38 protein-coding genes (1 of these 38 running past the window's edge) are annotated in these 42,900 nt (G+C 73.2%); 22 read left to right on the forward strand and 16 right to left on the reverse strand.

The features are described 5' to 3' along the window. From R9X44_RS30830 to R9X44_RS30845, 4 genes are all read left to right on the forward strand, one after another. A protein-coding gene (locus R9X44_RS30830) for an acetoacetate--CoA ligase (RefSeq protein ID WP_319817857.1) crosses the window boundary here: on the forward strand, positions 1 to 576 show its end. 1,359 nt of this gene lie to the left of the window's left edge; the window shows 576 of its 1,935 coding nt (coding positions 1,360-1,935); its start codon lies beyond the left edge, outside the window; its stop codon occupies positions 574 to 576. Next, a complete protein-coding gene (locus tag R9X44_RS30835) occupies positions 573 to 1,508 on the forward strand; it encodes a 3-hydroxyacyl-CoA dehydrogenase NAD-binding domain-containing protein (protein ID WP_319817858.1) in 936 nt (311 codons plus the stop codon). Before R9X44_RS30830 ends, R9X44_RS30835 begins: the two co-directional genes overlap by 4 nt. Further along, positions 1,505 to 2,371, forward strand: coding sequence for an amidohydrolase family protein (locus R9X44_RS30840; RefSeq protein ID WP_319817859.1), 867 nt, complete (start codon positions 1,505 to 1,507; stop codon positions 2,369 to 2,371). The genes R9X44_RS30835 and R9X44_RS30840 overlap by 4 nt, the downstream gene beginning before the upstream one ends. Before the next feature lie 79 nt (positions 2,372 to 2,450). Continuing rightward, a complete protein-coding gene (locus R9X44_RS30845) occupies positions 2,451 to 3,632 on the forward strand; it encodes an MFS transporter (RefSeq protein ID WP_319817860.1) in 1,182 nt (393 codons plus the stop codon). On the opposite strand, the gene R9X44_RS30850 is transcribed toward R9X44_RS30845, so the two are convergent. Continuing rightward, positions 3,519 to 4,265: a helix-turn-helix transcriptional regulator gene (locus R9X44_RS30850; RefSeq protein WP_319817861.1), complete on the reverse strand. Its 747-nt coding sequence runs from the start codon at positions 4,263 to 4,265 to the stop codon at positions 3,519 to 3,521. The two genes, R9X44_RS30845 and R9X44_RS30850, sit on opposite strands and share 114 nt — an antisense overlap. Positions 4,266 to 4,650: 385 nt before the next feature. Between R9X44_RS30850 and R9X44_RS30855 the strand changes: the two genes are divergently transcribed. The 3 genes from R9X44_RS30855 (at position 4,651) to R9X44_RS30865 (ending at position 7,857) form a co-directional block, all read left to right on the forward strand. After that, a complete protein-coding gene (locus R9X44_RS30855; protein ID WP_319817862.1) occupies positions 4,651 to 5,559 on the forward strand; it encodes a phosphatase PAP2 family protein in 909 nt (302 codons plus the stop codon). A gap of 215 nt (positions 5,560 to 5,774) precedes the next feature. Next, the gene (locus R9X44_RS30860; protein WP_319817863.1) at positions 5,775 to 6,476 is read left to right on the forward strand and encodes a response regulator transcription factor; all 702 of its coding nucleotides are present in this window, start codon (positions 5,775 to 5,777) and stop codon (positions 6,474 to 6,476) included. 97 nt (positions 6,477 to 6,573) lie between these two features. Then, positions 6,574 to 7,857: a HAMP domain-containing sensor histidine kinase gene (locus R9X44_RS30865; protein ID WP_319817864.1), complete on the forward strand. Its 1,284-nt coding sequence runs from the start codon at positions 6,574 to 6,576 to the stop codon at positions 7,855 to 7,857. 388 nt (positions 7,858 to 8,245) lie between these two features. Here R9X44_RS30865 and R9X44_RS30870 read toward each other — a convergent pair whose 3' ends face one another. Beyond that, positions 8,246 to 9,508, reverse strand: a complete 1,263-nt coding sequence (locus R9X44_RS30870; protein WP_319817865.1) for an ArgE/DapE family deacylase — start codon at positions 9,506 to 9,508, stop codon at positions 8,246 to 8,248. A 172-nt stretch (positions 9,509 to 9,680) separates the two neighbouring features. Between R9X44_RS30870 and nhaA the strand changes: the two genes are divergently transcribed. Both nhaA and R9X44_RS30880 read left to right on the forward strand, forming a co-directional pair. After that, positions 9,681 to 11,534: a Na+/H+ antiporter NhaA gene (gene nhaA, locus R9X44_RS30875; protein ID WP_319817866.1), complete on the forward strand. Its 1,854-nt coding sequence runs from the start codon at positions 9,681 to 9,683 to the stop codon at positions 11,532 to 11,534. An 82-nt stretch (positions 11,535 to 11,616) separates the two neighbouring features. Then, positions 11,617 to 12,108 carry a hemerythrin domain-containing protein gene (locus R9X44_RS30880; RefSeq protein WP_319817867.1) on the forward strand — a complete coding sequence of 164 codons (492 nt, stop codon included), beginning with the start codon at positions 11,617 to 11,619 and terminating at the stop codon, positions 12,106 to 12,108. A 42-nt stretch (positions 12,109 to 12,150) separates the two neighbouring features. Here the strand turns inward: R9X44_RS30880 and R9X44_RS30885 are convergent, their stop codons facing one another. Continuing rightward, positions 12,151 to 13,764, reverse strand: a complete 1,614-nt coding sequence (locus tag R9X44_RS30885; RefSeq protein ID WP_319817868.1) for a tannase/feruloyl esterase family alpha/beta hydrolase — start codon at positions 13,762 to 13,764, stop codon at positions 12,151 to 12,153. Between the two features lie 242 nt (positions 13,765 to 14,006). On the opposite strand from R9X44_RS30885, the gene R9X44_RS30890 reads away from it, so the two are divergent. The 6 genes from R9X44_RS30890 (at position 14,007) to R9X44_RS30915 (ending at position 20,515) form a co-directional block, all read left to right on the forward strand. Continuing rightward, positions 14,007 to 14,786 (forward strand): ABC transporter ATP-binding protein, encoded by a 780-nt coding sequence (locus tag R9X44_RS30890; protein WP_319817869.1) that lies wholly within the window; start codon positions 14,007 to 14,009, stop codon positions 14,784 to 14,786. After that, positions 14,783 to 15,571: an ABC transporter ATP-binding protein gene (locus R9X44_RS30895; RefSeq protein WP_319817870.1), complete on the forward strand. Its 789-nt coding sequence runs from the start codon at positions 14,783 to 14,785 to the stop codon at positions 15,569 to 15,571. Before R9X44_RS30890 ends, R9X44_RS30895 begins: the two co-directional genes overlap by 4 nt. Further along, entirely contained in the window at positions 15,568 to 16,452 is an 885-nt protein-coding gene (locus R9X44_RS30900; RefSeq protein WP_319817871.1) for a branched-chain amino acid ABC transporter permease, read from the forward strand. The genes R9X44_RS30895 and R9X44_RS30900 overlap by 4 nt, the downstream gene beginning before the upstream one ends. Then, positions 16,445 to 17,557: a branched-chain amino acid ABC transporter permease gene (locus R9X44_RS30905; protein WP_319817872.1), complete on the forward strand. Its 1,113-nt coding sequence runs from the start codon at positions 16,445 to 16,447 to the stop codon at positions 17,555 to 17,557. Before R9X44_RS30900 ends, R9X44_RS30905 begins: the two co-directional genes overlap by 8 nt. 46 nt (positions 17,558 to 17,603) lie before the next feature. Next, positions 17,604 to 18,848 carry an ABC transporter substrate-binding protein gene (locus tag R9X44_RS30910; RefSeq protein ID WP_319817873.1) on the forward strand — a complete coding sequence of 415 codons (1,245 nt, stop codon included), beginning with the start codon at positions 17,604 to 17,606 and terminating at the stop codon, positions 18,846 to 18,848. A 77-nt stretch (positions 18,849 to 18,925) separates the two neighbouring features. Next, the gene (locus R9X44_RS30915; RefSeq protein WP_319817874.1) at positions 18,926 to 20,515 is read left to right on the forward strand and encodes a long-chain fatty acid--CoA ligase; all 1,590 of its coding nucleotides are present in this window, start codon (positions 18,926 to 18,928) and stop codon (positions 20,513 to 20,515) included. Positions 20,516 to 20,524: 9 nt separating this feature from the next. Here R9X44_RS30915 and R9X44_RS30920 read toward each other — a convergent pair whose 3' ends face one another. Continuing rightward, the gene (locus tag R9X44_RS30920; protein ID WP_319817875.1) at positions 20,525 to 21,331 is read right to left on the reverse strand and encodes an IclR family transcriptional regulator; all 807 of its coding nucleotides are present in this window, start codon (positions 21,329 to 21,331) and stop codon (positions 20,525 to 20,527) included. Positions 21,332 to 21,452: 121 nt separating this feature from the next. On the opposite strand from R9X44_RS30920, the gene R9X44_RS30925 reads away from it, so the two are divergent. Beyond that, positions 21,453 to 22,052: an XRE family transcriptional regulator gene (locus R9X44_RS30925; protein ID WP_319817876.1), complete on the forward strand. Its 600-nt coding sequence runs from the start codon at positions 21,453 to 21,455 to the stop codon at positions 22,050 to 22,052. Positions 22,053 to 22,389: 337 nt separating this feature from the next. Here R9X44_RS30925 and R9X44_RS30930 read toward each other — a convergent pair whose 3' ends face one another. Genes R9X44_RS30930 through R9X44_RS30965 form a run of 8 tightly spaced genes read right to left on the reverse strand, consistent with a single transcriptional unit; the run spans position 22,390 to position 30,692 of the window. After that, the gene (locus R9X44_RS30930; protein WP_319817877.1) at positions 22,390 to 23,271 is read right to left on the reverse strand and encodes an LLM class flavin-dependent oxidoreductase; all 882 of its coding nucleotides are present in this window, start codon (positions 23,269 to 23,271) and stop codon (positions 22,390 to 22,392) included. Further along, entirely contained in the window at positions 23,271 to 24,116 is an 846-nt protein-coding gene (locus R9X44_RS30935) for a sulfurtransferase (protein WP_319817878.1), read from the reverse strand. The genes R9X44_RS30930 and R9X44_RS30935 overlap by 1 nt, the downstream gene beginning before the upstream one ends. 4 nt (positions 24,117 to 24,120) lie before the next feature. Then, on the reverse strand, positions 24,121 to 24,507 hold the full coding sequence (locus R9X44_RS30940; RefSeq protein ID WP_319817879.1) for a PPOX class F420-dependent oxidoreductase: 387 nt from the start codon (positions 24,505 to 24,507) through the stop codon (positions 24,121 to 24,123). Continuing rightward, positions 24,500 to 25,516 carry an LLM class flavin-dependent oxidoreductase gene (locus tag R9X44_RS30945; RefSeq protein WP_319817880.1) on the reverse strand — a complete coding sequence of 339 codons (1,017 nt, stop codon included), beginning with the start codon at positions 25,514 to 25,516 and terminating at the stop codon, positions 24,500 to 24,502. Before R9X44_RS30945 ends, R9X44_RS30940 begins: the two co-directional genes overlap by 8 nt. Continuing rightward, on the reverse strand, positions 25,507 to 27,297 hold the full coding sequence (locus R9X44_RS30950) for an ABC transporter ATP-binding protein (RefSeq protein WP_319817881.1): 1,791 nt from the start codon (positions 27,295 to 27,297) through the stop codon (positions 25,507 to 25,509). The genes R9X44_RS30945 and R9X44_RS30950 overlap by 10 nt, the downstream gene beginning before the upstream one ends. Continuing rightward, positions 27,294 to 28,178: an ABC transporter permease gene (locus tag R9X44_RS30955; RefSeq protein ID WP_319817882.1), complete on the reverse strand. Its 885-nt coding sequence runs from the start codon at positions 28,176 to 28,178 to the stop codon at positions 27,294 to 27,296. The genes R9X44_RS30950 and R9X44_RS30955 overlap by 4 nt, the downstream gene beginning before the upstream one ends. Continuing rightward, the gene (locus R9X44_RS30960) at positions 28,175 to 29,155 is read right to left on the reverse strand and encodes an ABC transporter permease (RefSeq protein ID WP_319817883.1); all 981 of its coding nucleotides are present in this window, start codon (positions 29,153 to 29,155) and stop codon (positions 28,175 to 28,177) included. The genes R9X44_RS30955 and R9X44_RS30960 overlap by 4 nt, the downstream gene beginning before the upstream one ends. Next, positions 29,139 to 30,692, reverse strand: coding sequence for an ABC transporter substrate-binding protein (locus R9X44_RS30965; RefSeq protein ID WP_319817884.1), 1,554 nt, complete (start codon positions 30,690 to 30,692; stop codon positions 29,139 to 29,141). Before R9X44_RS30965 ends, R9X44_RS30960 begins: the two co-directional genes overlap by 17 nt. Positions 30,693 to 30,847: 155 nt before the next feature. Here R9X44_RS30965 and R9X44_RS30970 point away from each other — a divergent pair, with 155 nt between their 5' ends. Then, positions 30,848 to 31,315 (forward strand): MarR family winged helix-turn-helix transcriptional regulator, encoded by a 468-nt coding sequence (locus tag R9X44_RS30970; protein ID WP_319817885.1) that lies wholly within the window; start codon positions 30,848 to 30,850, stop codon positions 31,313 to 31,315. Positions 31,316 to 31,321: 6 nt separating this feature from the next. Here R9X44_RS30970 and R9X44_RS30975 read toward each other — a convergent pair whose 3' ends face one another. Continuing rightward, on the reverse strand, positions 31,322 to 32,209 hold the full coding sequence (locus tag R9X44_RS30975; protein WP_319817886.1) for an oxygenase MpaB family protein: 888 nt from the start codon (positions 32,207 to 32,209) through the stop codon (positions 31,322 to 31,324). Between the two features lie 123 nt (positions 32,210 to 32,332). Here R9X44_RS30975 and cobF point away from each other — a divergent pair, with 123 nt between their 5' ends. Further along, positions 32,333 to 33,094 carry a precorrin-6A synthase (deacetylating) gene (gene cobF, locus R9X44_RS30980; protein ID WP_319817887.1) on the forward strand — a complete coding sequence of 254 codons (762 nt, stop codon included), beginning with the start codon at positions 32,333 to 32,335 and terminating at the stop codon, positions 33,092 to 33,094. 42 nt (positions 33,095 to 33,136) lie between these two features. Here the strand turns inward: cobF and R9X44_RS30985 are convergent, their stop codons facing one another. Further along, on the reverse strand, positions 33,137 to 36,505 hold the full coding sequence (locus R9X44_RS30985) for a pyruvate carboxylase (protein ID WP_319817888.1): 3,369 nt from the start codon (positions 36,503 to 36,505) through the stop codon (positions 33,137 to 33,139). A 194-nt stretch (positions 36,506 to 36,699) separates the two neighbouring features. Between R9X44_RS30985 and R9X44_RS30990 the strand changes: the two genes are divergently transcribed. The 4 genes from R9X44_RS30990 (at position 36,700) to R9X44_RS31005 (ending at position 40,784) form a co-directional block, all read left to right on the forward strand. Beyond that, entirely contained in the window at positions 36,700 to 37,743 is a 1,044-nt protein-coding gene (locus R9X44_RS30990) for an iron ABC transporter permease (protein ID WP_319817889.1), read from the forward strand. Continuing rightward, entirely contained in the window at positions 37,740 to 38,804 is a 1,065-nt protein-coding gene (locus R9X44_RS30995) for a FecCD family ABC transporter permease (RefSeq protein ID WP_319817890.1), read from the forward strand. The genes R9X44_RS30990 and R9X44_RS30995 overlap by 4 nt, the downstream gene beginning before the upstream one ends. A 32-nt stretch (positions 38,805 to 38,836) precedes the next feature. Further along, positions 38,837 to 39,667, forward strand: a complete 831-nt coding sequence (locus R9X44_RS31000; RefSeq protein ID WP_319817891.1) for an ABC transporter ATP-binding protein — start codon at positions 38,837 to 38,839, stop codon at positions 39,665 to 39,667. Positions 39,668 to 39,743: 76 nt separating this feature from the next. Continuing rightward, positions 39,744 to 40,784, forward strand: a complete 1,041-nt coding sequence (locus R9X44_RS31005; protein WP_319817892.1) for an iron-siderophore ABC transporter substrate-binding protein — start codon at positions 39,744 to 39,746, stop codon at positions 40,782 to 40,784. Positions 40,785 to 40,856: 72 nt separating this feature from the next. Here R9X44_RS31005 and R9X44_RS31010 read toward each other — a convergent pair whose 3' ends face one another. Next, a complete protein-coding gene (locus tag R9X44_RS31010; RefSeq protein WP_319817893.1) occupies positions 40,857 to 41,315 on the reverse strand; it encodes a GDYXXLXY domain-containing protein in 459 nt (152 codons plus the stop codon). Continuing rightward, entirely contained in the window at positions 41,312 to 42,433 is a 1,122-nt protein-coding gene (locus R9X44_RS31015; RefSeq protein WP_319817894.1) for a DUF2157 domain-containing protein, read from the reverse strand. Before R9X44_RS31015 ends, R9X44_RS31010 begins: the two co-directional genes overlap by 4 nt. Positions 42,434 to 42,900 lie beyond the last annotated feature (467 nt).

A 42,900-nucleotide genomic window follows, 5' to 3' on the forward strand; every position in this document is an offset into this window, starting at 1 on the left:
GAGCTGGGCGAGCTGGTGATCACCGAGCCGATGCCGTCGATGCCCGTGGGGTTCTGGGGCGACGCCGACGGCACAAGGCTCCGCGCCGCGTACTTCGAGGACTACCCGGGCGTCTGGCGGCACGGCGACTGGGTGCGGTTCACCGAGGACGGCCACTGCCTCGTCGCGGGCCGCTCCGACGCCACCCTCAACCGCGCGGGCGTCCGTCTCGGTACCGCCGACTTCTATGCGGTCGCCGAGGAGCTGCCCGAGATCGCCGACTCCCTGGTCGTCCACCTCGAGGACGCCGAGGGCGGCCCCGGCGAGCTCCTGCTGTTCGTGCAGACCGACGGCACCGAGCTCGACGACGCCCTGCGCGCCCGTCTGAAGACCGCGCTGCGCACCCAGCTGTCGCCCAGGCACGTGCCCGACGTGATCGAACGCGTCCCGCTCGTGCCGCGCAACCGGACCGGCAAGAAGCTCGAGGTCCCCGCCAAGCGGCTGCTGCGCGGCGCGCGGTTCGCCGACGTCGCGAGCCGTGACGTGCTCGCCGACCCGTCGTCGCTCGACTTCTTCACCACGTGGCGGCGCGCGTGAGGGCCGCGGTCGTCGGCACCGGCGTCATCGGTGCGAGCTGGGCCGCGCTGTTCCTCGCGCACGGGCACGACGTCGTCGCGGCGGACCCGGCCCCGGGCGCGGAGGACGCGTTGCGTGAGGCCGTCGCGGCGCACCGGCCCGCGCTGGAGCGCGCCGGACTCGCCCCGGACGCCGCCCGCCTCTCCTTCACGGACGACCCCGCCGAGGCAGCCGACGGAGCCGACTTCGTCCAGGAGAATGGCCCGGAACGTCCCGATCTCAAGGACCGGCTGTTCGCCGCCCTCGATGAGGCCGCGCCGCCCGCGACGGTCCTGGCCAGCAGCTCCTCGGGCATCACCCCGTCCCGCATCCAGCGCGCTTGCGCCCGCCACCCTGAGCGGGTGCTGGTCGGCCATCCCTTCAACCCGCCGCACCTGATCCCGCTGGTCGAGGTGGTGCCGGGCGCGGCGACGTCGGAGGAGGCGGTCCGCGCCGCGACCGAGGTCTACGCCTCGCTCGGCAGACGGCCCGTCCGGGTCCGCCGCGAGCTGCCCGGCCACCTCGCGAACCGCCTCCAGGCCGCGCTGTGGCGGGAGGCGTACCACCTCGTCGCGACGGGTGCGGCGACCGTCGCCGACCTCGACGCGGTCATCGCGCACGGCCCCGGCCTGCGCTGGGCCCTGCTCGGCCCGTTCGTGAACCAGCACCTTTCCGGCGGCTCCGGAGGTATCGCCCACATCCTCGAACACCTCGGCCCGCCGACCGAGCAGATCTGGGACGACCTGGGCGACCCCCGCCTCAACCCCGGCCTCGTCAACGCGATCGTCACCGGCGTCGCCGCCGAACTCGACGGCGTCGACATGGCGGCCCTCGTCGCCGAACGCGATCAGCTCCTCCAGCTCCTCATCGCCGCCAAGTCCGCAACCACGACCCTCGGAGGGACGACCCCGTGAACGTCGCCGACCTGACCGCGATCGACTTCCACGTCCACGTCGAACAGGACAACCACGGACATCTCGCCCTCGACGGCGAGCTGATGGACGCGTCAGCCGCCTACTTCCGCGCGGGACAGAACCGCACCCCGACCGTCGCGGACATCGCCGCGCACTACCGGGAACGCAGGATGGCCGCGGTGATCTTCACCGTCGACGCCGCCACCGCGCTCGGCCACCCTGCCCTGTCCAGCGCGGAGATCGCCGACGCCGCCGCCGCGCACCCCGACGTCCTCATCCCGTTCGGCTCGGTCGACCCGCACGCCGCCGACGCCGTCGCCAGGGCGCGCGGGCTCGTCGCCGACCACGGGGTGCGCGGCTTCAAGTTCCACCCGAGCCTCCAGGCTTTCGCCCCCAACGACACTGCCTTCTACCCGCTGTACGAGGCGTTGCAGGAACTCGGCGTCCCCGCGCTGTTCCACACCGGTCAGACCGGCATAGGCGCGGGCCTGCCCGGCGGGCGCGGGATCAAGCTGCGCTACTCCGACCCCATGCTCATCGACGACGTCGCCGCCGACTTCCCGGGACTGACGATCGTGCTCGCCCACCCATCGGTGCCCTGGCAGGACGAGGCAATCTCGATCGCCACCCACAAGGCGAACGTTTACATAGATCTGTCCGGATGGTCGCCCAAGTACTTCCCTGCCCAGCTCGTCAAGGCGGCGTCCCGGCAGCTCAGGCACAAGGTGCTGTTCGGCTCGGACTTCCCGCTCATCACGCCCGACCGCTGGCTGTCGGACTTCGCCAGGCTCGACATCGGGGAGGACGCCCGCGCGCTCATCCTCAAGGAGAACGCGGCGGGAGTCCTCGGTCTGCGGGACTGATCGCAGGACCGGCCGTGCGATCAAGCGCGCGCGTCACGCGATCAACCGGAAAGGGGGAGGGGAGGCGAGGCTCTAGGGCATGAGCACTCGATCCTCCCTTCCCGACTCCCCGAAGACCGCAGGACCACCGGCGTCGGCGCGGCGGTGGCCGCCGCTCGCCGCGCTCGCCTCAGGGATCGGCGCGCTCGTCGCCAGCGAGTTCCTGCCCGCCAGCGTGCTGCCCGCGATGGCCGCCGACGTCGGCGTCAGCGAGGGCGTCGCGGGCCTCGCCGTCGCGGCGACGGCGATCGCCGGGGCCGTGACCGCGCCGAGCATCGCGGTGCTGTTGCCGCGCACCGACCGGCGTACGGTTCTCGTCGGGCTGCTCGTCGCGTCGGTCGTGGCGAACCTCGCCGTGGCGGTCGCGCCGGGCTTCGCCGTCCTGCTGCTGGGACGGCTTGTGCTGGGCGTCGCGATCGCCGGGTTCTGGTCGTTCGCGTTCGGGGCGGGCACCCATGCCGTTCCCGGACGTGACCACACGGTCTCCACGTCGATCGCGCTCGGCGTCACCGTCGCGACGATCGCGGGCATCCCGCTGGCCTCGCTGGCCGGGGACGAGATCGGGTGGCGCGGCGTTTTTGTGGGGGCGGCCCTGCTCAGCGCGCTGGCGGCCGTGGCCGTCGCGGTGACGTTGCCGCCGGTGCCGGCGCACCCGTCGGCGGGGCTGGCGATGCTGCGGAAGGCGCTCGCGAACCGGCGGCTGATGGCGGGGGTGCTCGGTGTCGTGCTCGTGGCATTCGGGAATTTCGCGGCATATCCGTTTATCCGGGTCGTGATCGAGAAGGTCGATGCGGGGAGCACGACGTGGCTGCTGCTGGCGTGGGGCGTCGGCGGGCTCGTCGGCAACCTGGCGGCGGGGCGTCTCGCCGGACGGCTGCGCGCGGTCGTCACCGTCGCGCCGCTGCTGCTCGGGGTGAGCCTCCTCATCACCGTGACCGCCGACGCGACGGCGCTGCTCGCGGTCGCCGTCGTGCTGTGGGGCCTGGCGTTCAACATGGTCCCCGTCGCGACCCAGCTGTGGGTGACGCGGGTCGAGCCGGAGCGCGCCGAATCGGCCGTCGCGCTCCAGGTGACCGCGTTCCAGGTGGCGATCACGCTCGGGTCTGCGTCAGGAGGCGTGCTCCTCGACGCGCACGGCGTCACCGCCGCGCTGCTGCTCGGGGCCGCCGCCGCCGTCGCGGCCGGGGTGCTCTTCGCCCTGCTGCGGGTCCCACGAGGCTGAGGCGTCACGCCACGCCTGCGGCGCGCGGCCGTGGTGCGCGGAGAACGCCCGGCTGAACGCCGCCGCGGACCCGTACCCGACGGCGAACGCGACATGTTCCACGGAATGGGAGGACTCGCCGAGCAGTCGGCGGGCCTCCCGCATCCGCACCTCGCGCAGCACCTCGACGGGGCTGCGCCCGACCGCGCGCCGGAACCGCTCGCCCAGCGCCGACCGGGAAAGATGCGCGACACGTGCCATCCGCTCGACCGTCCACGCCTCGCCGGGCTGCGCGCTGACCGCCGCGACGACTTCGGCGACGACCGGATCGGGGGAAATGTCACGTTCCTCAAGGTCGAGCCACGACGACGTCATCGCCGCGCCGATGAGGTTGCCGTAGCTCGCGGCGAACAGCGACGTCCGGCACACGTCGGAGAGCTGGCAGATCCCGACGAGCGCCGCGACGCCGCCGTGGTGCTCACTGAACCCCCGCACGACGAGCGGACTCGGCGGCCGCAACACCGGATCGACGAGCCGCAGATCGGCGACCACCACATCGGCCCCCTCGACCGCCACGATCCGATGCGCCGTCCGCCCGTCCACCAGCACCGCGTCCCCCACCCCGAGCCCCTGCACCCCGTCCGCCGTCTCCAACAGCACCTCCCCGCCCAACACCAACGCCCACCGCGCACCACCCCCCACAACCTCACCCCCAGCCCCCACCCCCACCCGCCACAACCCACCCAACTCCCAACCCCCCCGCCCACCCAACTCCCGCCCACCACCCAGGACGCGGGCGTTCGAGGGCTGGGTGCTGGTCGGGGTGAGGGCGTTTGAGGGGTGGGTTTCGGATGGGGGGTTGGAGTTCGGGGTTGGGTCGGGGTTGTCGAGGGCCTGTGTCGCGGGCCCGGGCGGGTACGGCACGGGGTTGGCCGGGTGGGTCGTCGCCTCCGTCACGAGGGGAGCAGCGCGGGGGGAAGGGCGGGATATTCCCGGTTCGGTCGCCCGGTCTCGGCGTTTGCCGGGCGCTAACCTTCCGGTGGCTAGCTTCGGGGCGAACCCGACGAAGCGCGGATGCCCGTGCTCGAAGCTCGCGCGGACGCCGCCGCGCCGACCAGGCTGGAGCCCCGACGTGCTCGCCGGAACCGACCTCGCCACACCGACCCGGACCACGCCGGGCCCGCCGTACACCGCGCTCGGCGTGCTCCTGGCGTTCCTCACCCTGCTCGTCGCGGCCGAGGGCGGGCCCGTCAAGCTCGACCTGCTCCTGCACGACTGGGCACTCGACCAGCGGACGCCCTGGGCCGACACCTGCGCCGCCCTGCTGACCGCCACGGGCGTCGGCCTGCCCGCCCTGCTGCTCGCACTCCTCGCCGGAACCGTCATAGCGGGCCCGTACGCCTCCCCAAGGCGACGCGTCGCAAGCGCGCTTATCGCCGCGGGCATCCTGGTGGCGGGCGCCGTGGTCCGGCGCGGGTTCGCCGAACTCGTCGCCCGGGCCCGCCCGCCCGGCGAGGCATGGGCGGTCCTCGCCTCAGGCCACGCCTTCCCCTCCGGCCACACCACCTCCGCCACAATCGTCGCGGTACTCCTGGCCGCCGCCTTCCCCCGCCCTTCTGCCCGCCTCCTCATCGCCACCTGGGCCATCACCGTCGGCCTCACCCGCATCTGGCTGGGCGTCCACTGGCCCACCGACGTCCTAGCCGGCTGGTGCCTCGGCCTCCTCTGGACCACCACCACCCTCCCCCTCCTCCTCCACCCCGCCCCGACCCCCTCCGCCAACCCCTCCACGCACCTTGCCCCCGCACACCCGGCCCTCGCCCCCTCTGCCGACCCCCCTCTCGCCGAGCACCCCGCCGCGAGTCCCCCCTCCGCCACGCCCGCTAACATCGCGGTGGGCCGCGTCCCTGCCGAGCCCGCAGGCCCCGCCGCGCGCCGCGTTCGCTGAGCGTGCGGCGTGCGCGGCCGTCGCCGCTCTCGCCGCGTCCGCTGACTCGGCCGCGAGCCCCGCCCCCGCCGAGCGCCCCACCCTCGCACACTCCGCCGAGCGCCCCGCCGCGAGTCCTGCCCTCGCCGAGCACCCCGCCGCGAGTTCCACCCCGGCGCACTCCGCCGAGCGCGGACGGGCTCGGGGGGTGGGGGGTGGGCGCTTAGCATGGGGGTGTGGCCGAGTTGCTCGTGGTGGAGGACGACGAGACGATCGGTGATGTGCTCGAGTCGCGGCTTCGGGCGCGGGATCACGGGGTCGTCTGGGAGCGGACCGGGCTCGGGGCGCTTCGGGCGGCGGAGACGCGGCGGTTTGATCTTGTGCTGCTGGATCTCGGGTTGCCCGACCTTGACGGGATCGAGGTCTGCCGCAGGATGCGGCGGGTCCAGCCGGGGTGCGTGCTGGTGATGCTGACCGCGCGCCAAGACGAGATGGACGTCGTCGTCGGCCTCGAGGCCGGGGCCGACGACTACCTGACCAAGCCGTTCGGGTTCGCCGCCCTGCTGGCCAGGGTCGGGGCGCACCTCCGGCGCGGGGTTCCGGCCGCGTCGGCGCAGGACAGGGTCGTGATCGGCGACCTCACCGTCGACACCGCGGCCCGGCGCTGCACGGTCCTCGGGCATGTGCTCGAACTGCGGCCCAAGGAGTTCGACCTGCTCGCCAGGTTCGCCGCAGAGCCCGACACCGCGATCACCCGGGAGGCGCTGATGGACGACGTGTGGGACGCGCACTGGCACGGCCCGACCAAGACCCTCGACGTCCACGTCGCCGCGCTGCGCGGCAAGCTCGCGGCGGCCGCCGCCGAGCGCGGCGCGGCCCTGCCCGGCATCACCACACTGCGCGGCCACGGCTACCGCCTGGACACCCCCACCCGATGACGGTCCCTGGGCCCGGAACCCGGGCGCTCCCAGCGGGAACCAGAGGGCAGCGCCGGGACGCCCGCGTTCCGGGCGGGCGCACGGGAAGGGACAAAGGGTGCGAAGACGCATCGTCAGTCTGAGCGTGCTCGCGTCGGTGCTCGCCATCAGCCTGTTCGGGGTGCCGCTCGCGGCGGGCGTCGCGCGCTACTCCCTCGCCGACGAGCGCGGCGAGGTGGAACGCGTCGCGACCCAGGCGACCCTCGCGATCTCCGCCGACGTCCTGCGCGGCGGCGTCCCCCCGCTCCCCGAGCTCGACGACGAAGTAGCCCTCGGCCTCTACGACGCGGCGGGCCGGCGGATCGCCGGAACCGGCCCCGAGCAGGGCGACGAACCGGTCCGCGACGCGCTCGTCGGCGAGGTCGCGGGCGACGACGGCGCGTTCGACTTCGTCGTCGCGGTCCCGATCGTGGGGGAGGACACCGTCGTCGGCGAGGGCACCGCAGTCGCGGTCGTGCGGGCGGTGTCGTCACGCTGGGAGGTTTATGGGGAGATCGCCGGAACCTGGCTGTTGATGCTCGGCATCGCGGCGGTCGCCGTCGCGCTGACCTGGCTGCTCGCGAGGCTCCAGGCGCGCAGGCTCGCCCTGCCGATCGAGGACCTCGCGGTGAGCGCGACCCGGCTCGGCGAGGGCGACTTCAGCGTGCGCACCCGGCGCAGCGGCATCCCCGAGGTCGACGCCGCCGCGGCGTGCCTCGACGCGACCGCCGACCGCGTGCACACCCTGATCACCCGCGAGCGCGAGTTCTCCGCCGACGCCTCACACCAGCTGCGCACCCCGCTCACCGGCCTGAAACTCCGCCTCGAGGCTGCGCTCGACGACCCGTCGGGCGACGTCGCCCCGACGCTCGTCAAGGCGATCGAGACGGTCGACCGGCTCGAGGACACCATCGCCGACCTCCTCGCCCTCGCCCGCCACCTCCCGGAACGCCGCACACCCCTCGACGTCGCCGCCCTCACCGCCGAGCTCGCCAACACCTGGGACGGCGACGCCACCGGCCGCCCCCTGTCCGTCACCGTGGACCCCGACCTCCCCCCGAGCACCGCGTCGGCGGCCGCGGTCCGCCAGATCCTCGCCGTCCTCCTCGACAACGCCCTCAGACACGGCTCCGGCGCGGTCGCCCTCACCGTCCGTGACGCCGCAGGCTCCCTCGCCTTCGACGTCCGCGACGAGGGCACGATCACCACCCCCACCGCGCTCTTCCGCCGCACCCCCACCCACGAAGGCCACGGCATCGGCCTCCCCATGGCCCACACCCTCGCCGAAGCCGAAAACGGCCGCCTCACCCTCACCACCCCAACCCCCACAACCTTCACCCTCCACCTCCCCCAACCCCACTAACCCCTCCTCCGCCCAGTCCCGAAAGCCCAGTGCGCCCACCCCCTTCTCCCGGAGGCCGCCTGGCCGCGATGACCGCTCCTGTCCGCCTAGCCCCGTCAGCCCTGCGCGACCCTCCTCCTCCCGGCCACCCGGGCGCGGATGCCGCTCTTCTCCGCGCAGTCCCGAGGGGCCTACGCAGCTTTCCTCCGCCGCCGCCCAGACGCGGTGACCGCTCCTCTCCGCGCAGTCCCGGAGGACCCGCGCGGAGCTCTTCCTTCAGGCCACCCGGGCGCGGTGACCGCTCCTGTCCGCCTAGCCCCGTCGGCCCTGCGCGAACCTCCTCCTTGAGGCCACCCGGGCGCGGGGACCGCGCTTCTCCGCGCAGTCCCGAAGGGACTGCGCGGGGGTCTTAGGGGGAGTGGGTTAGGGCCAGGGTGGTGAGGGTTTGGGCGGCGGTCAGGACTTCGGTGAGGGGGACTGACTCGTTGGGGGCGTGGGCGTGGTCTATGTCGCCGGGGCCGTATTGGACGGTGGGGATGCCGCCCAGGGCGGTGAGGAGGCGGAGGTCGCTGCCGAAGGGGGCGCCCCAGGTCGCGGGGGCGCGGCCGGTGACCGACGTGTGCGCGCGGGTGAGGGCGTCGAGCAGGGCGTTGTCTTCGGCGGGCAGGCGGGCCGCGGCGTACTGGCCGCCCCACCACTCGACCCGCACCGGGTGGGCGGCGAGCCAGGGGTCGGCCGCGCAGGCGTCGGCCACCGCCGCCTCCAGCGCGCGGCGGGCGTCCGCGGGGCCCTCGTGCAGGGCGACGCCGATCCGTCCCTCGGCGACGAGGTCGCCCGGCACCGACGACGACCAGTCGCCCGCCCGGACCGCGCCGACCTCGATCGCGTAGGGCAGCGGCCAGCGGCGCATCAGCGGGTCGACGTCGGCGTTACGCCGCGCCTCAAGCGCGCGCAGGGCCGCGAAGACGGGCACGAACTTCTCAAGCGCGCTCACCCCCGTGTCGCGGCGCGCGGCGTGGGCGGAGCGGCCGGTGACGTGCAGCCGGAACGTCAGCGCCCCGGCGTTGGCGGGCACCACGTCGAGCCCGGTCGGCTCGGCGATGACGCACGCGTCGGCACGCCACCCCCGCTCGAGCAGCCCGAACGCGCCGACGCCGCCGTCCTCCTCGCCGACCACGCACGCGACGAGCACGTCACCGCGCAGGCCGGTCCCGCGGAGCGCGCGCAGGGCGAACAGCTGCGCGACGAGCCCGCCCTTCATGTCGCAGGCCCCGCGCCCGTAAAGCCGTCCGTCACGCACGACCGGCTCGAACGGCGGCGAACGCCACGCCGACGGGTCCCCCGGCGGCACGACGTCGACGTGCCCGGCCAGCATCAGCGACCTGCCGCCCCCGCTCCCCGGCAGCCGCCCGACGAGCCCCCAGGCCCGCGCCCGCTCCGCCTCCATCCCGGGAAAGTCGGGCGAAGCCCGCAGCCGGTCGAGCGGCAGCGCCCAATGGTCGACGTCAAAGCCCTCATCACGCAGCCACCCGGCAAGGAACCCCTGGACGTCCTCCTCACCCGGCGATCCGCCCACGCTCGGGATGCGCACCAGTTCGGCGAGCAGCTCGGCCATGGCGTCGGTCTGCCCCGCGAGCGCGGCGACCGGCTCGGGCAGCGCGTCACTCAACACGCAGCCGAGCCTAATCACCGCGCGGACCGTCCGAATCAGCGGGACCGCGGTGGAGATGCAGCTCACGCGCCCGCCGACCGCCGACGGCCTGCGGGGATCTTGCGCGCGGGAGTGGGTAACGGACACGATGAACCCCGGGGACGCGAGTGCGTTCCCGGTGCACGGGGGGCCGATGAAGGTGTTGGAGAGCAGGGCCAGGGAACGGGCGCTGCTTGCGCAGGTCGCCGCGCCGATCCGGCGGTTCCTCACCACCGAGGCCGGCAGCGCGGGACTTCTGCTCGCCGCGACGGTCCTTGCGCTGGCCTGGGCGAACTCCCCCTGGTCGCACCTGTACGAGGAGCTGTGGGAGACCCACGCGGCCCTGTCCGTCGGCGACGGCGGGCTGTCGATGAGCCTCGAACACTGGGTCAACGACGGCCTCATGGCGCTGTTCTTCTTCGTCGTCGGCCTCGAGGTCCGCCAGGAGTTCTCCGTCGGCGAGCTGACGAACCCGCGCAGGGCCGCGGTGCCCGTCGCGGCGGCGGTCGGCGGCATCGTCGTGCCCGCGCTGATCTTCCTCGCGATCAACTCCTCGGGCCCCGAGGCGCGCGGCTGGGGCGTGGTGATCGGCACCGACACCGCGTTCATGCTCGGCGCGCTCGCCCTGGTCGGACCGCGTTTCTCGACCCAGCTGCGGATCTTCCTGCTGATCTTCACGGTCATCGACGACATCGTCGCGGTGAGCGTCATCGGCCTCGTCTACTCCGACCACCTCAACCCGCCCGCGCTCATCGCCGTCGCGCTGCTGTGCGGGGCGCTCGCGCTGATGTCGCGGCTCGGCGTCTGGCGGACCGCGCCCTACGCCGTCGTCGCGCTCGCGCTCTGGTACGCGACGTACGAGTCGGGCCTGCACGGCTCGATCGCCGGCATGCTCGGCGGCCTGCTCATCGGCGCGCACGAGCCGGCGCGCGAGGCCGTCAAGGACGCGGCGCAGCGGTTCCGCGCGTTCCGGCAGTCGCCGCGCGTGGAGGTCAGCAGGTCGGCGCGGCTCGGGCTGCAACGCGCGGTGTCGGTGAACGAGCGGATGCAGTTCCAGCTGCACCCGTGGGCCAGCTACGTCGTCGTCCCGCTGTTCGCGTTCGCCAACGCCGGGGTCGACCTGCGCGACGGGGTGCTCATGCGGGCGCTGTCGTCACCGCTGACGTGGGGGGTGGTGTGCGCGCTGGTGCTGGGCAAGCTCGTCGGCGTCGGCGGCACCGCGCTGCTCGCCACCAAGCTCGGCCTCGGTACGCTGCCGCAGGGCGTCGGACGCGGCCACCTGATGGGCGGCGCGGCGCTTTCCGGAATCGGGTTCACCGTGTCGCTGCTCATCGCGGGCCTGGCGTTCGATGATCCGATCCTGCGCGACGAGGCCACCGTCGGAGTCCTGCTCGCCGCCGTCATCGCCACCCTGACGGGCTGGCTGATCTTCCGCGCCGCCGCCGTCTTCCTCGGCGAGGGCGACGCCGACCTGCCGCGCTTCCTCGACCGTCCCGTCGACCCGGACGTCGACTTCATCCGAGGCCCGGTAGACGCCCCGCTCACGCTCGTGGAGTACGGCGACTTCGAGTGCCCGTTCTGCGCCAAGGCCACCGGCGCGGCGCGCGAGATGCGCGAGCGGTTCGGCGACGAGCTGCGCTACGTGTTCCGCAACCTCCCCCTGTCCGACGTCCACCCCCAGGCCGAGCTCGCCGCCCGCGCCGCGATCGCCGCGGGCAACCAGGACAGGTTCTGGGACATGCACGACACCCTCTTCGCCCACCAGGACGAGCTCGAGTTCGAGGACATCGCGGGCTACGCGGGCGAGCTCGGCCTGGACGTCGAACGGTTCCTGCGCGACCTGGAGGCCGACGCCACCGACGCCCGCGTCCGCGCCGACCTCGCCAGCGCCGAGGCGAGCGGCGCGCGCGGCACCCCCACCTTCTTCATCGGCGACCGCCGCCACACCGGCCCCTACGACGCGCAGACCCTCGCGCTCGAACTGGAGAAGCTCCGCAAGGACGCCTGACGGGATAGGCTGCCGGGCAGCGTCGCGTGCCGGTGGCGGATCGCGTCAGGCATGGAGGCGTGGAAGTAGGAAGGCGGTCCTCGTGACCCTTCCCCCGGCCCCCGCCGATGCGCGGGGCGAACAGAGCAGGCTCATCGCCTGGAACCGTGAACTCAAGGCCGCGCACGAGCGGCTGCGCCGCGCGCTGCGCGTCGCCCGAGAGTCCCTCGACGCGGGAGACACCGCGGCGGCCCGCAGGGATCTACTGCTGTACTGCAAGGGCTTCTGCGCCGCCCTCGACGGCCACCACACCGCAGAAGACGCCGCGCTCTTCCCCGAACTCTACGAACGCCACCCGTCCCTGCGCCCCATCCTCACCAAACTCACCCAGGACCACGAACTGATCGCGGCCCTGCTCGTCGAGTTCGAGAAGGCGATCACCGCCGCCGCCCCACCCGCCGCCCTCTCCGCCCACCTCGACGGCATCGCCGCCATCATGGAATCCCACTTCGCCTACGAGGAACGCCAACTCCTCACCACCCTGGCCAACCTCAACCTCCCCGCAGAACCGCACACCCTCCTCGGCCCCCTCTGACGGGTCCCGCCCGCCGCCCGAGTGGGCGGCGGGCGGCACAGGTCAGCGGGGGTCGTGCGCGGTTCGGGAGGCCGCCGCGAGGTCGGAGGGGACCTTGGTGATGGGCTTGCAGGTGGTGGCGAGGGCGAGGTCGGGGTAGGCGCAGATGGTGCGTTGCACCCCGGTTCCCCGGTCGAGTTGGCGGAAGGATGTGGGGGCGGGGCCGCCTTCGGTCCAGGTTTGGAGGGCGTCGAAGAGTTGGGTTTGGGCGGAGGCCGGGCCGGTCAGGGTGGGCTCGGTGTGGGCGACGTTCGGGAAGTAGAAGGTGCGCACGTTCTCGCGGACGCCCTTGACGCCGTAACGGTCGAAGAGGCGCTGCTGGTAGTTGTAGGAGCCGAACGGGACGATCAGCGGGTCGTTGGTCGTGACGTAGTAGACGATCTTGGCGCGGGCGCGGCGGACGTCAGAAAGGTCGGTGTCGTCGGTCGCCGCGGTCTTGGCGAACTTGCGCTGGGAGTGCGCGAACGCCTCGGGGAAGTTCCGGATCGTGAGGCGGGAGCGCCAGTCGAAGGTCGCGTCCTCATACAGCCAGTAGCGGACGTAGGTCTCGATGAGCGCGCCCATGCCGGTGCCGCCCGGGAGCAGGGTGCCGAAGGACGTGCCTCGGGTGATCCCGCCCCAGAGCCGCTTGCCCTTGGCGTCGGTCGGACCGTCCCAGATCATGTTGACGGCCTTGGCCTCCTGCGCGCTCAGGCCGGGGACCTTGCGCGCGTCGAAGTCACAGCGGCGCGGCTCGGCGATGACGCCGTCGCGCACCCCGTCGAGGTCGTCGCAGGCCGCCACGGCGGCGGCGTTGGCCGCGTCGCTCTTGGCGGGCGACAGGCCGCCCGGGCCGAGAAGGTCGTTGACGACGACGGCGGGCCACGCCTCGGCGATGATGAACCGGTTCCAGTTCATCGCCGGGTAGCCGATGAGGTAGCCGTCGAAGAGGTCGCCGTACCGCTGTGCCATCTCCCAGCCCTGACGGCCTCCGGTTGACGCGCCCGCCCAGTAGTTCCGCCGCGCCTCCTTGCCGTAGTAGGTCTTGGTGAGTTTGAGCGCCCAGGTCGTCTGCACGTACAGGCTGCGGTTGATGAAGTCGCGGACCTGCGACGTCGAGAGCTTCCCGCCCGGCGGCAGCACGAAGCCGCCCCCGGCGAGCCCGCAGTTCGGCTGCGCGTTGGGCTTCCCGGTCTTGGGGTTGATCGCGTCGCACCACGCGGCGTTGTGACCGGTGTCGGTGTGCGAGCCGACCTCGCCGCGCTGCACGGCGAACACCGGCGTGCCGATGATCCCCGCGTAGCCGCTGCCGCCCTGGTTGATGACGCGTCCGTTCCACGCCCCGGACACCTTGCCGCCGACGCCCCGGTCGGCGGCGCTGAGCGGCAGCGCGATCCTGACGTGGATGTCGCGCTCGGGCACCACGTCCACCTGGCAGTACGCGGGCACGGTCGGGGTCGCCGCGACGAGCGTCGCCGTCGCGGACTTGGGGAGCCGCGACGCGAGGTCCGCGCACGCGGGTGTTTTGGGCTTCGGCTTCGGGCCCGCCGCAGTGGGCTGGGCGAGGAGCATGAGCGCGGCGAGCGCGAGCGCGCCGCCTCCGGTCAGGCGGGAGAGCCGCCTCCGGCGTCGTTGCATGACGAGCCTTTCGGGGGGTGGGATCGAGCCGTCCGCTGTGATCCCAACCCGCCGTGTCGGCCGGGCGCAGGCGGCGTGCCGCTGTGCGGAACACGATCGGCCCAATGCCGCGCCGGCCAGCCAGAAAGGCCCTTCCGCCGGACTCGTGTGCCGTAGAGCGGAACGCCGGACGGACCTGTGACCGCCCTCACTTTACGTTCCGGGAGCGACAACACACCTCGCCGGAAGCGGAGATGACGGACATGCTGGAAGTTCGCGGCGTCAGCGTGCGGTACGGGCAGGGCGCGCCCGCGCTGACCGCACTCCATCTGCGGGCCGGGCCGGGCCGGGTGACCGCCGTGGTCGGCGGCAACGGGGCCGGCAAGTCGACCCTGATGAAGGCGGTCTCCGGCGTCCTGTCCTTCGACGGCGGACGCGTCGAGGACGGCGCGATCCTGCTCGACGGCGAGCCGGTTCACCGCCTTGGGCCGACCGCGCTGGTCAGGCGCGGGATCGCGCACGTGCCCGAGGGCCGCCGCGTCTTCGCCGACCTGACCGTCGAGGAGAACCTGCGCGCGGGCGCGGCGGTCGCCAGGAAGGCCCTGCGCACCAGGCTTGACGAGTCCTACGCCATGTTCGACGTGCTCGCCCGCCGCCGCAGGCAGCGCGCGGTCCTCCTGTCCGGCGGCGAACAGCAGATGCTCGCGATCGCGCGCGGCCTCATGAGCGGCCCCCGGCTCCTCCTCCTTGACGAACCCTCCCTCGGCCTCGCCCCGCTCGTGGTCGAGCGGATCGCCGCACTCATCGCGCGGATCAGGGACGGCGGCACCGCCGTTCTGGTGGTCGAGCAGAACGCCGCGATGGCCTTCTCCGTCGCCGACGAGGGCTATGTGCTGGAGCAGGGCAAGGTCGTCCTGTCCGGCACGGCCGCCGAGCTGCGCGCCGACGAGGGCGTCCGCGAGATGTACCTCGGCGGCTCCGGCACCGCCGACGAGCTGCGCAGGTTCGCCGACCGCGCCCCGCTCGCGAGGTGGTCGGCGTGAGCGCCCTCAGCCTCGACGGCGTCCGCCTCGCCTTCGGCGGCGTCACCGCGCTCGACGACCTCGCCTTCACCGTCGCGCCCGGCACCGTCCACGCCGTGATCGGCCCGAACGGCGCGGGCAAGTCCTCGTGCTTCAACGTCATCAGCGGCCACTACCGCCCGCAGGCCGGGAAAGTCGCGTTCGACGGCGAGGACATCACCGCGCTCCGGCCGCACGAGATCGCGCGGCGCGGCGTCGGCAGGGCGTTCCAGAACATCGCGCTGTCGGCGCACGAGAGCGTCCTGGACAACCTGATGGTCGCGCGGCACAGGCTGACCGGGGCGGGGTTCGCCGCGACCGCGCTCGGGCTGCCGTCCGCGCGCCGTGAGGAGGCGCGGCACCGCGCCAGGGTGAAGGAGATCGCCGCTTTCGTCGGCCTCGGCGACAAGCTCGGCGCGCCCGCAGGGTCCCTCGCCTACGGTGACCGCAAACGGGTCGAGTTCGCCCGCGCGCTGAGCACCGAACCCCGCGTCCTGCTCCTTGACGAGCCCGCCGCGGGCATGCCGTCGCACGAGAAGTGGGACATCGCCCACCTCATCGTCAGCGTCCGGGCGGCGCTGGGCGTCTCGGTGCTGCTCGTGGAGCACGACATGCCGATGGTGATGGCGATCGCCGACCGCGTCACCGTCCTTGACTTCGGCCGCCGCATCGCCGACGGCACCCCCGACGAGGTGCGCGGCTCACCCGAGGTCATCGCCGCCTACCTCGGCTCGGCCGACGTGCCAGCACGTGAGGAAACGTCATGAAGCTTCTGCAACTCCTGCTGCTCGGGGTGTCCCTCGGCTCGATCTACGCGCTCATCGCGCTCGGCTTCGTGGTGATCTACAAGGGCACCAAGGTCATCAACCTCGCGCACGGCTCGGTCCTGCTCGCGGGCGCGTACGCCGTCGCGGTGCTCTCGCCGCACACCGGGTTCCTGCCCGCGCTCGCGCTCGGCGCGCTGGTCTCTGCGGTGTGCGCGGCGCTGATCGAGCGGCTCGTCGCGGCGACCCGCAGCCACGACCACCTCGTGCTGACGATCCTCACCATCGGCGTGGACATCCTGCTCGCGACCGAACTGGCAAGGCGCATCGGCTCCAAGGTCCTCACCATGGGCGATCCGTGGGGCGACGGGCGCGTCGAGATCCTCGGGACCGTGCTGCCGGCGGCGCGGCTCGCCGCGACCGGCGTCGGGGTGCTGCTCATCGCGGTGTTCTTCCTCGTCTTCCGGCGCACCGACTTCGGCGTGCGGATGCGCGCGTCGGCCGACGACCCGCGCACGGCCGCGCTCATGGGCATCGACCAGCGCCGTGTCGCGCTCGCCTCGTGGGCGATCGGCGGCGCGCTCGCCTGCGTCGCGGGGGTCTTCCTCGCCGGGTTCCCCAACCCCGGGCTCGACCAGACGTCCGGGCTGATCGCGCTCAACGCGATCCCGGCGATCATCATCGGCGGCCTCGACTCCACCGAGGGCGCGATCCTCGGCGGGCTGATCGTCGGCGTCACCCAGACGCTCGCCGACGGCAACGCCTCGTCCCTGCACTTCCTCGGCGAGGGGTTCGGCACCGTCGCGCCGTACGTCGTCATGCTCGCCGTCCTGATGTGGCGGCCGTCCGGGCTGCTCGGGTCCAAGGAGCTGAACCGTGTCTGAGACGACCCTCGCGGCACGCCCCGAGACCGGGGCCGACGTGTCCCGCGCGCCCGCCCGCAAGGCCGCGCCCCGGCTGGCGGTCGTGGTGCTGTGCGCGCTGCTGCTGTGCGCGGTGCCGCTCTACCTCGAAGGCTCCTGGCTGGTCATCGGCGTCCTCGGCATGGCGACGGCGGTCGGCGCGATCGGGCTGACCCTCCTTGTCGGGACCGCGGGACAGCTGTCGCTCGCGCACTCCTTCTTCGTCGCGGTCGGCGCGTACGCCTACGCCTACCTCGCGGGCGTCCCCGGCACGTCCGACGCCCAGGGACTCGGGCTGCCGTCGTGGTTCGCCGCACTGGCCGCCGTCGCCCTCGCGGGCCTTGCCGGGCTCGCGTTCAGCCCCGTCGCGGCCCGGGTGAAGGGCCTTTACCTCGGCGTCGCGTCGCTCGCGCTGGTCTTCGTCGGCGAGCACGTCCTGAAGAACGCGGTGCCGCTGACCGGCGGGTACAACGGGCGCGAGGTGACGCCGCTGTCGGTTTTCGGGTTCGAGCTGACGGGCGACGCACCCGACCTGTGGGTGCTCGGCGTCCCGTTCGGCGGCCAGGAGCGGCTCTGGTACGTCGCGCTGGCCGTGCTCGCCGTCTCGGTCGTCGCGGCGGGCCGGATCGTGCGGGGACGTCCCGGCCGCGCCCTCCAGACCCTGCGCGACAACCCGGCCGCGGCGGGCTCGATGGGGGTGTCGGTGCGCGCGCACAAGGCAGCCGCGTTCACCGTCTCCTCGGTGTTCGCCGGGGCGGCCGGGGTGCTGACCGCGCTGGCGTTCGGGTTCATCGTGCCGCACTACTTCTCGCTGCACCTCGCGGTGCTCTACCTGGCGATGGCGCTCATCGGCGGGCTCGGCTCGGTGCCGGGGGCCGTCGCCGGAGGGCTGTTCGTCACCGCGCTGCCGCTGCTGCTCGAACGGTTCAGCGGCGAGCTCGGCTTCCTCGCCGCGCCCGGCTCAGGTGGCCTCGACGCGGCCATGTTCGCCAGGTTCGTCTTCGGCGCGCTGCTCGTCCTGATCCTCATCGCCGAGCCCGGCGGTCTCGCCGGGCTGTGGCGGCGGCTGCGCCGCACCCGCCGCTGACCCCCCACCCCAGCCGCCACGGCGGCACACCCCGAAAGGTCGAAAAATGCGCGTCCGTCCCCTCCTGCGCGGCATGACCGCCGTCGCCGCGCTCACGCTCGCGGCGACCGCCTGCTCCACCAAGGCCCCCGACGCCGCCTCGGACGGCGCGGTCAGGACCGGCGAGGGCGTCACCGACTCCACCCTCACCCTCGGCGTCCTCAGCGACCTGTCCAACGTGTTCGGTCCGCTCGGCCAGAGCCTCGTCCAGGGCAACGAGCTGTACTTCAACCAGCGCAACGCCGACGGCGGCGTCTGCGGCCGTCAGGTGAAGCTGGAGATCCGCGACCACGCCTACAACGTGCAGACGTCGGTGTCGCAGTTCGCCGAGCTCGAACCGAAGGTGCTCGGGTTCGTGCAGCTGCTCGGCTCGCCGATCGTCTCCGCACTCGCGCCGAAGATCGCCTCGACGGGCGCGGTCACCGTGCCCGCCACATGGTCGACGGACTGGCTGAACAAGGACGGCCTCGTCATCGTCGGCAGCGCCTACCCGGTCGACGTCATCAACGGCATCCAGTACCTGCTGGACGAGGGCAAGATCAAGAAGGGGGACACCCTCGGCCACGTCTACTTCGAGGGCGACTACGGCAGCGACGCGCTCAAGGGCTCGAAGCACGCGGCCGACGCGCTCGGCCTCAAGGTCAAGTCGGTGCAGGTCGCGCCGTCGGCGACCGACCTGACCGCCCAGTTCAACGAGCTGACCTCGGGCGGCGCGCCGCAGGCGTTCATCGTCAGCGCGGGCCCGCGCCAGACGGCGTCGATCGCAGGGCTCGCGGCGGGCTCCGGCCTGAAGACGCCGATCCTCGCCAACGGCCCCGGCTTCGACCCCGCCCTGCTCGACACCCCGGTCGGGCGGACGCTCGCCGACAACCTGTACGTGGCGACGTCGTACGAGCCGTTCGCGGGCGGCAGCGCGGGGGCGCGGACGATCGCCGACGCCTACACCGCGGCCCACCCCGACGGGAAGCCGACCAACATGGTCAACTACGGCTACGCGACCGCGAGCGTCATGGGCCAGGCCATTGACGCCGCGTGCGAGGGCGGCGATCTTACCCGGGAGGGCCTGACCAAGGCGCTGCGCTCACTCGACGGGGTCGAGACGGGCGTCATGCCCGTGCTGAACCTCAGCGACGCCTCCCGCTTCCCGTCCGCGAGCTCCTACATCAACCGGGTCGACCCGGCCGTCAAGGGCGGCCTCGTCGTGGCCAAGGACCCCTTCACCTCCGACGCCGCGACCACCTTCACCGGCTGACGCCCAGAGGTAGTAACCCAGCCCGGTTCCGCTTTGGCGGGGCCGGGCCTTCGTCCCACCCAGCAAGGAAGGCAGCGATGAGCACTCCCCACCCCGCGAACTCCGGCGCGAGAGTCGACGTCAATCCGGCGGCGGCGGTCCGTCGGCACGCGAGGACGAATCCAGGACATGTCGTGCTGCGCTACGAGGGCGGCGACCTCACTTACGCCGCGCTCGACGACCGCGCGGCGCGGCTCGCGACGGTGCTCGCCGAAGGCGGGCTCGGCCCCGGCGACCGCGTCGCCTACCTGGGCCTGAACAGCCCGTCGTTCCTGCTGACGATGCTCGCGGCGTTCCGGCTCGGCGCGGTGTTCGTCCCGGTGAACTTCAGGCTCGCCGGGCCCGAGCTGCGCGGCGTCCTCGCGCGGAGCGGCGCGGCGACCCTCGTCTGCGAGGACGGCCACCGTGCCGTCGCGGAGGCCGCGCGGGAGGGGACCGCTTTGCGGCGGTTCCTCCTGGTAGACGATGACCCTGCCGTACCCGTCACGGGCGAGGTGTCCGGGCTGTGGGAGCGCTGGGCGGAACCCGTCGGGAAGGCGGCGGCCTTCGACGGCGTCGCGTCGCGCGGCTTCGATGACGCGGCGATCCTGATGTTCACCTCGGGCACGACCGGGCTCCCCAAGGGCGTCCTGCTCACCCACGGGAACATCTGGTGGAACGCGGTCAACGTGGACACCGTGATCGACACCCGCAGGACCGACGTCACGCACGCGGCGGCCCCGATCTTCCATGTCGGCGCGCTCAACAGCTTCCTCATGCGGTCCCTCGTGCGCGGCGGCACGATCGTGCTGCGCCGCACCTTCGACCCGGCGAGGACGCTCGCTGACTTCGTGACATTCCGGGTGAACTCCACTTTCATGGTCCCCGCGATGCTCGCGGCGGTCGCACGCGTGCCTGGGGCGTTCGACGCCGACCTGTCGGAGCTGCGGTCGATCGTGGTGGCGGGCGCGCCGGTGCCGCCGTCGCTGATCAGAACCTACGCCGAGCACGGGATCACCCTCCAGCAGGCGTGGGGGCTGACCGAGACCGCGCCGTTCGCCACCCACCTGCCCGCCGAGTCGACCCTCGCCAAGCTCGGATCGGCGGGGATCGCGATGCCGTACACGCAGGTGCGCGTGGTCGACGCGCGGACCGGCGAGCCCGTCGCGGCGGGGGTCTCCGGGGAGATCGTGGTGCGCGGGCCGAACGTCACGCCGGGCTACTGGGAGAACCCCGAGGCGACGGCGGCGGCCTTCGACGCCGAAGGCTGGTTCCACTCCGGCGACATCGGCTACCTGGACGACGACGGCTTCCTCTTCATCGTGGACCGCCTCAAGGACATGATCATCAGCGGTGGCGAGAACGTCTACCCGGCCGAGGTCGAGCGGGCGCTGGCCGACCTGCCGGGCCTTGTCGACGTGGCCGTCATCGGGATCGAGGACGCGGAGTGGGGGGAGCGCGTCGTCGCCGTCGTCTCGCTTGAGGAGGGCGCGGAGACGTCACTTGAGGAGGTGCGGGCCCATGCCGGGGAGCGGCTCGCGCGCTACAAGCTGCCGCGCGAGGTGCGGGTCGTCGCGGCGGTGCCGCGCAACGCCTCGGGCAAGCTCGACAAGGCCGCCGTGCGCGCGGTCGCGGGACCGGCGGCCTGAGCGAAGCCGTCAGCCGAGGCGGGAGGGGGCGTGCCTGCGAGCGCGCTGCACCTCCTGCGCGGCGGCGGCGGCGACCCGGCGCAGGCGGGGGGACAGGGCGCGCGGGTCGATGCGCTCGGCGGGACCCGCGATCGACAGCGCGGCGATCGGACGGCCCGCCGGGCCCATCACCGGGACGGCGACGCAGGCGAGGCCGGGCCGCACCTCGCCGTCGTCGTAGGCGACGCCCTCGGCGCGGATTCTGTCGAGCTCCGCGCCGAGCCGCGGGCCGTCGGTGATCGTGCGCGGGGTGAAGCGGGGGAGCGGCGCGGCCATCGCCTCGGCGGCGGCCTCGGGCGCGTACGTGAGCAGCACCTTGCCGACGGCCGTGCAGTGCGCGGGCATCCTGCCGCCTATCCGCGACGGCGTCGGCACGGTCCGGTGCCCGTACAGCTTCGCCAGGTAGACGACCTCCGGCCCGTGCAGGACGGCGAGATGGACGGTCTCGCCGGTGTCGGCGTAGAGATCGGCGAGGTAGGGGATGAGGACGTCGCGGACCCTGTCGTGGCCCGGCGCGTAGACGTGGCTGCCGAGCTCGTGCAGCCGTCGGCCGAGCCGGTAGTTCCGGCCGACGCGCTCCACGACCTCGCTGCGCTCCAGCGTCCCGAGCAGCCGGAACGCCGTCGACTTGCTCATGCCGGCCCGGCGCGCGAGCTCGCTGACGCCGACGCCTGCCGTGGCCTGCGGGCCGAACGCCTGAAGCAGGTTGATCGCCTTCTCAATGGCGGCGCGGTTGTCCCGGCCCGGAACGTCGAGGGTGGCGGCGGTCAAGGTCACCTCGCTTGGGGTTCGTCACTTACAATGCCCCGAAAAGGCACTTATCAGTGACGATGATGCGGAATCCCGGTGAGTAGGTCAAGATGACGGATGGTCCATTTAAAGTGACGGAGGTGCCGGGGTGACCGAACCGAACCAGCTTGTCGCCAGGAACGCGCGGCGGTTCAGGCAGGAGCGCGGGCTGTCCCTGGGGGAGGTCGCGCGAAGGTCGGGACTGTCGAAGCAGACCCTGTCGAAGATCGAACAGGGCGTCGGCAATCCGACGGTCGAGACCCTGACGCACCTCGGCGCGGCCCTCGACGTCTCGGTGCGGCGGCTGCTCACCGAGTTCGGCACCCCGGTCTTCGTCCAGCGCCGCGACGAGGGCGCGTGGGAGGACCACGAGACATGGTCGGAACGCGTCATGGACGAGGTCTACGGCTCGGGCTACGTCCGCACCCTCCTGCTCAGGTTCGAGCGGGGCGGCCACGAGCCACGGACGATCGACGCGCACCCGTCGGGGACCCTGCACCACCTCTACGTCGTCACCGGCAAACTCCGCACCGGCCCCCTCAGCGAGCCCGTCGACCTCAGCGCCGGCGACTTCGTCCGCTTCCCCGGCGACACCCCCCACCGCCACACCTGCCTCACCGACCGCGCCATCGCCCACATGGTCACCACAGTCCCCCAAATCCGCCAATTCGGCCCCAAACTCCCCCGCCCCCAACCCCCAGAAACCTAACACCCCCACCCCAAGGGAGCGGGGCCGTCAGGCGGAACCCGCGCGCCCCCGCGCACCCCGCGCCGCCTGCGCCCCCCGGGCCCCCGTGTGGGCGGCCGCGTCAGGCGGGGCCCGCGCCTCCCCTGCGCACCCCGCGTCGCGTGCGCGCCCCGGGTCCCCGTGCGAGCGGGGTCGTCAGGTGGGGCCCGCGCATCCCTCTGGCCCGCCGCGCCGCCTGCGCGCCCGAGGCCCTTGCGCGGGCGGCCGCGTCAGGCGGGGGCCGCGCGGTTCCCGGGGCGCTCAGGGTGTGGGGCCTGACGTCCCCGCCCCCAAGGGGTGGGGGTGGGGGGTGGGTTGGTTAGGGGAGGGCTGTGCGGACTTGGGGGAGGACCTCCTTGGCTATGAGTTCCTGGTCGGGGGTGGTGGGGAGGCTGAGGAGTTGGGCGGTGAAGCCTGCCTTGGCGATTTCGATGAGTTGGGCGGCGACGGCCTTGGGGGTGCCGGCGACGAGTTCGGGGGTGGGGGTGCGGGTAGGGTCGATGCGGACGATGAGGTTGCAGGCGCAGGTGATGGCCGATGGGTCGCGGCCCGCCTTTTCGGCGGCGGCGTGGACCTGGGCGCGGCGGGCGACGGCCTCCGGCAGGCCGATCCTGCCGAGCGACGGGAGCCAGCCGTCGGCGAGTTCGCCGGTGAGGGCGAGCGAGCGCGGTCCGTAGGAGCCCAGCCAGATCGGGATCGGGTGGGCGGGCAGCGGGTCGATCCGCGCGCCCCGCGTGCTGAAGTGCCGCCCGACGAAGTCGCCGGGCCCGCCCGACCACAGGTCGCGCATGATCGTGACCGCCTCGCGCAGCGCGTCGACCTTGCCGCCAGGGGTGCGTTCGGTGAGGCCGAACGCGGTGAACTCCGCGTCGAAACCGCCGCCGCCCAGGCCGAGCACGAACCTGCCGCCCGAGAGCGCGTCAAGGGTCTCGGCGGTCTTGGCGACGACGGCCGGGCTCCGGTAGGGCAGGCCGAGCACGTTCGTGCCGATCTCGATCCGCTCGGTGCGCGCGGCGACCGTGGCGAGCGCGGTCATCGGCTCGACCGTCGGCCGGGTGCTGTGCAGGTGGTCGCTGAGGGTGAACAGGTCGAAGCCGAGTTCGTCGGCGCTGCGCGCCAGGTCGAGCGTCGCGGCGGCGGTCAGCCCCGCGACCGCGCCGCCCGCGCCGAAGACGAGCCGCTGGCCGAGGATCGCGCTCATTATTCCCCTTCCCGGGGTCCGGTGGACGTGGCGACGGCCCTGCCGAGGTCGGCCGACCAGGCCGACCACGAGCCGGGGTAGAGCGCGGCGCGGGTGAGCCCGGCGCGCTCCAGCGCGAGCAGGTCGTGGCACGCGGTGACCCCGCTGCCGCAGTACACGATGACGTCGGAGCCGGGCCCGACACCCGCCGCGCGGAACTTCTCGCGCAGCACTTCGGGGGCGTGGAAGCGCCCGTCCTCGGTGAGGTTGCCGGCCCACGGCGCGTTCCGCGCCCCGGGGATATGCCCCGATCTGACGTCCGAGGGCAGCACGGTCGCGCCCGAGTAGCGGTCGGCGGCGCGCGCGTCGAGGACGACGGCCGAGCCGGTCCGCAGCGCGTCCGCGACGGCGTCGGCGTCCCGCAGCACCTCCGACGGCCACGGCACCGCCTCACGCGAAGCGGGCGGAAGGCTCTCCGCACCGGTCGCGAGCGGCCCCGGCCAGGCGGCCAGGCCGCCGTCCAGGAGCGCGGCGGGCGCGCCGATCCTGCGCAGCAGCCAGACGAGCCGCGCGGCGTAGCCGCCGCCCGCGTCGTCATAGGCGAACACGGGTGTGCCGTCGCCGAACCCGAGCGCGCCGAGCGCCGCGGCGAACGCCTCGGGTGCGGGAAGCGGGTGCCGTCCGTCGGCCTCGGTGGGCGGGCCGGCGAGGACGGCGTCGAGATCGACCCACACCGCGCCGGGGACGTGTCCGGCGAGGTAGGCGGCGTGGCCGTCGCGTCCGTCGAGGTACCAGCGGACGTCGGCGATCCGCCCGGTGGACACGACGGGGTCGTCGGGCGCGACGACAGGGGGCAGTTCGGGCAAGGGTTCAGTCCTTCCGGTACACGCGGTCGGGGATGATGCGCAGCAGGACGCGTTCGCCGTCTGTCGGCCGGACGGCGGGGGAGCCCGTCCACTTGGTGAACGCGGCGCGGGCGACGGCCAGCGCGGCCTCGCCGGTCTCCAGCGCGACGACGCGCCCGCGCACCTCGATGTAGCGGCGCGGGTTGTCGCCGTCGAGCATCAGCAGCGCCACCCTGGGGTCGGCGGCGACGTTGCGGTACTTGCGCCGCGCGGTCCCGGTGGTGACGAGCAGGTGTTCGCCGTCGGCGTGCGGCCACACCGCGCTGCTCTGCGGCGAGCCGTCGGGCATGAGCGTGGTGAGGATCGCGAGCGTTTTCGCCATGGCGAGTTCGCGGACGTCGGGGTCAAGCATGGGCGAGCCCCCGCACCTGCGGCAGCACCCGGTCGCCGAGCAGCTCGGCGGTCTCCCTGACCAGGTCGTACGGCAGCCCGCCGATGTCGACGGCGAGAAGGTGCAGGTCGTGGCCCCACTTCTCGCGCAGCGCGCCGAGCCGGTCGACGATCTCGTCGGGGCTGCCGCACAGGGCGGGGCCGTCCGGGCCGACGTAGGCGTCGAAGTCGAAGTCGCGCACGGGCGAGCCCGGCACGTTCACGTAAGCCTCGACGTACTCGCGCCACACCGCGCGGGCCCGCTGTGAGGTCTCCGCGACGAACACATGGCTCGCCGCGCCGAGCCGTCCGGGAGCCCTGCCGAGCTCGGCGACGCGGCTGCGGTAGGCGTCAAAAACCGGGACGAAGTCGGCGGCGGGCCGCGCGGTCGTCCCGAGGATCAGCGGCAGCCCGTGTGCTGCGGCCAGCTCCACCGAGTCGAGCCCGGTGCCGCCGCTGATCCACAGCGGCGGCCGGTCCTGGAGCAGCCTCGGCTGGAGCCTGACGGCGTCAAGCGGTGGCCGGAACGCGCCGGACCAGGTGACGCGCTCCTCGGTCCACAGCCGCAGCAGCAGTTCCACGTTCTCCCGCTTGCGCGCCGCCTTGCTGTCCGTTTCCTGGCCGAACACCCGGTAGGGCTCGGGGAAGAACGACCCGCCCGCGACGATCTCGAGCCGCCCGCCCGACAGCAGGTCGAGCGTCGCGTAGTCCTCGGCGACGAGCACCGGGTCGCGGTTGGCGACGAGGGTCGTGCCGGTCGCGAGCCGGATCGTCGAGGTCTCCCTGGCGAGCGCGGCGAGCACGAGGGCGGGCGAGGAGATGACGTCGCGGTCGCCGAAGTGGTGCTCGCCGACGGCGTACCAGGCGAAGCCGAACTCCTCGGCGTCGCGGCCGCTCCTGATCACGTCCTCGACGCGGTCCCGCTGGCTCTGGAGCGCGCGGGTGCGCGGGTCGGGCAGGAGGCTGCCGAAGGTGATGAGTCCTAGGTCCATGTCACGTCCTTCAGAAGGTCGGCGCGGGCCCGTCCGCCGGGGACGGCGGCGAGCAGTTCGCGCGTGTAGGGGTGCTCCGGCGCGGTGAGGACGCGCTCGGCGGTGCCGGACTCGACGATCCGGCCCTCCCGCAGCACCGCGACGGTGTCGCAGACCCGCCGCACCACGGCGAGGTCGTGCGAGATGAACAAGTAGGTCAGGCCGAGGTCGCGGCGCAGGTCGGCGAGCAGGTCGAGAATCCGAGCCTGGACCGTCGCGTCGAGCGCCGAGACGGGTTCGTCGCAGACCAGCAGGTCGGGGCCGGGCGCGAGGGCCCGGGCGATCGCGACGCGCTGCCGCTGCCCGCCCGACAGCTCGCCGGGTCTGCGCCGCGCCAGCGCGGCGGGGAGCGCGACGGCGTCGAGCAGCCGCCGCACCTCGGCGTCCCGCGCGGCCTTCGGCACGACGGCGAAGTTGGCGAGCGGCTCCGCGATGATCTCCGCGACCGTCATCCGCCCGTTCAGCGACGCGTACGGGTTCTGGTAGACGAGCTGGACCTTCCGGTGCAGCTCGCGCAGCCCGGCCCGGTCGAGCCCGCCGACCTCGACGCCGCCGACCCGCACCGACCCGGCCGTCGCCCGCTCAAGCCCGACCACGATCCGCCCCGTCGTCGTCTTCCCCGACCCCGACTCACCCACCAGCCCCAGCGCCCCACCCCGCCGGACCCCGAACCCGACCCCGTCGACCGCCACCCGCCCCCCGAACTCCTTGCACAACCCGGCGACGACCAACAGCTCCTCCCCACCCGATGCCTCGGAGGGCACGAGCGGCGCGCAGGGTTCGAGGTACGCGGAGGGTTCGAGGGGAGCAGAGCGTTCGGAGGACATGGAGAGCGCGGAGGGTTCGGAGGGCGCGGAGGGTTCGCGGGGTGCGGAGGGCGCGGAGGGTTCGAAGGGAGCGCAGGGTTCGCGGTGTGCGGAGGGTTCGAGGTGCGCGGAGGGTTCGCGGGGTGTGGCGGGCGCGGGTGGGTGGAGGGTGGGGGAGTGGGTGAGGAGGGCGCGGGTGTGCTCGTGGGTGGGGGCAGCGAGGACCTTGGCGGTGGGGCCGGACTCGACCAGGTGGCCGGCCGCCATGACGGCGACGTGGTGGGCGCGGTCGGCGACCACGGCGAGGTCGTGGGTGACCAGCAGGATCGCGGTGCCCGTCGTCGCGGCGAGGTCTTCGAGCTGGTCGAGGACACGTCGCTGGACCGTCACGTCGAGGGCGGAGGTGGGCTCGTCGGCGACGAGGAGACGCGGCCGCGCGGCCGTCGCGACCGCGATGAGGACGCGCTGGCGCAACCCGCCGGACAGCTCGTGCGGGTACTGGCGTGCGCGCCGCGCCGCGTCCGGCAGCCCGGCCCGGTCGAGCAGTTCGACGGCCTGCTCACGGGCGGCCCGACCGCGTGCCAGGCCGTGCAGCCGCAGCACCTGCGCGACCTGACGGCCGACCGGCTGCACCGGGTCGAGCGCGACGGCCGGGTCCTGCGGGATGAGCGCGATCCGCCGTCCCCTGATCCGCCGCCACTCCCGTTCGGTGAGCCGGGTGAGGTCGTGCCCGTCGAACTCAAGGGTCTCGGCGCTTACCCGCGCGCTAGACGGCAGCAGCCCGAGGACCGCGTGCGCGAGCGTGCTCTTGCCCGATCCCGACTCGCCGACGAGCGCGGTGATCCGCCCCGCCTCGACGGTCAGGTCGACGCCCGCGACGGCCTCGACGCCGGGGTAGCCGACGCGCAGCCCGCGCACGGTGAGGAGCCCGCTCATGCCTCGCCTCCGTCCTGGAGCGCCCGGGAGACGCGCCCCGCGGCGAGTACGACGGCCGCGACAGTCAGCCCGGGCAGGACGGTGAGCCACCAGGCGGTCGCGAGGTGGTCGCGGCCGCCCGCGACGAGCGCGCCCCACTCGGGCGCGGGCGGCGGCGCGCCGTACCCGAGGAACCCGAGCGAGGACACCGCGAGCACGACGAGCCCGAAGTCGAGCGCGGCGAGCGCGAGGACGGGCCCGGCGGTGAACGGCAGCACATGCCGGACGAGCACCCGCGCGGGCCGTCCCCCGGCGAGCACCGCGGCCTCGACGTGCGGCGACGCCCTGACCTGCAGGACCCGCGCCCGGGTGACCCGCGCGAACGTCGCGATCCCGGTGACGCCGACCGCAAGCCCGATCTCGACGGTCCCGAACCCGAGCACGCTGATGACGGTCAGCGACAGCAGCACGGACGGGATCGCGAGCGGGATCTCCACGCCGCGCATGATGAGCGTCTCGGGCAGCCCGCCGAAGAACCCGGCGAGCAGTCCGAGCAGCACCCCCGCCGCGAGCCCGAGCGCGACCGCGAGGACCGCCGCCTGGACCGACGGCGCGGTCCCGTGGACGACCCGGGCGAACACGTCGCGGCCGAGCTGGTCGGTGCCGAACGGGTGCCCGGGTCCCGGCGGCCGGAACCGCTCGGCGGGCACCCCCTCGATCGCGCTGTGCCCGGCGAACCAGCCGGGCCGCAGCGCCCACCCCGCGACGAGCGCGAGCACGGCCCCCGCGAGAACGTTCCCGGCCCGCGACGCCCCGCCCCGCAGGCCCTTCTTGGCCGGAATGCCCGGCTTGTCATCCCGAGCGCCGGTCTTCCGGACCCGGTCGAGCACCGCGCGCTTCACGCCTTCACCGTCCTGACGCGCTGGGCGGGCCGTCGCACGGTCCGCGGGTCGAGCACCGGGTAGAGCAGGTCGATCGCCAGGTTGACCCCCGCGAACCCGGCCGCCGCGACCACCACGACGCCCTGCACCACGGGAAGGTCCTGCGTCGACACCGCGAACTGGACGATCCGCCCGATCCCCTGCCGGGAGAAGACTGTCTCGACGACCACGGCCCCGCCGATCAGCCCTCCGGTGAGGACCCCCGCGACGGTCACGGCAGGGATCGCGGCGTTCCGCAGCCCATGCCCCAGCACCACACGGGTCCGGCTCGCACCGGTCGCCCGGAGCGTCTCGCAGTACGGTTCGCGCAAGGTCTCGGCGAGGCTGCGGCCGAGCACCTGCCCGACGAGCGCCGCGCCGGGGATCGCCAGCGTGCACGCGGGCAGCACGAGGCCGGGCAGGCCCGATCCGCCGAGCGACGGCAGCAGCGGCCAGCGCAGCGCGAACAGCTGGATCAGCACGAGCCCGACCAGGAACGACGGCAGCGAGACCGCGAGGCCCGGCAGCGCCCGCGCCGCGCCGCCGCGCGGGAGGTTCGCGGCGACCGCGAGCACGATCCCGGCGACGACGCTCAGCGCGAGCGCGGTGAGGCCGAGCTCAAGCGTCGCGGGCAGCGCCTCGGCGATCATCGCCGCGACGGGGCGGCCGGTCTGGATCGACGTGCCGAAGTCGCCGCGCAGCGCCGAGACCGCCGCGTCGAGGTACTGGACGATGATCGGCCGGTCGAAGCCGAGCTCAGCCCTGACCCGCGCGACGTCCTCGGGCGGCACGGCCTCGAACCCGTTGCGGCCGCTCAGCATCAGCTCGACCGGGTCGCCGGGGACGAGCCGCTGGATCGCGAACACCACGGTGAACGCCGCCCAGACGACGACGGCGGCCTGCAGAAGCCGTCCCGCGAGGTAACGCGGGACGGCCGTGCGGTCAGGAGAGCGCGACATCGTGCAGCGAGAGCCGGGTCGAGGCGTCGAGGCCGAGCCCGTCGACCTTGGCGGAGACCGCGTGGACCAGCGCGTTCTCATACAGCGGGACGGTGTCGGCGTGCTCGAGTATCCAGGTGACCGCCTTGTCCACGGCCTCCTTGCGCGCTGTGTCGTCGGTGGCCTCGGCCTGCGCGTCGAGGAAGGAGTCGAGGTCGCTCGGCGGCAGGCGCCAGAGGTTCGCGCCCTTGGTGGCGAAGATGTTGCGCAGCACGTCGGGGTCGGCGCGGGTGACGGCGACGGCCGTCATGTCGAACTCGCCCTTCTGCTGCTGCTCGACGTACTTGGCCGGGGGGACCGCGCGGAGCTCGACGTCGATCCCGAGCGTGCGCAGCTGCTGCTGGACGAGCTCGTTCACCGGCGGGGTCGGCGCGGGGATCAGCCAGACGAGCTTCAGCGCCTTGCCGTCCTTGGTCCTGATCCCGTCGGGTCCGGGCTTCCAACCGGCCTCGTCCAGCAGCTTCTTGGCGCGGTCGGGGTCGTGGCGCAGCAGGTCGGAGCGGTCGGCGTAGAACGGGGTCGTGGACGACAGCACGCTCGTCGCGGGCTTGAACTGCGGCCCGAGGACGGTGTCCACGAGGGCCTGCCGGTCGACGCCGACCAGCAGCGCCGCGCGCAGCCGCTGGTCGCCCAGCACCCCGGCGTGGTTCAGGGACAGCGGCGGCACGAGCCCGGGCACCGCCTTGGTGAGCAGCCGGAACCCGCCGCCCTCGAACCGCGCGCGGTCGGCGGCCTGGATGTTCTGCGCGACATGGACCTGGCCGGAGGCGAGCGCGCCGGTCCGCGCCCCCGCCTCGGGGACGAACACGAACCGCGCCTCGGCGATCTTCGCCTCGCCCTCGTGCTCGGCGAGCGACGACGGCCAGGCGTAGCCCTCGCGGCGCTTGATCACGATCTCCTGGTTCGCCGTGTAGTGGTCGAGCACGAACGGCCCCGAGCCGACGAACCCGCCACGGCAGCGCTCGGCGGGATCTGCCGTCGCGGTCTTCGGCGACAGGATGCCGAACCCTGCCCCGGACGTCGCCTGGAGGAACTGGGCGTTCGGCGCGTCGAACGTCACGGTGAAGCGGCGCGCGTCGGCGACGTCGGTGCCCTGGTAGCCGCGCAGGTAGGCGGGCGCGCCGTTGGCCGGGAACTTGATCAGCCTGTCGAAGGTGGCTTTGACGGCGTCGGAGTCGAGCGGGGTGCCGTCGCTGAAGGTGACGCCCTCACGCAACACGAAAGAGAAGGACTTGCCATCGGGGGACGCCTTGAACTCCTGCGCGAGCCAGGGGACGATCTCGCCGGTCTCCGGGTCCTGGTCGGTGAGGGTGTCCACGAGGGAGCGTGACACGTCGAGCGCGGCGAGCTGGCCCGTCTGCTGCGGGTCGAGGCAGCCGGGGTCGGCGGGCAGCGCGACCGCGAGCACCGCGTCGGCGGCGGGGGAGGCGTCGGAGGCGCAGGCGGGCAGGAGCAGGAGCGGAACGAGCGCCGTGAGGGCGCGGACTGTTGCTGGCACGGGAGGTCTTTCTGGTTCGACACGCGGGAACAGGGGTCGGCGCGCGCGATAAACTTCGCAGTGTGAAAGGTTCGCACTGCGAAAGGTTCGCTGTGCGCAGCAGATTAGGACGTGCCGGATATATCCGTCAACTACGGTAGGAATTGGAGGTTTCCATGACCGGGATGATCGAGCCGCTGCAGCCCGCCGAGGCGCTGGTCCGGCTGTCGCACATGGTGCAGCACGTGTTCGCCGACGTGAGCCGCGACCACGGCCTCACCCCACAGCAGACCCAGCTGCTCTGCCGCCTCGTGCGCGGCCCGGTCCCGATGGGCACGCTCGCGACCGCCCTGCACCTCGAGCGCTCAGGGCTGTCCGGACTCGTCGACCGGGTGGAGCGGCGCGGCCTCGTCGAACGCGTCCGCGACCCGCACGACCGCCGCATCTGGCACGCCGCACTCACCCCGCCCGGCCAGACGACGGCCGAAGCCGCCCATCAGGCGATCGTCACCCGCCTCGACACCTTCCTGCTCGACCTCGCCCCCGACCTCCGCGCCCTCCTCGGCCCGATCGTCACCACGCTCCTCACCGCGCACACCAACAGCACGGGCGTCCCCTGGCTCCTCCCCGCCCCGACGCCCTGACCCGCGCTACAGCGGGCGGTGCGCGAGGGCGTCGGCGAGGCGGGCGTTGGCGCGGGCCGCCTCGCGGGCGCGGTAGGCGATCGGCATATAGCTGACGCGTTCCGGCAGCAGGGGCGTCGTCCGGGAGATGACGCGACCGACGGCCTTGAGCGCGCGGTCCTCGGCGGGCGTCCAGGACAGGCCGAGCTTGTCGCGCGCGGCGGGCGGCAGGGTGCCGGTCGCGACGAGCCTGCCGAGCGAGCCGACGCCCCGGTGCAGCGGCGCGAGCGCGGGCCGCAGCGCGCGCGGCACGTTCGGCGGGACCTTGTCCATCATGTCCAGCACGTCATGGGCGACCCGGTGGTCCACCAGCACGTCCTCGACCATGTGGTCGAAGTAGGCGCGGTAGTCCGCGACGGTCGGCGGGAGCAGCCGCTCGGGGACCTGAAGAATCCGCCCGAGGTCGAGGAACTCCGCGTAGACCCGGTCGGCGTACTCGTCCGTCCACTTGTCCGGCGCGAAGTAGCGCGCGGCCGACGCCGCGGCCTGGAACCCGGTGAGGTGGACCCACGCCCACGGCTCGCCCGCGAGCGCGTGGTGGGTCGTGCCGGACTCGTCAACCGCCTTGAGGTCCTTGTGCATCTCGCGGAGCCGTCTGCCCTCCGCGATCGCGGTCTCGCCGCCGTAGATCCAGGTCTGCACCGACGCGAAGCTGCGCCGCGCCCGCCCGACGGGATCGCGCCGGAAGCTCGACAGCTGGTCCACCACGGTCCCGATCGACGGGTGCATCACCTGCAGGAGGAACGCGCTCTGTCCGGCGAACGCCGACGTCCACAGCCCGAACTCCTCCCACAGCACCGACCCCGGCCCGAACGTCCGGACCTCCGCCCGCTCCGCGACGACCTGACCGCCCATCCCGCACCCCTTCCCTGGCTCCTCACCCCAAGTGAACTCTAATAAGTGCGCACTTACAAGCCCTCACCGGTACGCGCCCGCCCGGGTGAGCGGCGGCGCGGAAGGTAGGGAAGACTTGGGGGCATGCGGACGGTTTTGGTCATCGGGGTGGGCGCGGGCGATCCGGACCACGTCACCGTGCAGGCGGTGAAGGCCCTGCAACGGGTCGACGTGTTCTTCGTGCTCGACAAGGGCGAGGTCAAGCAGGAACTCGTGGACGTGCGGGAGGAGATCCTGCGCAGGCATCTGGGAGACCGTCCGGTCAGGCTGGTGCGCGGGCGCGACCCCGAGCGCGACAGGAAGGCCGGCGCGTACGCCGAGGCGGTCCACGACTGGCGACGCCGCCGCGCCGACGTGTGCGCCGACATGATCGAGCGGGAGCTCGGCCCCGACCAGACCGGCGCGTTCCTCGTGTGGGGCGACCCCAGCCTTTACGACAGCACGCTCGCGATCCTCGAAGACGTGCTCGCACGCCCCGGCTTCGCCTTCGAGATCGAGGTGATCCCCGGGATCACCAGCGTGTCGGCGCTCGCCGCGCGGCACCGCGTCGGCGTCAACCGGGTCGGGCGGCCCGTCCAGATCACGACGGGCCGCCGCCTCGCCGAACACTGGCCGGACGGCGTCGACGACGTCGTCGTCATGCTCGACGCGCACACCACGTTCGCCGACCTCGACCCCGACGTCGAGATCTTCTGGGGCGCCTACCTCGGCATGCCCGACGAGATCCTCATCCACGGCACGGTCGCCGAGGCGGCCCCCCGGATCGCCGAGGCCCGCGCCAAGGCGCGGGCGGAGAAGGGCTGGATCATGGACACCTACCTCCTGCGCCGCCCCGCCGACTCCTAGCGCCCGGGGGGCGGGCGCTCGCCCGCCCCCCCGGTGCTCACGTCAGGCGATCACGACGAGCAGGTCACCCGCCTCCACCTGGGACGGTCCCGGCACCACGACCCGCGCGACGGTCCCCGCGACCGGCGTGGTGATCGTCGCCTCCATCTTCATCGCCTCGATCAGCGCGACGGCGTCACCGGCCTCGACCCGGTCGCCGGGGGAGACCTTCGCGGTGACCGAGCCGGAGAACGGCGCGGGGATCTGCCCGGGGACGCCCGCGTCCGCGCGCTCGGCGGCGGGCACGTCGGGCGAGACCGAGCGGTCCCGCACGGTGACCGTGCGGATCTGCCCGTTGACCGTGCAGATCACCTGACGGCAGCCCGCCTCGTCAAGCTCCCCTACGGCCTCCACGGAGGTGAGGACGCGTACGCCGGGCTCAAGGTCGAACGCGACCTCCTGCCCCGGACGCACCCCGTACAGGAACGGGCCCGTCGGCAGCACGGACAGGTCGCCGTACGCGGCGCGTGCTTCGGCGTAAGCCTTGGCCGGGCCGGGGAACAGCAGCTTGTCGAGCGTCGTGCGCACGTCGGTGCCGTTGAGGCCCTTCTCCTCCTCTTCGGTGAGCTCGGCTTTCGGCGGCGTGTACGCGCGGCCGTCAAGCGCGGCGGTGCGGAACGGCTCGGGCCAGCCGCCGGGCGGGTCGCCCAGCTCGCCGGACAGGAACCCGACGACGCTGTCGGGCAGGTCGTATCGCGACGGGTGCGCCGCGAACCGCTCGGGGTCGGCCCCGGCAGCCACAAGGTGCAGCGCGAGGTCACCCACGACCTTGCTCGACGGCGTGACCTTGACCAGCCGCCCAAGAATCCGGTCGGACGCCTCGTACAGCCGCTCGATCTCCTCGAACCTGTCGCCGAGGCCGAGCGCGACGGCCTGCTGCCGCAGGTTGGACAGCTGCCCGCCGGGGATCTCGTGCCGGTAGACCCGTCCGGTGGGCGCGGGAAGGCCCATCTCGAACGGCGCGTACAGCCGCCGTACCGCCTCCCAGTACGGCTCGAGCGCGAGCACCGCGTCGAGGTCGAGGCCGGTGGCGCGCTCGGTGTGGTCGGTGTGCGCGACGATCGCCTGGAGCGGCGGCTGGCTCGTCGTGCCCGACAGCGGCGACGACGCCCCGTCGACGGCGTCGACACCGGCGTCGATCGCGGCGAGGTAGGTCGCGAGCTGGCCGCCCGCGGTGTCGTGGGTGTGCAGGTGGACGGGCAGGTCGAACCGCGCGCGCAGCGCCGTGACGAGGGTCCGCGCGGCGGGCGCGCGCAGCAGCCCGGCCATGTCCTTGACGCACAGGACATGCACCCCGGCAGCCACGAGCTGCTCGGCCAGGCGCAGGTAGTAGTCCAGCGTGTAGAGCCGTTCCCCCGGCGAGGACAGGTCGCCCGTGTAGCACAGGGTGCCTTCGGCGATCGCGTGCGTGTGCAGAACCGCGTCGATGGCGGGACGCATCCTTCCGACGTCGTTCAACGCGTCGAAGATACGGAAGATGTCCACGCCGGTCTTGGCGGCCTCCGTGACGAACGCCTTGGCGACCGCGTCAGGGTAGGGCGTGTAGCCGACGGTGTTACGGCCGCGCAGCAGCATCTGGATGTTGGTGTTCGGGGCCGCCTCGCGCAGCGCGGCGAGCCGCTCCCACGGCGACTCCCCGAGGAACCGCAGCGCCACGTCGTAGGTCGCGCCGCCCCACGCCTCGATCGACAGCAGCTCCGGCAGCGTCCGCGCGACGTGCGGGGCCGCCCGCAGCAGGTCGGCGGTCCTGACCCGGGTGGCCAGCAGCGACTGGTGCGCGTCACGGAACGTCGTGTCGGTGACGGCCAGCGCGCTCTGCCCGCGCAGCCCCTGGGTGAACGCCTTCGGGCCGAGCGCGAGCAGGAGGTCGCGCGAGCCCTGCGGCAGCGGCCCGCGCGGCAGCGGCGGCAGCTTGGCGGCCGGGTCGAGCTCGGTCGGCGCGTCACCGTGCGGCTTGTTGACGGTGACGTCGGCGAGGTAACGCACGAGCCGCGTCGCCCGGTCGCCGCTGGACCGCGCGGTCAGCAGCTCGGGATGCTCGGCGATGTACGCGGTCGTGACGCCCCCGGCCCGGAAGTCCGGTTCGTCCAACAGCGCGAGCAGGAACGGGATGTTGCTCGCCACGCCCCTGATCCGGAACTCCGCGACGGCGCGGGCGGCGCGGCGCACCGCGTCGTCAAAGGTACGGCCGCGCGTGGTGAGCTTCACCAGCAGCGAGTCGAAGTGCGGCGACACCTCCGCGCCCGCGTACGCGGTGCCGGTGTCGAGCCGGACGCCGGCGCCGCCGGGGGAGCGGTAGGCCGAGATGCGCCCGGTGTCGGGCCTGAAGTCGCGCGCCGGGTCTTCTGTGGTGATGCGGCACTGGACGGCGAAGCCGGAGACCGTCACGTCGTCCTGGGTGATGCCGAGGTCGTCAAGGGTCTCGCCGCCCGCGATCCGCAGCTGCGCCTGGACGAGGTCGATCCCGGTCACCTCCTCGGTGACCGTGTGCTCCACTTGGATTCGCGGGTTCATCTCGATGAAGACGTGTTCGCCGCGCTCGTCCACCAGGAACTCCACGGTCCCCGCGTTGACATAGCCGACTTCCCGGGCGAACGCCACGGCGTCGGCGCACAGCCGCCGCGCGATGATCGGGTCGAGCCCCGGCGCTGGCGCGATCTCCACGACCTTCTGGTGGCGGCGCTGCACCGAGCAGTCGCGCTCGCGCAGGTGGACGGTGTGGCCCGCGCCGTCGGCGAGCACCTGGACCTCGATGTGCCTGGGCCGGTCCACCGCCTGCTCGAGGAACACCGTCGCGTCCCCGAACGCGCTCTCCGCCTCGCGCCGCGCCGCCTCGACCGCGGCGGGCAGGTCCTCGCGCCGATCGACCCGGCGCAGGCCGCGCCCACCCCCTCCGGCGGCAGCCTTGACGAACAGGGGAAGCCCCACCTCGTCGGCGGCCTCGAGCTCAGCGCCCGGCTCCGGCGTCACCGAACGCAGCACCGGAAGCCCGGCCCGCCGCGCCGCCGCGACCGCCTCGATCTTGTTCCCGGCGAGCCGCAGCACGCGCGCGGGCGGCCCGACGAACACGAGCCCGGCCCGCTCACACGCCTCGGCGAGCTCCGGGCTCTCCGACAGGAACCCGTACCCGGGGTAGACGGCGTCCGCGCCGACCCGCAGCGCGGTCGCGACGATCTCGTCGACGTTCAGGTAAGCGCGCACGGGGTGGCCCGGCTCCCCGATCGGGTACGCCTCGTCGGCCTTCTGCCGGTGCAGCGAGAACCTGTCCTCCTCGGCGTAGACGGCGACACTCCCGATGCCCAGCTCGTACGCGGCCCGGCAGGCCCGCACGGCGATCTCACCACGGTTGGCGACCAGCAACTTCGCGATCATGCACTGCTCCTCGTCGTCGGGGGTACCGCCGACGGTCACACGCCGCCCGCCCCCGCGACCCTTTTCGCACCGCGAAAACAGCAGGATCTACACCGTAAGCGAGGAAGTACCAAAATAAGCGGCCTTGGGTGGGTGCCGGGCAGCGCGGGGCGTGATCCGGGGAGGGGATACGGTACGTCGTTATGCACGGGGTCATGACGAAACGTTCGCCTGCGGGAGTCGCCGAAGTTCGGCGAAAACGGCTTGTCGGGCTCGGTGTGCTCGTCGGGGTGCTCGTGCTCGCGTCGGCGGTGTCGCTCGTCGTCGGTCCGCGCGCGTTGAGCCTCGGCGAGGTCAGGTACGGGCTGTTCGCCGACCCCGATCCCGACCAGCGGCTCACCGAGATCCGCCTCATCGTGCAGACGGTACGGATGCCCAGGACCGTGCTCGCGATCGTCGCGGGGATCGCGCTCGGCGTCAGCGGGGCGCTCATCCAGGGGTACACGCGCAACCCCATCGCCGACACCGGGCTGCTCGGCGTGAACGCCGGCGCGTCGTTCGCCGTCGTGTCCGTCATCTTCTTCTTCGGGTTCACCAACCCCTTCCAGTATGTCTGGTTCGCGTTCCTCGGCGCGGGCGTCGCCGGGGTCGTCGTGTTCGGGCTCGCGAGCCTCGGCAGGGGCGCGGGCAGCCCCCTGACGCTCGCGCTCGCCGGCCAGGGCATCACCGTGTTCCTCGCGGCGATGACCAAGGCGCTCGCGCTGTCGGACAAGGCGTCGCTCGACGCGCTCAGGTTCTGGGACGCCGGGTCGGTCGCCGGGGTCGGCTTCGGCGTCATCTGGCCGGTGACCGGATTCGTGGCGTTCGGCCTTGTCCTCGCGCTGTCGGTGCTGCCGTCGCTCAACCTGCTCAACCTCGGCGACGACGTCGCGCGCGGCCTCGGCGTCAACCTCGCGGCGAGCAGGACAGTCGGGATCGCCGCGATCACGCTGCTCGCGGGCGCGGCGACCGCGGCGTGCGGCCCGATCGCGTTCCTCGGCCTGATGGTCGCGCACATCGCCAGGTACGTCACCGGGCCCGACTACCGCTGGCTCGTCCCTTACGCGGGGCTGCTCGGCGCGGCGGTGCTGCTGGTCTGCGACGTCGTCGGCCGGGTCGTCGCGCGGCCCGGGGAACTTCAGGCGGGCATCGTCGTGGCGCTGGCGGGAGCGCCGTTCTTCGCGGCGCTGGTCTGGCGCGGAAAGCTGAAGGGCGCGTGACCGGGGTGCAGCGGGCCGCGCGGCCCGGCGTGCGGGTCGGGCGCGTGTCGTTCGTGTGGCGGCCCTGGGTGCTGCTCGTCGCGCTGCTGCTGGCGGCGGGAACGTTCCTGGTGTTCTGCGCGTCCATCGCGGTCGGCGACTTCCCGCTCCCGCTGCCGCAGGTCGTCGCGACGATCCTGGGCCGGGGCGAGCCCGTCGACGAGTTCGTCATCATGGACCTGCGGATGCCGCGCGCGCTCGTCGGGCTGATCGTCGGGGTCGCGCTCGGGGTGTCCGGCGCGATCACCCAGTCGATCGCGCGCAACCCCCTGGCCAGCCCCGACGTCCTCGGCATCACCTCCGGCGCGAGCGCGGCCGCGGTCTTCCTGGTGACCGCGACGGGCGGGGCCGCCGCCGCGATCGTCTCGACCGTCGGCCTGTCGGCCGCCGCGTTGACCGGCGGCCTCGGCACCGGCCTGCTCGTCTACTTCCTCGCGTGGCGACGCGGCATCGACGGGTTCCGGCTGATCCTCATCGGCATCTCCGTCAGCGCGGTCATGGAGGCGCTGACGACATGGCTGCTGGTCAAGGCAGACATCCGGGACGTCGCGCGGGCCCAGGCGTGGCTCGTCGGCTCGCTCGAGGAACGCTCGTGGAGCGAGGTGTGGATCGCGCTGTGGTGCACGATCGCGCTCCTGGCCGTGGTCGGGTACGCGTCGTTCCACCTCAAGCCGATGCACTTCGGCGACGACGTCGCCGCGGGCCTCGGGGTTCGGTTCTCGCTGGTCAGGGCGGTGCTGCTGCTGTGCGCTGTGCTGCTCGCGGGGGTCGCGGTGAGCGCGGCGGGGCCCGTCCCGTTCGTGGCGCTCGTCGCGCCGCAGGTGGCGCTGCGGCTCTCCCGGTTCCCGACGCCTCCGCTCGTCGCGTCCGGGCTCGTCGGCGCGCTGCTGCTCCTCGGCTCCGACCTCGTCGCGCGCACCGCGCTCCCGGTGACGCTGCCCGTCGGCGTCGTGACCGCCGCGATCGGCGGTCCGTTCCTCGTCTACCTGCTGGTGCGGGCCAACCTCAGGAGGCGGCTTTGAGCGACCACGACGACCTCAGTAGGGTCGGGTTTGTGACGGTTAAGGGGGCGACGCGGCTTTCGGCCGAGCAGGTGACCGTCGGATACGGCGACAGCGTCGTCATCGACGGGCTCGACGTCACCGTCCCGACCGGCGTCATCACCACGATCATCGGCCCGAACGGCTGCGGCAAGTCGACCCTGCTGCGCACTTTGTCCCGGCTGCTGAAGCCGTCGCGGGGGTCGGTCGTGCTGGACGGTGAGGACATCGCGCGGCTGAAGACCCGCGACGTCGCCAAGAAGCTCGGGCTCCTCCCGCAGACGCCCGTCGCGCCGGAGGGCCTGACGGTCGCCGACCTCGTCGCGCGGGGCCGTCATCCGCACCAGAGCTGGCTGCGGCAGTGGTCGTCGGACGACGCCGACGTCGTGGAACGCGCCCTGGCGATGACCGGCGTGGCCGACCTCGCCGACCGTCCCGTCGACTCGCTGTCCGGCGGGCAGCGCCAGCGCGTCTGGATCTCGATGACGCTCGCGCAGGGCACCGACCTGCTCCTGCTCGACGAGCCGACGACCTACCTCGACCTCGCGCACGCGCTCGACGTCATCGACCTCGTGAACGACCTGCACGAGTCGGGCCGCACGGTCGTCATGGTGCTGCACGACCTGAACCTCGCGACGCGCTACAGCGACAACCTCGTCGTCATGAAGGACGGCGCGATCCTCGCGCAGGGCGCGCCGCGCGACGTCATCACCGCGGACCTGCTGTTCGCGGCGTTCGGGCTGCGCGCTGAGGTCATCGAGGACCCGGTGAGCGATCGTCCGCTCATCGTCCCCATCGGACGCACCCACGTCCATGAGCACCTGAAGGGGCCGCAGGAGGATTAGGTTAGCCTAGCCTAAGCCGATCATGTTACGGTTTGTTGCTTCGCTCCATCCCCCGCACAACAGAATCAGGTGTTCCATGCTTTCCCAGAGAACGACGGCGGCCCTGCGCAGGGCCGCCGCGGCCCTCACCGCGGCGGTGCTCAGCCTCGGCCTCGTCACCGCCTGCGGCTCCGACACCGAGGACGAGCCCGCGCCCGCCTCGTCGGCCGCGGGGGGCGTCTTCCCCGTCACCGTGGAGCACTTCTTCGGCTCGACCGAGGTCGTCAAGGCCCCCGAGCGCGTCGTCTCCGTCGGGTACACCGACGACCAGCACATCCTCGCGTTCGGCGTGAAGCCCGTCGGCATGGTCGACCAGTACCCGAACCCGCCCGGCCAGACCCCGGACGTGAACACCCAGTGGCCCTGGGTGAAGGACCTGTGGGGCGACACCGTTCCCGAGGTCGTCATGAACAACGGCGACTCCGGCCCGAACTTCGAGAAGATCGCGGCGCTGCGCCCCGACCTGATCATCGCGGTGTACTCCGAGATCGACCAGGCCGCCTACGACAAGCTGTCCAAGATCGCCCCGACGGTCGGCCGCACCAAGACCGAGGCCGAGCCGTTCAGCGCGCCGTGGCAGGACAACGCCCTGCACATCGCCAAGGCACTCGGCCAGGAAGAGGCGGGCAAGGCGAAGATCGCGGCGATCCAGGACAAGCTCGACGCCGCCAAGAAGGCGCACCCCGAGTGGGCCGACAAGACCGCCGTCGCGACCTCCTGGTACAAGGACTCCGTCGCCCCCTTCACCACCACCGACGTGCGCGGCCGCCTGGTGACGGGCATCGGCTTCAAGGGCCAGACCGAGATCGACAAGGTCGCCGGCGGCAGCTTCTACACCACGCTGTCGCCCGAGCGGATCGACCTGATCGACGTCGACCACATCTTCGTCATCGCCGACCAGGCCGACCAGGACGCGCTGAAGAAGTTCGCGCTCTTCGCGAACCTGCCCGCGGTGAAGAACGGGAACGTGTCCTACCTGCTCGACAGCGAGGGCCCCGCGATCGGCGCGGCCATGTCGCAGGGCACCCTTCCGTCGCTGCCTTACGCGATCGACGAGATCGTGAAGTCGGTCAAGTAACACAAACCGGCACGGCCGGGACGTCGTGGTTCGCGATGTCCCGGCCGTCCGTGTTTCCGGTTTGTCGGTGCGTCAGGGGCGTTCCTCTAGGCCGGTGAGGACGGCGCGGCCCTGGCCGTCGACGCGCAGGACCGCGATGAGGCCGCCCGTCGAGAGGTTCTGCTCAAGCCGTCGGGCGCGGTCCTCGGAGACGAAGTAGCTGTGCAGGCCGCAGTCCAGGTACTCGTTGAACGCCTCGCAGTTCAGGTAGGGGGCCGCGGGACGCGTCCGGGTGGGGGTGCCGCCCTTCCACAGGTCGCCGTCGCGGACGAGCGGGACGTGGTAGTCGCCAGAACCGTCGGCCTTCTCCGGAAGGCCGGGGTAGTCGAGCTGGACGTAAGCGCCGCGGAACGGGTCCATCGGATCGACCGGCGCCGCCGCCAGCCGGACCTCGGTGCCCGTCGCGAACGCGGCGAGCTGCGGGAAGACCGCCCAGACCGCCACGGCGGCCTGGAGGACGACGGCGGCGACGACCGCGAGGTGCTTCTTCATCGGGAGACCCCCGGGATCAGGTTGCGGGCCCGGTGCGCGGCGACGCCCGTGCCGAGGAGGACCGCGCCGAGCACGAGGAACAGGGCAGCGCCGGAGAACAGCGGCGCGAAGATCGCGAAGCTCTGCGTGGTGACGAACAGGACGAGCGCGGCGGTCGCCAGCGGCGTCACCCCGGGCAGCCCCTTGGTCGCCCCCAGCAGCGCGAACCACGCCGCGACGACCACGTAGACGGCGATGCCGGTGATCGCCCGGACGAGACTCGGCTCCTCGGGGCCCCACAGGGCCATCAGGAACCCGGCGACGAGGACGCCGAGGACCGCGGCGACCTCGATCCGCGCTGACGCGTTCCGCCAGGCCGCGACCGCCGCGAGGACCACGGTGAGCCCGGCCCCCGCCCACAGCTGCCAGGTCGGCTGGAACTTCGGGTCGGGGAACGCGACGGTGAACAGCCCGGCGAGCGCGAGCAGCACGCCGACCGGCCGGAGCAGCGGCGCGAACTCGGGTATCCACGGCTCGTGCAGGACGGCCAGGGCCGTCACCAGCGCGGCCGCCACCAGCATGGCGACCGCGATCAGCCCGTGGCTCGCCGCGTGCTCGGCCGTCCACCAGCAGTACCACCCGACCGACAGGCCCACCGCGACGACCATGGTCCCGCGCGTCCGCGTCGCGTACGCGTAGGCGAGCGCCCCGAGCGCCCACGCCGCGAGCAGCCGCGTCGACCCGGCCGGCACCTGGAGGCTCTGCGCCCCCTGGAACACCACGCCGCCCGCCGCGCACACCGCGATCACCCTGACGGCCTCCGGCAGCGCCCCCCTGAACCGCGCCGCGACGACCTCCCCGACCCCCACGGCCGCCAGCCAGATGACGGTGATCCCCAAGAACCGCACAAGCGGCGACATCCGCTCATAGTTCGCCGCGACCACCCAGAGCAGCCCCACCCCCACGAACGCCGCCCCGAGGATCAGCGCCACCCGTTCAAGCGCGACCCTCCGCCCCGCGACATACCGCCCCCGCAGCGCCGCCGCCACCTCCCCGTCAACGATCCCTTCCGCCTCCCACGCCTCGATCTCCTTCCGCAGCCACCCAAGCCGCCTGCCCGAAACCCGAACCTTCTCCATCCCCCCAGCATCCCGCCCAAACCACCCCCCCAACCAGAGCCCACCTACTCAACCCCCTAAGTACTTCCGCCCCTCCCAACAACCCACCCCAACCCCCCACCCCAACTCCAAACCCCCGACATCCCCCCCCGCCCAGCTCCTCCCAAATCGCAACGCACCCCTCCACCACCCCGAAGGCGGCGTCTCCCCGGTGGCCGGGCGGGCCGCGCGCGCCGCCGGCGAGGACCTCGCCGCGCTGCTCGCCCGTCAGGCCGGATAATGGCCGGGCTCCCGTGCCGGGCATCGCCCTGCGCGGCACGGGAGCCCGGCCCCGGGGCCCCCCGGGCGGGGGGGGGCCCCGGGGCCCCCCCCCCCCCGCGGGGGGGCCGGGGGGGGGGGCGGGGCCCCGGGGGGGGGCCCCCCCCCCCCCCCCCGCCCCGCGGGGGGGGCGCGGGGGCCGCCCGGCGGGCGCCCCCGGCCGGGGGGAG

The organism is Actinocorallia sp. A-T 12471, from assembly GCF_033875155.1.
Classification (GTDB): domain Bacteria; phylum Actinomycetota; class Actinomycetes; order Streptosporangiales; family Streptosporangiaceae; genus Actinocorallia.

Excerpts from the sequence above, each read along its gene's own strand:
- R9X44_RS30845 (WP_319817860.1), top strand. The coding sequence starts at position 2,451 with ATGAGCACTCGATCCTCCCTTCCCGACTCCCCGAAGACCGCAGGACCA.
- nhaA (WP_319817866.1), top strand. The coding sequence starts at position 9,681 with ATGAAGGTGTTGGAGAGCAGGGCCAGGGAACGGGCGCTGCTTGCGCAG.
- R9X44_RS30885 (WP_319817868.1), bottom strand. The coding sequence starts at position 13,764 with ATGCAACGACGCCGGAGGCGGCTCTCCCGCCTGACCGGAGGCGGCGCG.
- R9X44_RS30890 (WP_319817869.1), top strand. The coding sequence starts at position 14,007 with ATGCTGGAAGTTCGCGGCGTCAGCGTGCGGTACGGGCAGGGCGCGCCC.
- R9X44_RS30900 (WP_319817871.1), top strand. The coding sequence starts at position 15,568 with ATGAAGCTTCTGCAACTCCTGCTGCTCGGGGTGTCCCTCGGCTCGATC.
- R9X44_RS30910 (WP_319817873.1), top strand. The coding sequence starts at position 17,604 with ATGCGCGTCCGTCCCCTCCTGCGCGGCATGACCGCCGTCGCCGCGCTC.
- R9X44_RS30915 (WP_319817874.1), top strand. The coding sequence starts at position 18,926 with ATGAGCACTCCCCACCCCGCGAACTCCGGCGCGAGAGTCGACGTCAAT.
- R9X44_RS30930 (WP_319817877.1), bottom strand. The coding sequence starts at position 23,271 with ATGAGCGCGATCCTCGGCCAGCGGCTCGTCTTCGGCGCGGGCGGCGCG.
- R9X44_RS30940 (WP_319817879.1), bottom strand. The coding sequence starts at position 24,507 with ATGCTTGACCCCGACGTCCGCGAACTCGCCATGGCGAAAACGCTCGCG.
- R9X44_RS30945 (WP_319817880.1), bottom strand. The coding sequence starts at position 25,516 with ATGGACCTAGGACTCATCACCTTCGGCAGCCTCCTGCCCGACCCGCGC.
- R9X44_RS30950 (WP_319817881.1), bottom strand. The coding sequence starts at position 27,297 with ATGAGCGGGCTCCTCACCGTGCGCGGGCTGCGCGTCGGCTACCCCGGC.
- R9X44_RS30960 (WP_319817883.1), bottom strand. The coding sequence starts at position 29,155 with ATGTCGCGCTCTCCTGACCGCACGGCCGTCCCGCGTTACCTCGCGGGA.
- R9X44_RS30970 (WP_319817885.1), top strand. The coding sequence starts at position 30,848 with ATGACCGGGATGATCGAGCCGCTGCAGCCCGCCGAGGCGCTGGTCCGG.
- R9X44_RS30975 (WP_319817886.1), bottom strand. The coding sequence starts at position 32,209 with ATGGGCGGTCAGGTCGTCGCGGAGCGGGCGGAGGTCCGGACGTTCGGG.
- cobF (WP_319817887.1), top strand. The coding sequence starts at position 32,333 with ATGCGGACGGTTTTGGTCATCGGGGTGGGCGCGGGCGATCCGGACCAC.
- R9X44_RS30985 (WP_319817888.1), bottom strand. The coding sequence starts at position 36,505 with ATGATCGCGAAGTTGCTGGTCGCCAACCGTGGTGAGATCGCCGTGCGG.
- R9X44_RS30990 (WP_319817889.1), top strand. The coding sequence starts at position 36,700 with ATGACGAAACGTTCGCCTGCGGGAGTCGCCGAAGTTCGGCGAAAACGG.
- R9X44_RS31005 (WP_319817892.1), top strand. The coding sequence starts at position 39,744 with ATGCTTTCCCAGAGAACGACGGCGGCCCTGCGCAGGGCCGCCGCGGCC.
- R9X44_RS31010 (WP_319817893.1), bottom strand. The coding sequence starts at position 41,315 with ATGAAGAAGCACCTCGCGGTCGTCGCCGCCGTCGTCCTCCAGGCCGCC.
- R9X44_RS31015 (WP_319817894.1), bottom strand. The coding sequence starts at position 42,433 with ATGGAGAAGGTTCGGGTTTCGGGCAGGCGGCTTGGGTGGCTGCGGAAG.